Source organism: Streptococcus cristatus, assembly GCF_963529205.1.
In the GTDB taxonomy this organism is placed as follows: Bacteria; Bacillota; Bacilli; order Lactobacillales; family Streptococcaceae; genus Streptococcus; species Streptococcus cristatus_O.
In genome coordinates, this window is record NZ_CAURYF010000012.1 from 1 (window position 1) to 47,151 (window position 47,151).

General features: G+C 42.4%; 48 protein-coding genes and 1 tRNA gene. 13 read left to right on the top strand and 36 right to left on the bottom strand.

All coding sequences use genetic code 11. The annotated features are described in order from the left end of the window. Positions 1-69: 69 nt before the first annotated feature. From RWS39_RS03925 to RWS39_RS03945, 5 genes are all read right to left on the bottom strand, one after another. Positions 70-1,236, bottom strand: coding sequence for an IS110 family RNA-guided transposase (locus RWS39_RS03925; RefSeq protein WP_314480687.1), 1,167 nt, complete (start codon positions 1,234-1,236; stop codon positions 70-72). Between the two features lie 269 nt (positions 1,237-1,505). Then, the gene (locus tag RWS39_RS03930) at positions 1,506-1,763 is read right to left on the bottom strand and encodes a DUF896 family protein (protein WP_062123395.1); all 258 of its coding nucleotides are present in this window, start codon (positions 1,761-1,763) and stop codon (positions 1,506-1,508) included. 20 nt (positions 1,764-1,783) lie between these two features. Beyond that, the gene (gene glyS, locus RWS39_RS03935) at positions 1,784-3,823 is read right to left on the bottom strand and encodes a glycine--tRNA ligase subunit beta (RefSeq protein WP_314480692.1); all 2,040 of its coding nucleotides are present in this window, start codon (positions 3,821-3,823) and stop codon (positions 1,784-1,786) included. Positions 3,824-3,825: 2 nt separating this feature from the next. Beyond that, entirely contained in the window at positions 3,826-4,743 is a 918-nt protein-coding gene (gene glyQ, locus RWS39_RS03940) for a glycine--tRNA ligase subunit alpha (protein WP_002908141.1), read from the bottom strand. Positions 4,744-4,940: 197 nt separating this feature from the next. After that, entirely contained in the window at positions 4,941-5,702 is a 762-nt protein-coding gene (locus tag RWS39_RS03945; RefSeq protein WP_314480697.1) for an elongation factor Tu, read from the bottom strand. Positions 5,703-6,283: 581 nt separating this feature from the next. Here RWS39_RS03945 and RWS39_RS03950 point away from each other — a divergent pair. The 5 genes from RWS39_RS03950 to serS all read left to right on the top strand — a co-directional run bounded on the left by RWS39_RS03950 (position 6,284) and on the right by serS (position 10,984). Then, positions 6,284-7,273: a PTS sugar transporter subunit IIB gene (locus RWS39_RS03950; RefSeq protein ID WP_125372481.1), complete on the top strand. Its 990-nt coding sequence runs from the start codon at positions 6,284-6,286 to the stop codon at positions 7,271-7,273. A 44-nt stretch (positions 7,274-7,317) separates the two neighbouring features. Further along, on the top strand, positions 7,318-8,121 hold the full coding sequence (locus tag RWS39_RS03955; protein WP_005591779.1) for a PTS mannose/fructose/sorbose transporter subunit IIC: 804 nt from the start codon (positions 7,318-7,320) through the stop codon (positions 8,119-8,121). An 18-nt stretch (positions 8,122-8,139) separates the two neighbouring features. Beyond that, complete coding sequence (locus tag RWS39_RS03960; RefSeq protein WP_314480700.1) at positions 8,140-9,051, top strand: PTS system mannose/fructose/sorbose family transporter subunit IID; 912 nt, start codon at positions 8,140-8,142, stop codon at positions 9,049-9,051. A 70-nt stretch (positions 9,052-9,121) separates the two neighbouring features. Next, the gene (locus tag RWS39_RS03965; protein ID WP_314480703.1) at positions 9,122-9,493 is read left to right on the top strand and encodes a DUF956 family protein; all 372 of its coding nucleotides are present in this window, start codon (positions 9,122-9,124) and stop codon (positions 9,491-9,493) included. A gap of 213 nt (positions 9,494-9,706) precedes the next feature. Next, positions 9,707-10,984 (top strand): serine--tRNA ligase, encoded by a 1,278-nt coding sequence (serS, locus tag RWS39_RS03970; protein WP_125371095.1) that lies wholly within the window; start codon positions 9,707-9,709, stop codon positions 10,982-10,984. A 131-nt stretch (positions 10,985-11,115) separates the two neighbouring features. Here the strand turns inward: serS and RWS39_RS03975 are convergent, their stop codons facing one another. After that, entirely contained in the window at positions 11,116-13,074 is a 1,959-nt protein-coding gene (locus tag RWS39_RS03975; RefSeq protein WP_314480708.1) for a peptide ABC transporter substrate-binding protein, read from the bottom strand. A 277-nt stretch (positions 13,075-13,351) separates the two neighbouring features. Between RWS39_RS03975 and pbp3 the strand changes: the two genes are divergently transcribed. Continuing rightward, positions 13,352-14,629 carry a D-alanyl-D-alanine carboxypeptidase PBP3 gene (pbp3, locus tag RWS39_RS03980; protein ID WP_314480710.1) on the top strand — a complete coding sequence of 426 codons (1,278 nt, stop codon included), beginning with the start codon at positions 13,352-13,354 and terminating at the stop codon, positions 14,627-14,629. A gap of 193 nt (positions 14,630-14,822) precedes the next feature. On the opposite strand, the gene sufB is transcribed toward pbp3, so the two are convergent. From sufB to RWS39_RS04025, 9 genes are all read right to left on the bottom strand, one after another. Beyond that, positions 14,823-16,235: a Fe-S cluster assembly protein SufB gene (sufB, locus tag RWS39_RS03985; protein WP_314480712.1), complete on the bottom strand. Its 1,413-nt coding sequence runs from the start codon at positions 16,233-16,235 to the stop codon at positions 14,823-14,825. Between the two features lie 17 nt (positions 16,236-16,252). Continuing rightward, entirely contained in the window at positions 16,253-16,690 is a 438-nt protein-coding gene (gene sufU, locus RWS39_RS03990) for a Fe-S cluster assembly sulfur transfer protein SufU (protein WP_125372487.1), read from the bottom strand. After that, a complete protein-coding gene (locus tag RWS39_RS03995; RefSeq protein ID WP_314480716.1) occupies positions 16,677-17,909 on the bottom strand; it encodes a cysteine desulfurase in 1,233 nt (410 codons plus the stop codon). The genes sufU and RWS39_RS03995 overlap by 14 nt, the downstream gene beginning before the upstream one ends. A 40-nt stretch (positions 17,910-17,949) precedes the next feature. Beyond that, a complete protein-coding gene (gene sufD, locus RWS39_RS04000; protein WP_314480719.1) occupies positions 17,950-19,212 on the bottom strand; it encodes a Fe-S cluster assembly protein SufD in 1,263 nt (420 codons plus the stop codon). Positions 19,213-19,253: 41 nt separating this feature from the next. Continuing rightward, entirely contained in the window at positions 19,254-20,024 is a 771-nt protein-coding gene (gene sufC, locus RWS39_RS04005; RefSeq protein WP_314480722.1) for a Fe-S cluster assembly ATPase SufC, read from the bottom strand. Positions 20,025-20,107: 83 nt separating this feature from the next. Continuing rightward, the gene (locus tag RWS39_RS04010) at positions 20,108-21,280 is read right to left on the bottom strand and encodes a glycosyltransferase family 4 protein (protein ID WP_062005033.1); all 1,173 of its coding nucleotides are present in this window, start codon (positions 21,278-21,280) and stop codon (positions 20,108-20,110) included. Then, positions 21,271-22,017: an adaptor protein MecA gene (mecA, locus tag RWS39_RS04015; protein WP_314480724.1), complete on the bottom strand. Its 747-nt coding sequence runs from the start codon at positions 22,015-22,017 to the stop codon at positions 21,271-21,273. The genes RWS39_RS04010 and mecA overlap by 10 nt, the downstream gene beginning before the upstream one ends. 111 nt (positions 22,018-22,128) lie before the next feature. Further along, on the bottom strand, positions 22,129-22,971 hold the full coding sequence (locus RWS39_RS04020; RefSeq protein ID WP_125446082.1) for an undecaprenyl-diphosphate phosphatase: 843 nt from the start codon (positions 22,969-22,971) through the stop codon (positions 22,129-22,131). A gap of 88 nt (positions 22,972-23,059) precedes the next feature. Further along, positions 23,060-24,955, bottom strand: a complete 1,896-nt coding sequence (locus RWS39_RS04025) for a DUF2207 family protein (protein ID WP_462982790.1) — start codon at positions 24,953-24,955, stop codon at positions 23,060-23,062. 130 nt (positions 24,956-25,085) lie between these two features. Between RWS39_RS04025 and RWS39_RS04030 the strand changes: the two genes are divergently transcribed. Beyond that, a complete protein-coding gene (locus RWS39_RS04030) occupies positions 25,086-26,651 on the top strand; it encodes an ABC transporter substrate-binding protein/permease (protein WP_314480731.1) in 1,566 nt (521 codons plus the stop codon). Continuing rightward, positions 26,648-27,388, top strand: a complete 741-nt coding sequence (locus RWS39_RS04035; RefSeq protein WP_005591761.1) for an amino acid ABC transporter ATP-binding protein — start codon at positions 26,648-26,650, stop codon at positions 27,386-27,388. The genes RWS39_RS04030 and RWS39_RS04035 overlap by 4 nt, the downstream gene beginning before the upstream one ends. A 93-nt stretch (positions 27,389-27,481) precedes the next feature. Here the strand turns inward: RWS39_RS04035 and RWS39_RS04040 are convergent, their stop codons facing one another. The 18 genes from RWS39_RS04040 to RWS39_RS04125 all read right to left on the bottom strand — a co-directional run bounded on the left by RWS39_RS04040 (position 27,482) and on the right by RWS39_RS04125 (position 41,994). Further along, the gene (locus RWS39_RS04040) at positions 27,482-27,697 is read right to left on the bottom strand and encodes a capsule biosynthesis transcriptional regulator (protein ID WP_001130035.1); all 216 of its coding nucleotides are present in this window, start codon (positions 27,695-27,697) and stop codon (positions 27,482-27,484) included. 110 nt (positions 27,698-27,807) lie between these two features. Continuing rightward, on the bottom strand, positions 27,808-28,704 hold the full coding sequence (locus RWS39_RS04045) for an SPFH domain-containing protein (protein WP_314480735.1): 897 nt from the start codon (positions 28,702-28,704) through the stop codon (positions 27,808-27,810). A gap of 93 nt (positions 28,705-28,797) precedes the next feature. Continuing rightward, entirely contained in the window at positions 28,798-30,048 is a 1,251-nt protein-coding gene (ilvA, locus tag RWS39_RS04050; protein ID WP_037586260.1) for a threonine ammonia-lyase IlvA, read from the bottom strand. A gap of 66 nt (positions 30,049-30,114) precedes the next feature. After that, on the bottom strand, positions 30,115-31,137 hold the full coding sequence (gene ilvC / locus RWS39_RS04055; RefSeq protein WP_314480737.1) for a ketol-acid reductoisomerase: 1,023 nt from the start codon (positions 31,135-31,137) through the stop codon (positions 30,115-30,117). Between the two features lie 217 nt (positions 31,138-31,354). Next, positions 31,355-31,831, bottom strand: a complete 477-nt coding sequence (gene ilvN, locus RWS39_RS04060) for an acetolactate synthase small subunit (protein ID WP_005591757.1) — start codon at positions 31,829-31,831, stop codon at positions 31,355-31,357. After that, a complete protein-coding gene (locus RWS39_RS04065) occupies positions 31,824-33,524 on the bottom strand; it encodes an acetolactate synthase large subunit (RefSeq protein ID WP_314480739.1) in 1,701 nt (566 codons plus the stop codon). Before RWS39_RS04065 ends, ilvN begins: the two co-directional genes overlap by 8 nt. Positions 33,525-33,685: 161 nt before the next feature. Then, on the bottom strand, positions 33,686-34,285 hold the full coding sequence (locus RWS39_RS04070) for a response regulator transcription factor (protein WP_314480742.1): 600 nt from the start codon (positions 34,283-34,285) through the stop codon (positions 33,686-33,688). Continuing rightward, positions 34,282-35,388, bottom strand: coding sequence for a sensor histidine kinase (locus tag RWS39_RS04075; protein ID WP_314480745.1), 1,107 nt, complete (start codon positions 35,386-35,388; stop codon positions 34,282-34,284). The genes RWS39_RS04070 and RWS39_RS04075 overlap by 4 nt, the downstream gene beginning before the upstream one ends. Positions 35,389-35,392: 4 nt before the next feature. Beyond that, a complete protein-coding gene (locus RWS39_RS04080; protein WP_314480748.1) occupies positions 35,393-36,127 on the bottom strand; it encodes an ABC transporter permease in 735 nt (244 codons plus the stop codon). Positions 36,128-36,139: 12 nt separating this feature from the next. Continuing rightward, a complete protein-coding gene (locus RWS39_RS04085; protein ID WP_314480751.1) occupies positions 36,140-37,015 on the bottom strand; it encodes an ABC transporter ATP-binding protein in 876 nt (291 codons plus the stop codon). Continuing rightward, a complete protein-coding gene (locus tag RWS39_RS04090) occupies positions 37,002-37,196 on the bottom strand; it encodes a hypothetical protein (protein ID WP_062200355.1) in 195 nt (64 codons plus the stop codon). The genes RWS39_RS04085 and RWS39_RS04090 overlap by 14 nt, the downstream gene beginning before the upstream one ends. A 2-nt stretch (positions 37,197-37,198) precedes the next feature. After that, on the bottom strand, positions 37,199-37,375 hold the full coding sequence (locus RWS39_RS04095) for a hypothetical protein (RefSeq protein WP_193389942.1): 177 nt from the start codon (positions 37,373-37,375) through the stop codon (positions 37,199-37,201). Between the two features lie 146 nt (positions 37,376-37,521). Further along, positions 37,522-38,112: an SP0191 family lipoprotein gene (locus RWS39_RS04100; protein WP_314480758.1), complete on the bottom strand. Its 591-nt coding sequence runs from the start codon at positions 38,110-38,112 to the stop codon at positions 37,522-37,524. A 262-nt stretch (positions 38,113-38,374) separates the two neighbouring features. Further along, complete coding sequence (locus RWS39_RS04105; protein ID WP_314480761.1) at positions 38,375-40,039, bottom strand: DAK2 domain-containing protein; 1,665 nt, start codon at positions 40,037-40,039, stop codon at positions 38,375-38,377. A gap of 2 nt (positions 40,040-40,041) precedes the next feature. Beyond that, positions 40,042-40,407 (bottom strand): Asp23/Gls24 family envelope stress response protein, encoded by a 366-nt coding sequence (locus RWS39_RS04110; protein WP_005591747.1) that lies wholly within the window; start codon positions 40,405-40,407, stop codon positions 40,042-40,044. A gap of 145 nt (positions 40,408-40,552) precedes the next feature. Then, positions 40,553-40,741, bottom strand: coding sequence for a 50S ribosomal protein L28 (gene rpmB / locus RWS39_RS04115; protein WP_001140948.1), 189 nt, complete (start codon positions 40,739-40,741; stop codon positions 40,553-40,555). Between the two features lie 135 nt (positions 40,742-40,876). Then, positions 40,877-41,542: a LiaF transmembrane domain-containing protein gene (locus RWS39_RS04120; protein WP_314480775.1), complete on the bottom strand. Its 666-nt coding sequence runs from the start codon at positions 41,540-41,542 to the stop codon at positions 40,877-40,879. A 5-nt stretch (positions 41,543-41,547) separates the two neighbouring features. Continuing rightward, positions 41,548-41,994: a LytTR family DNA-binding domain-containing protein gene (locus tag RWS39_RS04125; RefSeq protein ID WP_125446069.1), complete on the bottom strand. Its 447-nt coding sequence runs from the start codon at positions 41,992-41,994 to the stop codon at positions 41,548-41,550. Positions 41,995-42,398: 404 nt separating this feature from the next. Between RWS39_RS04125 and RWS39_RS04130 the strand changes: the two genes are divergently transcribed. After that, positions 42,399-42,662, top strand: coding sequence for a SemiSWEET family transporter (locus RWS39_RS04130; protein ID WP_005591744.1), 264 nt, complete (start codon positions 42,399-42,401; stop codon positions 42,660-42,662). Positions 42,663-42,714: 52 nt separating this feature from the next. On the opposite strand, the gene RWS39_RS04135 is transcribed toward RWS39_RS04130, so the two are convergent. Further along, a tRNA-Thr gene (locus tag RWS39_RS04135) sits at positions 42,715-42,787 on the bottom strand. Between the two features lie 241 nt (positions 42,788-43,028). On the opposite strand from RWS39_RS04135, the gene RWS39_RS04140 reads away from it, so the two are divergent. From RWS39_RS04140 to RWS39_RS04155, 4 genes are all read left to right on the top strand, one after another. Beyond that, entirely contained in the window at positions 43,029-43,481 is a 453-nt protein-coding gene (locus tag RWS39_RS04140) for a DUF3290 family protein (protein WP_148877742.1), read from the top strand. After that, positions 43,481-44,110 carry a DUF421 domain-containing protein gene (locus RWS39_RS04145; RefSeq protein ID WP_282188063.1) on the top strand — a complete coding sequence of 210 codons (630 nt, stop codon included), beginning with the start codon at positions 43,481-43,483 and terminating at the stop codon, positions 44,108-44,110. The genes RWS39_RS04140 and RWS39_RS04145 overlap by 1 nt, the downstream gene beginning before the upstream one ends. Positions 44,111-44,246: 136 nt before the next feature. Further along, positions 44,247-44,450: a CsbD family protein gene (locus RWS39_RS04150; protein ID WP_148877744.1), complete on the top strand. Its 204-nt coding sequence runs from the start codon at positions 44,247-44,249 to the stop codon at positions 44,448-44,450. Positions 44,451-44,489: 39 nt separating this feature from the next. Next, complete coding sequence (locus RWS39_RS04155; RefSeq protein ID WP_314480782.1) at positions 44,490-44,780, top strand: hypothetical protein; 291 nt, start codon at positions 44,490-44,492, stop codon at positions 44,778-44,780. Between the two features lie 93 nt (positions 44,781-44,873). Here RWS39_RS04155 and RWS39_RS04160 read toward each other — a convergent pair whose 3' ends face one another. Continuing rightward, positions 44,874-45,386, bottom strand: coding sequence for a GNAT family N-acetyltransferase (locus RWS39_RS04160; RefSeq protein ID WP_314480785.1), 513 nt, complete (start codon positions 45,384-45,386; stop codon positions 44,874-44,876). A gap of 789 nt (positions 45,387-46,175) precedes the next feature. After that, positions 46,176-47,151 (bottom strand): DUF389 domain-containing protein (locus RWS39_RS04165; RefSeq protein ID WP_314480788.1); only part of this gene is annotated, 976 nt, incomplete at its 5' end.

The window sequence follows — 47,151 nt, forward strand, 5'->3', positions numbered from 1 at the left end:
ACGAAAACTCAAAAGAGCGCAAAAAGACCCCCCCTTGTGATATAATGAAAGTGAAAAAATTGTATTAGGCTACTGGCTCGTCTCTAGTAGCCTTTTTTGTAGCACAAACTCCTGATAAGTAAGATTTTCTTTCAAAAGGATATAAGCTATTTTAAGAAGTTGATGTGCGAGTGCAATAGTTGCTTTTTGCGGTCCTCTCCTGCTTTGAATCTGGTAATAACGCTCTGCTAGTGGACTTCCTTTTTGTTTTTTTGCAGCAAAAACTGTTTGACAGAGACACCTTTTTAAATAGGAATTGCCATGTCTGATTTTTGTGCTCCTCTTTTTACCGGCACTTTCATTATTTCCAGGACACAAACCAGCCCAGGAAGCGAGATGTCCAGCTGTTGGAAACTGGCTCATGTCTACCCCAATTTCCGCTATGATCACAGAGGCTGTAATGAGATCAATACCAGGAATAGAATCTAGGATTTCCACTGGTCTCTCATAGAGATTTAGATAGCCGTTCATACGCTCTTCCAAACAATCGATTTCTTTTTGATAAAAATCGTAAATCTCCAAGGACTGACCTAACATAAAACGATGATGAGCGGAAAAATACCCATCAAGTGCCTCAAGGAGTTGGGGAACTTTTCTTTTCAAACTGGTATAAACAGATTGATGGATCATTCTTGGGGTAAGGGGCGTCTCATCAATAAGCAGTTGCAGTAAGTTTCGACCAGAAGCCCCCATGATATCTTCTATGTAGGTTGTCAGCTTAATACCTCCTGATTGGAGGATTTTATGGATCCGATTGGTCTCACGATTACGGCTCTCTACATAGTGTTTCCGTTGTCGTGTTAACTCTCTCAATTCTTGAATGGTTTCATCAGGAACGAAACTGCGAGGGAGCAGACCGATTCGTGTTAATTGGGCAATCCAGTGAGCATCTTTCTTATCTGTTTTTTGACCTGGAATAGCTTTCATATGAGCAGGTTGTGCTAGGATGTGTTCAAAGTCATCACAGAGTTCATGCCAGACAGGTCTCCAGTAAACTCCTGTGCTTTCCATGCCGACGGCTTCTACATGAAATTGACTGAGAAAATCATGACAGGCTTTTAATCCTTTTGTCGTTGTATCAAACTGAGCCATTTCACGCTTTGGACGAGTAGAAGTGAGCGACCCATGTAGAATACAAACCACAAGAGTAGCTTGATGGACATCCATACCTGCACAAGATTGATAGAGAACATCCATTGTGATTCCCTCCATTTATAAAGTCAGAGAGCTTGTCTACCGATAACGTTGTCGTATTTTTATACTCATGCTCAAGGCGATATTTTGGGGTACTCGTCGGTAGAGTGGATTAGTTTGTCCCGCGAAAGTGATATTCAAGAAATTATCAACCACAAAGCCCTCACTTAGATTATACTTCTAAATGAGGGCTTTTGTCTTTATTTTCGTGTTTCTGTGGGTGACGGCTATGCCGTCATGGATGTCTGTCCCACTCTCTCTTTTTCTTGTTTTTATGAATTTGGGTCATCCAGACTGCGGCCATGAAGACCTTTCTCGCGTTGAACTTGACGCAATTTTTCAGGTGTCACATCATTGCCTTCCTCGTCGACAATCTTGATGCCTTCAATATGATGGCGAACAGACCGACGGTAGCCTTCGATATACTCTTCACGAAGCTTGGCTTGTTCCACTTTTTCCTCAGCCGTTAAGCCTTCCGTTTTTTTCTTTTTAGCCAGTTCGTTGATACGTTCAATTTTTTTAGGATCCATGATTCTCCCCCTCTTACCTTTTATTTGGTATTAATCTGATTAAACTGCGCAAGTTGTCCAGCTTTAGCCGTCAAAGAAGCCAGAAGAGCTAGGCGGTTATTGCGTACAGCCTCATCTTCTGCCATGACCATGGTATGGTCAAAGAAAGCATCAATAACTGGACTGAGGGCAAAGAGTTGGTCCAAACTAGCAACTAAGTCAGCCGTCAACTCCACTTTTTCAATAGCTGCAGCCAAGTCTTTTTCCTCTTGATTTTCAAATAGAGCTGGATTGACAGCTGTCTGCCCTTGGGCTTTCTCAGCTAGATTAAAGACTCGAGATAGGCTTTCCACCGCTGACTTGAAGTTATCTTCTTGAGCTTTTTCTGCTAGAAGCGCAGCTGTTTCTACCAAATCGCGTACAACGAAGTGAGTGCTTTGAAGAACAGCTGTCACGATGTCTTTCGGAATACTGCGATCCATCATCTTCTCAACACGGGCACGGAAGAAGTCCAGCACAGCCTCTTGATTGTCATAACTTAGACTATCAAACTTCAGTTCGTAAAGTCGACTAAGAAGCTGATCCAAGTCAATGTTCCAGCCAAACTTGTCCAAGATACGCACAACACCCTGAGTCGCACGGCGCAGCGCATAAGGGTCATTAGAACCGCTCGGAATCAAGCCAACAGAGAAGAAGGACAGAATGGTATCCAGCTTATCAGCCAGCGCCAATACCGCTCCGACCTTGGTGTCAGGCAATTCACCATCAGCTGATGTCGGCATATAGTGCTCCCGAATAGCAGCTGCTACCGCAGCATTCTCACCAGCCAGCAGAGCATACTTCTCGCCCATGATACCTTGCAGCTCATCAAACTCACCAACCATGCCAGTCAGCAAATCAAACTTATAAATTGCCGCTGCACGAGCCAAGTCGGCTGTCTCATCCGCATCCAATCCTGCTTCTTGCGCCAAGAGAGCCGCAATCTTACCAGTCCGCTCCATGTGCTCTGCTAGAGAGCCAATCTTTTCGTGGAAGGTCACATTGCTCAGCTTTTCAACCAAGTCAGCAATAGCCAGCTTTTGGTCTTCGCGCCAGAAGAATTCCCCGTCTTCCAGACGAGCCACCAAGACCTTCTCATTTCCCTTGATGACATTTTCCAGATGCTCTGCATTTCCGTTGCGGACAGAGATAAAGTGTGGCAAAAGCTTGCCTTCAGCATCGCGCACAACAAAGTAACGCTGGTGCTCTTTCATGGAAGTTACCAAGACTTCCTCAGGTACTTCTAAGTATTTAGCATCAAAATTACCCAAGAAAGCAGTTGGATATTCGACCAGATTCAAGACTTCATTGAGCAGGTCTTCGTCAATCTCGATAGAAACCCCGTGCTCCTCTTCAAGTGCTCGAATCTGCTCGACAATCATATTTTCCCGCTCAAGAGGATTGGCAATGACAAACTGATTCCGCAGGTCATCTTCATAGGAATTCGCTGAAGCAATCTCTGTTTCTTGCCCCAAAAAGCGATGTCCACGACTAGTACGACCGCTCTTGATGTCCAAGAAATCCAAGTCAAAGGCCTGCTCATCTAAGAGTACAGTTAAGGTGTGGACCGGGCGGATGTATTCAAAGGTGTTGTTGGCCCAGTGCATGCTGACAGGGAAAGTCAAAGCTTGCAGAACTTCCGTCACTGCTGGGATGATTTCCTCTACCGGGCGACCGACTTCTTCCTTGGTCACATAGACATATTCTTCGCCCTTGATTTCGCGGAAAGTAATGTCCTCAACCATCAAGCCCTTGCCACGGACAAAGCCTTCGGCAGCCTTTGTAAAGTTCCCATCAGCATCCAGAGCAATTTTCTTAGAAGGGCCTTTAAAATCTTCTGTTAAGTCGGACTGCTTGTCCGCCAAGCCAACCACGCGCACCGCCAAACGACGAGGCGTTGAGAACATTTCAATTTTCTCAAAAGTCAGACGATGGTCTGTCAGAAAGGCTCCCATCTTGTCGCGCAGCTGCTTCATGCTCGGAGTTACGACATAGGCTGGCATTTCCTCCAAGCCTAATTCAACTAATAAATTTTTTACCATGATTATTCTCCCTCCTCTGCCAAGAGTTTCTCGCGCGTCTCTGCATCCAAAAGCGGATAGCCCAGACGTTTACGCTCCGCCACAAAAGTCTTGGCCACGACACGCGCCAGATTACGAATACGTGCGATATAGCCAGCCCGCTCTGTCACAGATACAGCTCCACGCGCATCCAAGAGGTTAAAGGTATGCGAACATTTGAGAACGTAGTCATAGGCCGGGTGCACCAGATGCTCGTCTAGACAGCGCTTGGCTTCCGCTTCAAACTTCTCAAAATTCCCCAAGAGCAAGTCTTGGTCGCTGACCTCAAAGCTATATTTAGAATGTTCATACTCAGGATGCGTGAAAATTTCACCGTACTTAACACCATCTGCCCACTCAATGTCATAGACTGAGTCCACTTCTTGGATATAAGAAGCCAGACGCTCCAGACCATAAGTCACCTCAGCGGTCACCGGGTGAGTTGGTAGCCCTCCGACCTGCTGGAAGTAAGTGAACTGAGTGATTTCCATACCATCCAGCCAGACTTCCCAACCCAAACCAGCCGAGCCAGTTGACGGATTTTCCCAGTTATCCTCGACAAATCGGATATCGTGCTCTAGTGGATTGATACCCAAGAGCTCCAAAGACTGCAAATAAAGTTCTTGGATATTGCTTGGAGAAGGTTTCATAACCACTTGAAATTGATGGTGCTGGTAAAGACGGTTCGGATTTTCCCCATAACGACCATCTGCTGGTCGGCGAGACGGCTCTACATAGGCCGCATTCCAAGGCTCTGGCCCAATAGCCCGCAGGAAGGTATAGGGACTCATCGTTCCCGCCCCCTTCTCATTATCATAAGCCTGCATGAGCATACAGCCCTGATCATTCCAGAACTGCTGTAAAGTCAAAATTATTTCTTGAAACGTTAACTTCTTAGACATTTTTTACTCCTTTAGTTTCTTGAGGTTCTTGCGAAGCGTTCAAAAGGGAGCGATTATTTCCCTTTTGAAAAGCTAGTACATCGCCTAGACAAACCGCCCATAGCGGTTGTCGTTAGTCAATCGAACCTTTAGGTTCGTAATTGACTTTGGCGAGGTGAAATGTTAATTTTTTAGACATTTGTTACTCCTTAATTTGTTTATATTTCTTTGTCTATTATTTTCTGTTCTATGAACCAATCCAACAAGGGAAATGTTTTATCTGTGCTTGCCCACCGATGATAAGAATCAATTACCGCTTGCACGCTTCCTAGATTTTCTACTAGCTTGTCAACTGTCAAAAAACTGCGCCAGTCTTCGTAAAAAATACTAGCATAATTCCCTTGATAAGTTGAAGTGCCGAAATCATTCAATGAGTGCCAACCGTGCTTTTTCTGAAAAAGCTCAACGAGAGACTGATTACAAGCCTTTTCCGTTTGAAATTCCTCATCTGTAAAGAAATACTTGCGACTAATATACTCAGCTATACCTTCTTCAAACCAGATATAGGCACCGTATCCATCAAAGTCATCAAAAAAATGCTCTGACCAATGAGCCAACTCATGGCCTACAATCTGCAAGAGGGAATTTCCTGACAAAGACTTATAGTGGCTTTCTATTGCTCGAGTTTGGTGAGAGGTCTCGTAATTCTCCAACTGAAGGAGATATAAATCTTTCCAAACCGGCAACTCGGGAGTCATAACCATCCGCCTATCATTTGTATAGGCTGGTACAGGAATTTCCCGAATGATCTGCGTAGCAGAATCAAAATCGGACCAAATGATGGCTTGCGGCAAGTCATAAACCGCAAACTCGTCTTTTAAAAATGTTAGATAATCCTGCAACTTTGCGGAATTCTTTGCGACGAAATCTCGAAAAGCTGCTAATTGGTTCTTGTCTTTTACAAGATAAAGGTTCTCCACGAATCTCCTTTCCTTCGAACAATAGACTCAGTACGCAAAAGAACCACATCCGACAGTCCTAGGCTATTGCGACCTAGGGGCGTCAAGACGCGGTTCCACCCTAATTTATTACTTCATTACGTTTTAAAATGTTAACCGAAAGCGCCATCTGCACTGCTTCCCTATCCGGCTCACACTATCCCGAACTCGCTAAAAAGTAGACAATGAGAATTCTTTCTAGAAAAGATTATAGCAGAAAATAGATGATTTGTAAAATACTTCTTGAGATTCAGCTATAAATTCTTCCTATATAAATTTGCTTTCTATCAATCTAGTAGATAAGCATTTTCATAGAAATTTTCAACAACTTTCATATATTAACCTAGTTACATTGATAATCTAATCTTCATCTAATTATTTAGTGAGAAGAAAAGATCAAAAAAGACTGATATAACAGCGTTTCCCAAGGGAAATAGAATTTGAAAATGATTGCCGCTTCGATTCAGGTACTTGCATTTTTCATGAAAACGTTTTATAATAATAGTTAGCCTTAAAGTTTTCTTAAACTTAAGTCAAACATTTTATAAGGAGGAAAAACAATAATGAGTATTGGAATCATTATTGCCAGCCACGGTGAATTTGCTGCCGGCATTCATCAGTCAGGTTCTATGATTTTTGGTGAGCAAGAAAAAGTTCAAGTTGTAACTTTCATGCCAAACGAAGGTCCTGATGATCTGTATGCAAAATTCAATGACGCTGTGGCTTCGTTTGATGCGAACGATGAGGTATTGGTCTTGGCTGACCTTTGGAGTGGGTCACCATTTAACCAAGCTAGCCGTGTCATGGGTGAAAATCCAGACCGCAAGTTCGCGATTATTACAGGTTTGAACCTGCCTATGCTAATTCAAGCCTACACAGAGCGCATGATGGATGCAAACGCTGGCGTAGATGCTGTCGTTGCAAATATCATCAAGGAAGCTAAGGAAGGCGTCAAAGCTCTGCCTGAAGAGCTGAATCCAGTCCTAGAAAGCGCTGCTCCTGCTGCTGCACCAGTTGCTCAATCAGCTATCCCAGAAGGAACTGTTATCGGAGACGGCAAGCTCAAAATCAACCTTGCTCGTATCGATACTCGTTTGTTGCATGGACAAGTTGCAACAGCTTGGACTCCAGATTCAAAAGCAGACCGTATCATCGTTGCTTCTGACTCAGTAGCTAAAGATGAACTTCGTAAAGAACTCATCAAACAAGCTGCACCTGGTAATGTTAAAGCAAACGTTGTTCCAATTGATAAGCTGATTGCTGTTTCAAAAGATCCACGTTTCGGTAATACGCACGCTCTCATCTTATTTGAAACTCCACAAGATGCCCTACGCGCTATCGAAGGCGGTGTGCCAATCAAGACTCTCAACGTCGGCTCAATGGCTCACTCAACTGGTAAGACAATGGTCAACAACGTTCTGTCAATGGACAAGGACGATGTGGCAACTTACGAAAAATTGCGTGATCTCGGAGTTGAATTCGACGTACGTAAAGTACCAAATGACTCTAAGAAAGATTTGTTTGACTTAATTAACAAAGCCAACGTTCAATAATCTGAAACGTTTCGCTCTCATATTATTATGAAAGGATTTAAAACATGTCTATTATTTCTATGGTTTTAGTAGTCTTTGTTGCCTTCCTAGCTGGTCTTGAAGGTATCTTGGACCAATTCCAATTCCACCAACCGCTGGTTGCATGTACCTTGATCGGTCTTGTAACCGGTAACTTAACTGCTGGTGTTATCCTTGGCGGATCTCTTCAAATGATCGCTCTTGGTTGGGCTAACATCGGTGCTGCCGTTGCTCCTGATGCTGCCTTGGCTTCAGTTGCTGCTGCTATCATCATGGTTCAAGGTGGAGACTTCACTGATAAAGGTATCACAGTTGCAACTACAATCGCGATTCCTCTTGCCGTAGCTGGTCTCTTCCTGACTATGATCGTGCGTACTATCTCTGTTGCCTTGGTTCACGCTGCAGACTCTGCTGCTAAAAAAGGTGATTTTGCTAGCGTTGAACGTGCGCACTTTGTAGCTCTCCTTCTTCAAGGACTTCGTATCGCTATTCCTGCAGCCCTTCTTCTTGCTATCCCTGCAGAAGCAGTGCAAAAATTGCTTGCTATGATGCCTGATTGGTTGGCAGGCGGTATGGCTGTCGGCGGGGGAATGGTTGTTGCCGTTGGTTACGCTATGGTTATCAACATGATGGCAACTCGCGAAGTATGGCCATTCTTTGCTATCGGTTTTGCTCTTGCAGCTGTTAGCCAATTGACTTTGATTGCCCTCGGTGCTATCGGTGTAGCAATCGCCCTTATCTACCTCAACCTTTCTAAGAAAGGCGGAAACGGTGGTGGCGGTTCTGCTACATCTAACGACCCAATCGGCGATATCCTAGAAGACTACTAAGAAAGGAGCTGCTATATCATGACTGAAAAAATTCAATTATCTAAATCAGACCGTCAAAAAGTTTGGTGGCGTTCTACTTTCTTGCAAGGTTCTTGGAACTATGAACGTATGCAAAACTTGGGTTGGGCTTATTCTTTAATTCCAGCTCTCAAGAAACTTTACACTAAAAAAGAAGATCAAGCTGCTGCTCTTGAGCGTCACTTGGAATTCTTCAATACTCACCCATACGTTGCTGCTCCAATCATCGGTGTGACACTTGCCCTTGAAGAAGAAAAAGCAAATGGTGCAGAAATTGACGATGCAGCTATCCAAGGGGTTAAAATCGGTATGATGGGACCTTTGGCTGGTATCGGTGACCCAGTCTTCTGGTTTACAGTTCGCCCTATCCTTGGAGCGCTCGGTGCTTCTCTTGCTATGTCAGGAAATATCATCGGTCCACTTCTCTTCTTCGTTCTTTGGAATGCGATCCGTATGGCCTTCTTGTGGTACACTCAAGAATTGGGTTACAAGGCTGGTTCTGAAATCACTAAAGACATGTCTGGTGGTATCCTCCAAGACATCACTAAAGGTGCTTCAATCCTTGGTATGTTTATCTTAGCTGTATTGGTAGCACGCTGGGTAAACGTTAGCTTTGCGCTTCAATTGCCATCTACAAAACTCTCTGAGGGAGCTTACATCAACTTCCCTAAAGGTGCCGTAACTGGTGAGCAACTTCAAAAAATCTTAGGTGATGTTGCAGGTGGATTGAGCTTGACTCCTGAAAAAGCAAATACCCTTCAAGGACAAATTAACTCTTTGATTCCAGGTTTGATGGGACTTCTCCTTACCTTCCTATGCATGTGGTTGCTTAAGAAGAAAGTTTCTCCAATCACAATCATCATCGGACTTTTCGTTGTTGGTATCGTTGCCCGTCTTATTGGTTTGATGTAATTAAAAAGAAGGTTTCGGCCTTCTTTTTATTGTGGTATAATAGCTATAGTATTTAAAAGGGAGATGTTCTATGGCACAATCGCAAAATAAATCGATTGACTTTCAAACGACAGGAGTTTCCTATCTGGGTTTGGGTGGCAAGGTTGGGAAGTTTTTGGTCGGTGATGTCGCACTGGAATTCTACGCTGATGCCAATGTAGAAGACTATATCCAGCTGCCTTGGTCTAGCATCCAGCAGATCGGTGCCAATGTCTCTGGGAAAAATGTCAGTCGCCATTTTGAAGTGTTTACAGATAAGGGCAAGTTTCTCTTTGCCTCCAAGGACACTGGAAAGATTCTCAAAATTGCACGGCAACATATCGGGAACGAGAAAGTCGTCAAATTGCCTACTTTGATTCAAACAATTGGCCAATTCATTAAAAATCTATTTGCAAAAAAATAGAAAATCCTGTATAATTTAGGAAACGGATAAGTAAGACTACGTCTTCTTTCAGAAAGTCTGCGGGTGCTGCGAGCAGATAGGAGTTTAGTGTGAAATTCTACCGTTGTAAGACAACTACATACATAATCAAGTGCACACCTGTGAAGTTGGATGGAACCGCGGCCTAGCCGCTCCAACAGTTTCCTCGGTGTGCTTTTATTTTTTGGAGGTTTTATGTTAGATTTAAAACGTATTCGGACAGACTTTGATGCTGTCGCAGAGAAATTAGCTACCCGTGGCGTAGCAGCTGATGTGCTCAATCAAATGAAGGAAATTGATGAGCAAAGACGTGATTTGCTGGTGAAAGTAGAAAATCTCAAAGCCGAACGCAACACCGTTTCTGCAGAGATTGCCCAAGCTAAGCGCAACAAAGAAAATGCAGATGACAAGATTGCAGCCATGCAAAAACTATCTGCTGAAGTCAAGGATTTGGATGCTACTTTAGCTGAATTGGATGCTAAATTGACCGAGTTCACCACAACCCTGCCAAACATTCCGCACGATAGCGTGCCAGTCGGGGCAGACGAGGATGACAATGTAGAGGTCCGTCGCTGGGGTACACCGCGCCAATTTGACTTTGAAGCTAAGGCTCACTGGGATTTGGGTGAAGATTTGGATATCCTGGACTGGGAGCGTGGAGCAAAAGTTACGGGAGCCCGTTTCCTCTTCTACAAGGGCTTGGGAGCTCGTTTGGAGCGCGCTATCTACAACTTCATGCTGGATGAGCATGGCAAAGAAGGTTATACAGAAGTCATCACTCCCTATATGGTCAACCATGACTCTATGTTTGGTACCGGGCAATATCCTAAGTTCAAAGAAGATACGTTTGAACTGAGCGACACTAACTTCGTGCTCATTCCGACTGCTGAAGTTCCACTGACCAACTACTATCGAGACGAAATTCTAGACGGCAAAGACTTGCCAATCTACTTCACAGCTATGAGCCCATCATTCCGCTCTGAAGCTGGTTCTGCTGGTCGTGACACACGTGGTCTCATCCGCCTGCACCAATTCCACAAGGTTGAAATGGTAAAATTTGCCAAGCCAGAAGAATCTTATGAAGAGCTGGAAAAGATGACTGCCAATGCAGAAAACATCCTGCAAAAGCTCAATCTGCCTTACCGCGTTGTTGCCCTTTCTACTGGCGACATGGGCTTCTCAGCTGCTAAAACCTACGACTTGGAAGTCTGGATCCCAGCTCAGAACACCTACCGTGAAATCTCTAGCTGCTCTAACACAGAAGATTTCCAAGCTCGTCGTGCCCAAATCCGCTACCGTGACGAAGCAGATGGCAAGGTCAAACTCCTCCACACTCTCAACGGGTCTGGACTGGCTGTCGGACGCACAGTCGCTGCTATCTTGGAAAATTACCAAAATGAAGATGGTTCTGTGACCATTCCTGAAGTCCTACGTCCTTACATGGGTGGCTTAGAAGTCATCGCACCAAAATAAACAATGAAAGGTCCGAAACAATCGGACCTTTTCTTATTTCTCCTTAAGGAGAAACTCAACAGTTCAAAAAAATAAACGAAATGTAGGATTTTATACTTTAAAAAGGTATGACAATCGTCATACCTTTTCTGTTACTTAACGTGACTTGCTAACTCTTCTTGAGCTTTTTTATTTGATTCTTCTTTTTCTTTTTCCCATTTTTTCAAAGCTTTTTGATAATCAGCTACTGTCAGAACTTTATCTTGAAGCTCCATTCCCTTAAATACATAGACATCACCCTTGATACCTACATAAGAGTAGGCTTTGGTAAATGGTACGACCTTTTGAACCATTGGTGAAGCACCTGCAGAAATAGATGGGATCACAATAGAACTATCTGTTAACCAAGCCTGCGCTGCTGCATATTTCGTATAGCGAGCATTGGTATCTTGCTTTTCTGCGTCTGCCTGATCCAAAAGCGCTTTGTAGTCCGTTAAACCAACCTTAGAAGCAAGATCTTGGTTTTGACCTTTTGTCAGACCAATATTGTCCAAGATATCCCCTGTTTCTGGGTTAAAGATATTCAGATAAGTCACTGGATCTTGGTAGTCTGCTGACCAACCAGACATATTGAGGTCATAGTCCTTTTGAGCAGCTGTTTCTGCGAAGTAAGTAGAGTTATCAAAATCGTCTGATGACATTTGATGCACGTCAATCACAACGTTTTCTTGACCTAGAGCTGCCTCAACAGATTGTTTGAAAGAATTGGTCCGCTGCACCATGATTTTATCAGTTTGGTCAACTGGTACATCTAGATGAATTGGGAATTCAACTCCCTGCGCTTGTAAAGCTTCTTTTGCTTTAGCAAATTCTGCCTTGGCCTTATCTGGGTTGTAAATGCTGTCTTGAGCATCAGCTAATTTGACACCTTGCCACTCATCCCCATAAGAAGCCAGTTGTGATTCAACGACATCCGAGAAATCCTTGCCATCTACTTGCACAAAACTAGGAGGTACAAGCAGGCTTCTGATGATCTTCGTTGCTCCTTCATTACCATTCATCTGGGCACCAAAGGATTTACGGTCAAAAGCAAAGTTGATTGCTTGGCGGAAGTCCTTATTTTGAATTGCTTCTTTGCTGGCAGCTTTTTGGGCATCTGTCTTAGAAGTGTGGCCATAAGCCTGACGATTCAAGTTAAAGGCATAGAAATAGCTAGTTGAGTTTTGTGGAGTAAAGATGATGTTGTCTTTATATTTCTTTTCTACTGATGCATAGTTTGAGCTAGTTGGATAGAGACGAGCTTGTGTGTAAGCACCATCAGTAAAGTTACGGATCAATGACTCCTGGTCAGAACCATCATAGTAAGTCAGCTTGACATCTTCGATCTTCACATTATCCTTGTCCCAATAGTTTTGGTTTTTAGAATATTCGATAACAGACTTAGAAGTAAATGACTTTAATACATATGGACCATTGTAGAGGATACCGGAAGGTTTCACGGTACCAAAGTCCTTGCCTTCTTTCTTCAGAAATTCTTCGTTAATTGGGAAGAGAATGCCCATCGTTGTCTTAGAATTCCAGTAGCTTTCTGGCTGATTCAGGGTGTATTGGACTGTATAATCGTCGATTGCCTTGACACCTACAGTAGAAAAATCATTGCTTTCCCCTTTGATATAAGCATCTAATCCCTTGATAGAGTTTTGCACGATTGGTAATGCTTCTGATTTTTCATCTGCAGCGTGCTTGAGCCCTGTTACAAAGTCTTGTGCCTTGACAGCAGCATATTCTTCACCTTCTGCTGTGTACCATTTAGCGTCCTTACGCAACTTATAAGTATAAGTTAGGCCATCTTTAGACACAGTCCAGTCTTCAGCCAATGAAGGGATAAGATTCCCATATTGATCATTTTCTAAAAGACCGTCGACCAAATTGGCAATAACGTCAGAAGTGGAGGAGCGATTGGAGTTTACATAATCCAATGTATCTGGATCTGTATTATAGACATAAGAATATGTCTTTGCCGAGCTGGTGCTTGACTTGCCACAAGCAGCTAAGAATAGCGCTGATGCTGCAACCAAACCAGTAATAGCCAACCATTTAGATTTTTTCATGAGCAAATCTCCTTCTTTAGATTATGTATTATTATACATCATTTCCAGACAAAAACAAGTCTTATTTAAGAAAATTTTAAAATTCTATGCATTTTTCTTATTTTTATTGAAACAAAATATAGGAAGATTTCTATGCATTTTCATATATTTTCATAAAAATACAAAAAATATTATAAATAATAACCTGTTCAATATTTTACAAGGATTCTTGAATAGGATTATCAAATATCGGCTTTTTTATGTTACAATAGATTTATTACTAATCTAGGGGAAAGAAATGAAAAAATTTTTTGTATTCCTACTGCTATTCTTTGGTCTGATTGCCAAGCCTGTTCTAGCAGATGACTATGAAATTGCCGCTAAAAGCGCCATTGCTGTCGATGCAAACTCAGGAAAAATCCTCTATGAAAAGGAGGCTACAAGCCCACTAGAAGTCGGTGCTATTACTAACATTTTGACTGTTTATCTGGTTTACGAAGCCATTGCTGATGGTAAATTGAGCCTAGAAACTGAGGTTGATATCTCTGATTATGCTTACCAGCTGACAGTAAATCCCTCTATCGCGAACCTGCCTCTGGAAGCGCGACGCTACAAGGTAAAGGACTTACTGAATGCTTCTCTTTTAGCAAGCGCCAACAGTGCTACCATCGCTCTGGCAGAAAAAGTTGCTGGAAGTGAAGAAAATTTTGTCAAAATGATGAAAGCCAAACTCAAGGAATGGAATATTTCTGATGCAATCATTGTAAATGCTACTGGTACAGATATTCGTTTACTAGATGGTTCGCTAGAAACTACCAATATCGAAGAGGAGTCCGCAGAGAATTCTAAAAGCAAGAAAAAACAAGAGACTGTCAATAAGTTCAGTGCTTATGATATAGCTGTAATTGCTTCACATCTGATTGATGACTACCCAGAGGTTCTTGGCATCACTTCCAAATCTCATGTGAATTTTGCAGGAATCCAACTAGAAAATCCCAATTTAATGTTGGAAGGCTCTCCTAGTTTTCGGACAGGAGTGAAGGGTTTGAAAACAGGCGGGTCTGAGCAGAATGGTGTTTCATTTGTCGGCGTGACAAGTGAAAAAGGGATGCGATTGATCACAGTCGTTTTAGGGGTCGCACAGGAAGATAACGACCCTAATACCCGTTTTGGCGTTACATCTAGCCTAATGACCTACGTTATACAAAATTTCTCTCCGACGGTCTTGGTCAAGAAAGGCGAACGATATAATGACTCACAAGTAGCCATTAGAGACAGCCAAGAGGATAAGGTCGCTGCAGTTGCCAGTGAGGACTTGGTAATCTTAGAAAGGATAGCCAATCAGACTGAACATAAAATTACCTTTACTCCAAGCCCGCAGGAGCTGCAGGCCCCTTTGAAAAAGGGTAGTGTAGTGGGCACCCTCACTTATACAGATTCTGAACCGATCGGCCAGGGCTACATTGAAAATAAGAAAACTTCTATTTCTATGGTTACAGAAAAAAAGGTTGAAAAAGCTATCATTTTCAAAGTCTGGTGGAACGATTTTATCCGCTTTGTCAATGAGAAGTTATAAAAGAAATACCGCGAATCAATTGATTCGCGGTTATTTGTATGGTTTGTAAACGTTTAACGTAATCAAAAAAAGTTCTTTGAGGGTTAACTCGCAATCGAGTATTTTGCTACTGTTTAACAGGTCCTCTGAATCTTTTAAACACTTTGCTTAAGCAAAGATTTATTCACAATTAAAAAGAGGCCAACGCCTCTTTTTATCCAACAGACCCTTCCATTTCATAGCTGATAAGACGGTTCAGTTCAACAGCATATTCCATAGGCAGTTCTTTGGTGAAAGGCTCGACAAAGCCCATAACAATCATTTCAGTCGCTTCGGATTCTGACAAGCCACGGCTCATGAGGTAGTAGAGCTGCTCTTCGGAAATCTTAGAAACCTTGGCTTCGTGTTCCAAAGCTACCTGTGAGTTGTGGATTTCATTAAATGGAATAGTGTCTGAAGCAGATAAATCATCCATAATAATGGTGTCACACTCGATATGGCTGACAGATTTCTTAGAATTACGAGCAAAGGTCACTTGGCCACGGTAGTCCACCTTACCTCCGCCCTTAGCAATGGACTTGGAAACAATAGACGAGCTAGTGTGTGGCGCATTGTGGATCATCTTAGCCCCTGTATCCTGATGCTGACCAGCATTGGCAAAAGCGATAGAAAGCATGGTACCACGCGCTCCTTCTCCGTCCAGATAGACTGATGGATATTTCATGGTTGTTTTGGCACCCAAATTTCCATCAATCCACTCAACTGTCGCATCTTTCATAGCCCGTGCACGTTTGGTTACCAAGTTATAGACATTATCAGACCAGTTTTGAATAGTCGTATAACGCATATAGGCGCCGTCCAGGGCAAAGATTTCGACAATAGCAGCATGCAAGCTGTTACTTGAATAAGTAGGAGCTGTACATCCTTCTACGTAGTGAACACTTGCTCCCTCATCAACGATAATCAGGGTCCGTTCAAACTGACCGGAATTTTCATTGTTGATACGGAAGTAGGTTTGAAGTGGAATGTCTACCTTAACACCTTTTGGAACATAGATAAAGGTACCACCAGACCAAACTGCAGAGTTAAGGGCAGCCAACTTGTTGTCTGTCGGCGGAACCAACTTAGCAAAATACTGCTTGAAAAGCTCTGGATATTCCTTAAGAGCTGAGTCGGTATCCGTAAAGACGATCCCAAGCTTTTGGAACTCTTCCTTCATATTGTGGTAGACCACTTCGGACTCATACTGGGCAGCTGCACCAGCAAGGTAAGCTCGCTCCGCTTCTGGGATCCCAATCCGCTCAAAGGTTTCCTTGATCTTCTCAGGCACTTCATCCCAGCTTCTAGCTGGCTTATCAGAGGCCTTTTGGTAATAAATCAAGTCATCAAAATTAATTTCCGACAAATCTGGACCCCAAGTCTGCATCGGCATTTTCTTGAAAACCTCGTAGGACTTAAGGCGGAAGTCCAACATCCACTCCGGTTCATCCTTGGCTGCAGAAAGCTCACGAATAACCGCTTCATTCAACCCTTTCCCTGTCGAGAGAACAGGCTCAACATCGTCATGGAAACCAAACTTATACTCACCTAGATCAATCGGTTTTGGTTCTACTCTTTCTTCTGACATAATTTCCTTTCACATTCTTACTTTTTATCTTCTTCAATTGCTCGCTTGAGGGCATTCCAACCCAAGGTCGCACACTTAATCCGCTGCGGGAATTTGGCAACGCCTGCTAAAAAGGCGCCATCTCCCAATTCTTTCTGGCGACTGTCTTCTTGGCCCTGAACCATCTGTGAGAAAACTTCCGCTAACTCCAGCGCCTGCTTTTTTGTCTTGCCCAGAACCGCATCCGTCATCATACTGGCCGAAGCCGTTGAGATAGTACAGCCTGAATTAACAAATGCAACATCTTCAATCTGATTTTCCTCATTAAACTTCACAGACAGACTAATGACATCGCCACAGGTCGGGTTATTGAGAACTACTTGCTCCACATCTTCCAGTTTCCCATGATGATGGGGGTGAGCCGAGTGATCGGTCACAACCGCCTTGTAAAGACTGTCTAACTTAGAAAGCGCCATTGAAAAACTCCTTTGTCTTTTCTAAAGCATCCACCAGCTTGTCGCAATCCGCATAGGTATTGTAGATGTAAAAGCTGGCCCGCACAGTCGCTGGCACCTGCAGATAGGTAAGCAGAGGCTGAGCACAATGGTGACCCGCCCGAACAGCCACTCCCTCATAGTCTAGAGCCGTCGCAACATCATGCGGATGGAGACCATCCAGATTAAAGGCAATCACGCCTGAGCGCTGGGCCAAATCCTGAGAGCCATAAATGGTCAAGCCTTCCACTGCCTGTAACTTAGGAAATACGTAGGCAATTAAGTCCTGCTCATGCCGGGCAATGTCATCCATGCCCAATTCTTCCAAATAATCAATGGCCGCCGCAAGACCGATTGCTCCTGCCATATTTGGAGTGCCGGCCTCAAACTTCCAAGGTAGTTCCTTCCAGGTCGCCTCCTGCTCATAGACGAAATCAATCATTTCGCCACCGAACTCGACTGGCGACATATGCTCCAGCAGCTCTTCCTTGCCATAGAGAACGCCGATTCCAGTAGGTCCGGCCATCTTATGTCCCGAAAAGGCGAAGAAGTCCACATCCAAATCCTGCACATCAATCTTCATGTGCGGAATGGATTGAGCCCCATCCACCACCAAAAGCGCTCCTTGCTGATGAACCAGCTGGGCAATCTCCTTGATGGGATTGATGACACCGAGGACATTGGAAGCATGAGCCAGAGAGACAAACTTGGTTCGCTCACTGAGCTTGGCACGGAAATCTCCCATATCCAGAGCACCGTCCTTGAGATAGACATAGACCAGCTTGGCTCCGGTCTTCCTACAAGCTTCCTGCCAGGGAATGACATTGGAATGGTGCTCCATGATAGAAATCAGCACTTCATCACCAGGCTGCAACATTTCAGCCGCAAACTGAGCCACCCAATTGAGACTCGTCGTGGTTCCTCGTGTAAAGAGAATTTCTCTGCTAGAAGCTGCATTGATAAAAGAACGGACTCTTTCTCTGGCTGCTTCATAGGATGCTGTCGCTCGCTCGGCTAGTGTATGCACACCGCGATGGACGTTGGCATTGTCTCTAAGATAGTAGTCTTCGATAGCCGCCAGCACCTGCTTTGGTTTCTGAGTTGTCGCCGCATTGTCCAAATAAACCAAAGGCTCATCATTGACAATTTGGTCCAAAATGGGAAAATCTTGCTTGATTGCTTCTGCGTTAAATCCAGACATGAAGACTCCTATCTACTTTCACGGGACAAGGCCCAGCTTTTTATCTTTTTGCGAGAATAATATCGATATTTTCAATCATTTCATCACGGACTTCCTTAACAGGGATTTCTACAATCACTGAGCCTAAGAAACCACGCACGACCAAGCGCTCTGCTGTCGCCTTATCAAGACCCCGACTCATGAGGTAATACATATCCTCTGGATCCACCTGACCGATAGAAGCCGCGTGACCAGCTGTCACATCGTTTTCATCAATTAAGAGGATGGGGTTAGCATCTGAACGCGCTTGATCAGACAGCATGAGAACCCGACTTTCCTGTTGGGCATCTGCTCCCTTAGCTCCTTTGATAATATGACCGATACCATTGAAGGTCAAGGTACCTTTTTCCAGGATAACCCCGTGCTGTAGGATATTTCCGATAGAGTTGCAGCCATAGTTAGTCACTCGGGTGTCAATTCCCTGAACCTGTTTGCCACTCGAGAGCGCCACTACTTTCATATCCGCATGGCTTCCCTTACCATAGAGATCGCTGTCAAAGTCAGCCACGACATTGCCTTCGTTCATAACACCGATAGCCCAGTCAATCATGGCATCATTGTCCAGCTTACCGCGACGGCTGATATAAGCCGTTACATTTTCGCCCAAACGATCAATAGCTGAAAACTTAATCTGAGCACCAGCCTGAGCAATAACTTCGACAGTGATATTGGCTGTTACAGGAACAGAGCCCTCGCCGTAAGTTTCCAAGCGTTCCAAGTAGCTAACCTTGGAATGCTTGCCCGCGATAATCAAAATATGCTTGTTAAAAGGAACATCGCTTTCGCTGTCCTGATAAAAAATTCCTTCAATCGGCTGGGCAATCTCAACATTGTCTGGCACATAAAGAACCGCACCACTGTTGAAATAGGCCGTATGGTAAGCCGCTAATTTGTCCTCGTCATACTTAACCGCGGACATAAAATGCTTCTCTACCAACTCTGGAATTTCTTCCAAAGCAGAGTGGAAATCAGTGAAGACCACACCTTGCTCTGCCAAATCAGCTGGCAATTGCTCCAGAACAGTATGAGTTCCCACCTGAACAAGCTTGAGATTGTCATCTAGAGCTGTAAAGTCTGGAACACTTGTCAGCGGCTCACTCTCTGAAATTCGTCCGTCTCCCAGATTCCAGCGGTGAAATTTGACCCGCTCAATAACTGGCAAATCCAGCTGGTCCATCTTGTCAAAAGCCTTTTGACGAAGATCAACCAACCATGCTGGTTCTGCGTGAACTTGTGAAAATTCTTGAATCAATTCTTTTGTCATGTCATTCTCCTATCTTTTATCAAAGTCAAAAGAATGTTTGACTAGGCTTCTTCAGTATAGTTGAAGCCCAACTCTTCAGCCAATTTGGCATAGCCTTCTTTTTCCAAGCGAACTGCCAATTCTGGACCGCCAGAAAGAACAACTTTCCCCTCCATCATGACATGAACTACATCTGGAGTAATATAGTTGAGCAGGCGTTGGTAGTGGGTAATAATCATAGCCCCAAAACCTTCACCGCGCATAGCGTTGACTCCTTTAGAAACGACCTTAAGCGCATCGATATCCAGACCTGAGTCAATCTCATCCAAGAGCGCAAAAGTTGGCTCTAACATAAGCAACTGCAAGATTTCATTACGTTTTTTCTCACCACCTGAGAAGCCTTCATTGAGGTAGCGCTCAGCCATTTCTTCCTTCATGTTGAGCAGTTCCATCTTTTCGTCTAGTTTAGTAATGAAGTCACGGACAGAGATTTTGTCATCGTCTTCCTTGCCAGCATTCATGGCCGCACGGAGAAACTCTGCATTGGTAATACCAGGAATCTCACTAGGATACTGCATCGCAAGGAAGAGTCCCATACGAGCCCGTTCATCCACTTCTAGCTCCAAGATATTAACCCCATCAAAAAGCACCTCTCCTTGAGTTACTTCATAGTTAGGATTTCCCATAATGGCTGCAGACAAGGTAGATTTTCCTGTTCCATTTGGCCCCATGATTGCTGCAACTTCTCCCGTTTTCAGAGTAAGGTTTACCCCTTTGAGAATTTTTTTCCCTTCAATTTCAACATGAAGGTCTTTGATTTCTAAGACAGACATTTCTTTTTCCTTTCTTTACTTAGCTGATTTACATACTTTAGTATACCAAAAAAAAGCCCAAAAGGCTTTTATTTTGTTTAGAACTATTCTTGTTTGTGTTTCTTTTGGTATCTTTTCTCTCGGACTTCTTCTCTATAAGAGGAGTTTCCGATAAAGCGTAGGATATTGAGCAGAGGCGTCCTCTGCGGCCCCAGAACCCCTATTAGTTCTACTAAAAGTTCGACACCTAGCAGAAGGCCAATCACGAGGAGGAGGCCGCCAATGCGAGTCGATACATTTAGCAGGAGGGAAATCATAGAGAAAATCATCGAAATCCCATAGATAACTAGAACTGTTCCCCGATGTGTCAATCCTAAGGACAAGAGCCTATGATGAAGGTGGTGACGGTCAGGCTGGTAAAATTTCTGACCTGACAAAGTCCGACGAACGATTGCTAAAAAAGTATCGGTAATTGGCACACCCAAGATAATCATAGGTGTGACAATCGCTACTGCCGTTGCATTCTTCAAGCCTTGTAGAGACAGGACTGAAATCATAAAGCCGATGAAAAGAGCCCCCGTATCCCCGCCATATATAATGGCTGGATGATAATTGTAAGGAAAGAAGCCAGCAATAGAGGCCACTAAAACCAAGATGGTCAGGGTCAGGAATAAATTATGACCCGGTAAGAAAAAGTAGGAAACAATGCCCATAGTCAGCAAGGAAATAATGGAGACCCCGCTAACAAGGCCGTCTAAACCATCCATTAGATTGACCGCATTCGTAATGGAGACAATCCAGAGAATAGTCAAAATAAAAGATAGCCAAGGTGGGAAAAAGAGATGGGGACCACCAAAAGGAATCTTAAAGTCATCCAAGCGGAAATCCGTCAGCCACCAAATCAGGCAGGCAGCCAGCACAATCCCCCCTAACTTCATCAGAGGACTTAATTCTTTAATATCGTCGATAAGTCCCGTCAGGGCAACAATCAAGCCCCCCAACACCACCGGCCAAATATAGTCAAAATAAGTCTGTTCAAAAAAAGTGACGCCAACAATCTGCGGCATGAAGACCAAAGTCGCCAAGGTAAAAGCTGCCACAACCGCCAGTCCGCCTGCACTCGGCATGGGCTTTTTATTGATTCGTCGAGCATTAGGATAGTCGACTGCATCCATTTTAAAAGCCAAGAGCCGAACGAGGGGAGTCAACAAAACTCCGACAAAAAATGTCGCTAGTAGCACCAAAATGAACTTCAATGGAAAAGCAATCATAAGCATTCAACTTTCTGCAACTGTTGGATGGCTTCTGTCACCAAAAGCAGACGTCCGTGTTCTTGTAGGACAGCACGAGTAATATCTGTATCCTCAGCAAATTCACGCATTTTAGCCAGTAACCAAGCTGGATAAAGAGCAGGTTGCTCTTCCAAATCTACCAAAATAGTCAGGTAGTAGGCAGAGTCATATTTATAGAGTTCTGACAGGTCTATTGGGTAGTCAACCGTTTTAGCGAAAGAAACGACGCTGCGCAAATCAGTAAAAGACAGAATATAATAGACATACCGGTCTAGGTTCTCTTCTTCCTTTTCTTCTGAAGAATCTGCAGAATCCTCCTGATCAGCCTCGGCTGCCTCCAAAGATTTAACCGCCTCGAGATCATCCTTACTCTTTTCAAAGATATTTTTCTCTAAAGTCTTTAAGAACTCATCTGGCGACATCTGGCTAAGTTCATCCATGTCTGGTAGATTACCCAAGTCTTCAAAATTCAAATTCTTATCAATCTTGGATCTCGTCACAAAGACATCCAGCTTGTCTGGCTTAGGCGTCACTCGAAAGCTTAGCATGCCACTGTCTAAAAAGCTGTCCGGCATTTCCAACTCATCCAAAATGGTATAGAAAAATTCTTCTGTTTTTTCTTGGGGAACTAGGAAATCTGCAATTTCCATTCCGTGTTCTTCCAAATCTTCCAACTGGATGGTGATTTTAATCGTTGAATCATTAATCTGTTTCACTTCCATCTCATCAACCTCATACTTTCATAGTCTTTCTATTATACTAAAATTCTAAACTTATTTCAAAAAAATAACTGGCCAAATAAGAAAAGGCCGGGAAAATTTCCCAAGCCTTGATCAGCCAATAATGACCTTAATCAGACCGTAAACCAACAGCAAAACTCCGAGTCCGATCCGATATTTACCAAAGATTGTAAAGTCATGGTTCTTGACATAGTCTGTCAGGAAGCGAATCACGTAAAGACTGACTCCGAAAGCCACTCCCATAGCTACCAACAAAAGGAATAATTGGTCGAAGCCTAAAGAATTGCCCTTGATGATAAATTTCAGGATTTTCAGCCCACTTGCGCCAAACATGATTGGAATACCCAAGTAGAAAGTAAACTCTGTTACAACAGATCGGCTGACACCATTCAAGAGACCACCGACAATGGTTGCACCTGAACGGCTGGTTCCCGGAAAGAGGGACAAGACTTGGAAAAGACCGATATAAAGAGCTGTTTGATAAGGAAGTCTACTCAATTCTGTAACAGTCGGTTCCACCTGCTCTCGTTTTTCCAGATAGATAAAGGCAACCCCGTAGATAATCAGCATGATTGCGACGGATACCAGATTATAAAAATGTGCTTCAAACCAATCGTCTAGGAAGAGACCGATGATTGCGGCTGGTAAAGCAGCAACGACTACCTTGGCCCAGAGCTGCCAGGTCAGCTGAATTTGACGAGCCGTTTTCCCTGGTTTAAAAGGATTGAGCTTATCAAAATAAATCACCACAACCGCTAAGATAGCTCCCAGCTGAATGACTACATTGAACATTTCCATGAAGGCTGGATTTTCATTTTTATACTTGATAAAATCTTGAATCAGAATCAAGTGGCCAGTACTCGAAATGGGTAGCCACTCTGTAATTCCTTCAACAATTCCATAAATAATAGACTTTAAAATTTCAATAATAAACATAGATAACTCCTAAAACAACTTTAACATTTATTATACCACATATTGGAGGAGAGGAAAAGCTATCTCAAAGGCTTTAGCAAGCTTTTTATCAAAAGGCTCCGCCCCCGCCGCCTCCACCGCCACCAGAGAAGCCACCTCCTGCTCCGCCTCCTGATGAAACCGAGAAATGACTCGCCGTTGAGGCAATGTGTCCATAATTTGAAAAACTATGGGAACTTGCGTAGAAAATAGGATGAAGATTGTATTGTAGATAAGTATTCATAGATGCGTTTTCCAAGGAAATCTGACGCAGCTTCATGACCCGACTAACACGATCCGCATAGCCAAATAGGGTAGCATAGACCAAAAGCCGGTTCCACAGGACAATGCCCTCCACCTCGGTATCGTATAGGCGAGCGATATAGCGTAACATATTCGCAAAGCTATTCCAGAGATAGAAATCATGGGCTCCCTCATCGCTCAAGACACCATCCCGCTGATATAGCTGCAAGGCTTTGCCCAGCAGAATGGTCAACACCGAAGCGACAGCTGCAAGTGGAAGATAGGACCAAATAAAACCGTCTAGCTTGATCAAATAGACAAAAAAGGTCAAGAGAGACAAGCCAAAAGCAAGGAAACTTGCCATTAGAGCCAACCACAAGAGAAGATTTTCTCCTCGTTTCAAAGGACGATAGTGATCCAGCAAGTTCAGCTCCTGAATCTCCCTTAGCACTTGTTCAGACAAGATGTTTAAATTAGTTGAAAAGCGATTCTTTATCCGATTGCCAATTTGGCGAATTCGTGCCTCATCTGCTGATTTTTTATTTTTATAAAGATCTTCTGAAATCTGATAAGATTCAAACAAGTCTGCCACAGCCGCCTGTTTATGGTCGCCAAATGCCATCTGTAGGAATTGACCTTCAAACTCTGACAAACCTTTTTTAGAAGTTGGTTTCAGGATTGGCTTGTCTGCAGTTCCTAAAAGCTCGATATAGCCCCGATCCATCAAATCCAGCAAGGTTGCCTGCACCAAATTTTCAAATTTTAAATGCGCTCGTCCACCACTGGTCGGATCGACTTCTCTCATATCCACAGCAAAGATATTAGCCGCTACAATGAGAGGGGCCAGATCTTGCGGAGCTTCATAGAGGCGAGCTTCTTTAGGAAAAGCTTGGCTAGGACGAATCTTCATCCGAAAGATCAGATAAAATATTCCCGAAAACATGAGCAAGAACAAGGCCAAAAGAGGCAGATAGACTTCTCCCAAGCGATGATAAAACTGGCTCTTAGCTACAATCTCTTTCTCAACTGCTTGAAAAGTCTGTAGATAGTCGGTTGCTTTTGGATCCTCTGCTGCCTGATGCAAGGCCTGTCGATGCCAATATCCATGCAGTTCGACCTTCTTCCTGCTAGGCAAATGAGATAGCTGAATCTGATAAACACCACGATTTTCATCTATAGTGGCCGATTGGCCAAAATAACCTGTATGAACATACATGTCCGTTAAGGTCCAAGTTCCCAGACCCCAAACCTTAATCGTCACATTTTGCAGTTCCTCTTCCCAATCACTGATCGGTGTCCATTTGAGCTCTGCTATATCTTTATGGAGGAAAAGAAGATTGGTCAAGTTCCATGTGACTGTTACTTTGACCGTGTCTCCCTCTTTACCTGCATTGTAAATCTTGACTTCGTAGCCATCTCCCAAATCTGTGACTCGTGGCTCAAAGTCATATTTTACGACTCCATTCGTTTTCACGGAGACTTTTGGGTCTGAATCAATAGCAAAGCCTTCTGGCATCTTTCCTGCCGATCCTAAAGAGACCATCTGGCCATTGTAATCATCATCAAAATGATAGGTCACCTCTTCTGTATAGGTGGCTGTATTATCGGCGTGGATCTCCAAATTTCCTTTATATGACTGGATTTGATAGTCTAAAGCTGACACTGTCCCAGCAAAAAATAAACTCAAAAAAAGAATAAAAATCCCTGACAAGTACCTTTTCATAAACCAAAGTCCTTTTCTAAATCTTTATTCTATTATAGCATTTTTCTCAAGTAAGGGCTTACCAGGATTGAAAAGTCGAATATTTTTCGGTAGAATAGAAAGAACTATTTTAGAAGGACTAGGAGAGAATATGAAAAAATTCATTTTAACCTTATTGACAGCCCTCCTCGTCTGTCTGGGGACCTTTACCGTAGCTCAGGCGGATGATTATCTTAGAATTGGGATGGAAGCGGCCTATGCCCCCTTCAACTGGACCCAAGATGATGATTCAAATGGTGCTGTTAAAATCGAAGGAACAAATCAGTACGCCAATGGATATGATGTCCAAGTTGCCAAGAAGATTGCTCAGGAAATGGGCAAGGAACCTCTAGTTGTAAAAACCTCTTGGAACGGACTGATTCCAGCCTTGACATCTGGTAAAATCGATATGATTATCGCTGGTATGAGCCCAACAGCCGAACGGAAAAAAGAAATCGCCTTTTCTAGCAGCTACTACACCAGTGAGCCTGTTATGTTGGTTCGAAAAGACGGCAACTACGCCAATGCCAAGACCCTCAAGGACTTTAAAGATGCTAAAATCACCTCTCAGCAAGGTGTCTATCTTTACAATCTGATTTCTCAACTGCCAGGTGCCAAGCAAGAAACGGCCATGGGAGATTTCGCCCAAATGCGTCAAGCTCTAGAATCTGGTGTTATTGACGGTTACATTTCTGAACGTCCCGAAGCTCTGACAGCTGAAGCTGCTAACTCTAAGTTCAAAATGATTCAATTCAAAGAGGGCTTTGAAGTTGGCGAAGAGGATGCTTCCATCGCCGTCGGCATGCGTAAAGACGACAGCCGAATCGAGCAAGCGAATGCAGCTATCGCTAAACTCTCAACGGATGACCAAACGCAACTGATGGATCAAATGATTAAAAATCAGCCGGTGGACACTGATACTGACGATGCTGAAGACACATTCTTCAATAAAGTCCTTAAGATTTGGAAGGAAAATTGGCCACAATTCTTACGCGGAGCTGGTTTGACCTTGCTCATTTCCATTACAGGGACAATCGCTGGCCTCCTCATCGGTTTGCTTATTGGGGTCTATCGGACAGCACCGATTTCAAAAAACAAGGCTTTAGCCTTCCTACAAAAACTATTCGGTTGGTTTCTCAATGTTTACATTGAAATTTTCCGTGGTACTCCTATGATTGTACAATCCATGGTTATCTACTATGGAACAGCTCAGGCTTTTGGCATTTCGATTGACCGGACAGCTGCAGCTATCTTTATCGTTTCTATCAATACTGGTGCCTATATGAGTGAAATTGTCCGCGGTGGTATCTTTGCCGTTGATAAAGGACAATTCGAAGCGGCTACTGCACTCGGAATGACCCACGGTCAAACCATGCGCAAGGTCGTCCTGCCACAGGTGGTCCGCAACATTTTGCCTGCAACTGGTAATGAATTTGTCATCAATATCAAGGATACTTCTGTCCTCAATGTCATCTCCGTGGTAGAGCTCTACTTCTCAGGAAATACGATTGCAACTCAGACCTATCAGTATTTCCAAACCTTCACCATTATCGCAGTCATTTACTTCGTCTTGACCTTTACCATCACTCGAATCCTACGTTTCATCGAGCGGAAGTTTGACACAGATCATTACACAACAGGTGCCAACCAAATGCAGACGGGAGAATTGAAACAATGACCGAAACAATTTTAGAAATTAAAAATCTCAAAAAATCTTATGGGGAGAATCAAGTCTTAAAAGACATTTCTCTGACTGTCCACAAGGGCGAAGTTATCTCCATTATCGGAAGTTCGGGTAGCGGAAAATCAACCTTTCTCCGCTCCATCAACCTCCTCGAAACACCTACTGCTGGCGAAATTCTCTATCGCGGGAAAAATGTCTTGGATGAAAATTACGACCTGACTCATTACCGCGAAAAATTAGGCATGGTCTTCCAAAGTTTCAATCTTTTTGAAAATCTCAATGTCCTAGAAAATACCATCGTAGCTCAGACAACCGTACTCAAAAGAGAGCGTGCTGAGGCAGAAAAGATTGCCAAAGAAAATCTGGAAAAGGTAGGTATGGGTGAGCTCTACTGGCAAGCTAAGCCTAAACAGCTTTCAGGTGGACAAAAACAGCGGGTTGCCATTGCGCGTGCGCTTTCCATGAATCCTGATGCCATCCTTTTCGATGAACCAACTTCAGCTCTTGACCCAGAAATGGTCGGCGAAGTCCTGAAAATCATGAAGGAACTGGCTAAAGAAGGCCTGACCATGATTGTCGTGACCCACGAAATGGAATTTGCCCGCGATGTTTCCAGCCGTGTTATCTTTATGGATAAGGGCGTCATCGCAGAAGAAGGCACTCCACAAGAATTCTTTACCAATCCTAAAGAAGAACGAACCAAGGAATTCCTACATCGCTTTTTGAAATAAACAACCAATCAAACAAACAAGACGGAAAAAGATACATCCGCCTTGTTTTTTTATTCGCAAAATAAAAAAGCGGGTTTCCCCACTTTTTGAAGATTAGTCTTCAAACTTTTCATGATTCTTATCGTAGAAATCAATCAAGCCAAGAGCTGTTTCAAAAGAAATATTCTTTACTTTTGCACGTCCTTGAGCAAGAGCAATAATTGACATTTCACGCGCGTTTGTTTCTTTACTAATACGGTAACCTGTAATTTTTTTGTCACGAACCCATCCAACGACTGACTCTACTTTTTCAAAATTTGATTTAGCCATTTCTTACTCCTCTCTAACTTATTTCGAATACTAATATAATGGTTTTTATACAGTTTGTCAACTTAGAAAAACCAAAACAAACAAATTAAATAATTCTGAATATTCTATATTTATTTAGCTTTGAGGGCTGAAAGGATCTGGGTGCGAATACTCTCCACTCCATCAGGATTTGCTGGGAGGAAGATCGTGTTATTTCCTTGCTTATCTGCAAAATTATTCAAGGTATCTAGATATTGGTTGGTCAAGAGGATGGACATAATTTGTTCTTCTGTCAACTCAACATTGGCGCCTTTGAGCTCCTTAATTGAGTCTGCTAAGCCGTCTACGATTGCCTTCCGCTGCTCTGCAATACCGACCCCATGAAGACGGTCTTTCTCAGCCTCGGCTTCTGCAGCAGTTACAATTTTAATCTTATCTGCTTCTGCCAATTCCTGAGCTGCCACGCGCTTGCGTTGAGCCGCATTGATTTCGTTCATGGACTGTTTAACTTCTGCATCTGGCTCAACCTTGGTAATCAAGGTCTTGACAATGATGTAGCCATAAGTCGACATTTCTTCAGCTACCTGCTTTTGAACTTCTAGGGCGATCTCATCTTTCTTTTCAAAGAGCTCGTCCAAGGTCAGCTTAGGAACAGAGGAACGCAAAGCATCTTCGATGTAGGACTTAATCTGCGCTTCTGGCCGCATGAGTTTATAGTAAGCATCTGTCACATTGTGTTCATTTACCCGATATTGGGTCGCAACATTCATGGTCACAAAGACATTATCCTGAGTCTTGGTCTCAACAACAATATCGCTTTGTAGCAAACGCAACTGAACACGAGCAGCGATTTTGTCAATTCCCAAAGGCAAACGGACATTCATCCCACTTGTACTAGTCTTGTGGTAACGACCAAAACGCTCAATGATGGCAACAGATTGCTGGCGCACGACATAAAGCGAGCTAAATGCCAATAGACCACAAAGAAGAAGAAAAATGAGAAAGAAGAAAAAGAAATTCAGTAACATAAGCGCATCTCCTTAATTTAATATAGTATATTCTAGCACAGTCCTCACTCACTTGCAATTAAAAAGTGGGGTTTTACTAAAATATTTTTAGGATCAGACTAACATATTATAAAGCGTTTCATTTCCGTTTAGATTGATGAAGGAAGGGTCAAAATGCTCGATTCGATTGATCAGGCCTGCATAGTCATGTTTATTGGCCAGAGCAATCCCAATCAGGACTGGTCCGGTTCCTTTGCTGGCTCGCTTGATGTATTCAAATCGAGTGATGTCATCATTTGGCCCTAAAATATCATTTACAAATTCACGTAAGGCACCAGGCCGCTGCGGGAAATTTACTACAAAATAATGCTTGATGCCATCATAAATGAGGGCACGCTCTTCCATTTCAGGCATACGATTAATGTCATTATTTCCTCCCGAAATAATACAGCAGACAGTTTTTCCTTTGATATATTCTCGCAACACTTCCAAGGCCGCCACGCTAGCTGCACCAGCAGGCTCTGCGATGATTCCTTGTTTAGAATAGAGATCAATCAAGGTTTCAGAAATCAAGCCTTCATCAACCCCGATAAGTGTTTCTACATTCTTTTTCGTTGCTTCATAAGTAGAGGCCCCTACCTTTTGAACTGCGATACCGTCCGCAAATTTGTCAATTTCATTGAGTTTGACAGGACCGCCTGCTTCAAAAGCCGCCCTCATACTGCGGGCACCATTGGCCTCTACCCCAATCACTTCAATTTGTGGCTGGCTTTCCTTGATGTAAGTGGATACTCCCGCGATGAGACCACCGCCTCCTACTGGTACCAAGACCAAGTCTAAATCGATGGACTCCCGAGCTGTATCTTCTAGGATTTCATAAGCAACCGTTCCCTGACCTGCTTGAACATGAGCATCATCAAAAGGATCGATGAAAGTCCGATTTTCCATCCGAGTGAATTCCATAGCCGCCCGAGCAGAAGCATCAAAAGTATCTCCTACTAGCTTAATCGTAACAAAATCGCCACCAAAGAAACGAACCTGTCCAATTTTTTGTTGAGGAGTTGTGATAGGCATAAAAATAGTCGCTGGGATTTTCATTTCATTACAGGTGTATGCGACACCCTGAGCGTGGTTTCCCGCAGAAGCGCAGACAACCCCGCGTTCTCGCTCTTCTTTACTCAACTGAGAAATAGCATAATAGGCACCACGTATTTTGAAAGAACGGACACGTTGGGCATTTTCCTTTTTAAGATAAATCTTTGCCCCGTACTTCTCTGACAAGTAATGATCATAATCAAGCGGTGTATTGACAACAACATCTTTTAATACCTTATGAGCACGGACGATATCTTTTGCTGTTAACATTCCTTTTCCTTTCCAAATGAGGTAAACAAACTCAGCTGGGATACCAGCTGAGTTTTCCACACAATCTTAGTTGTAGATCTTGAAAGCGTCGTCGTCGTTTTTACCAACGAATGGCATTGCTTTACGCAATTCCGCACCGACTTTTTCAATTTCAAGGTTAGCTGCTTGTTCACGGTAAGCAGTGAGTTTTGGACGTCCAGCTTTATAGTCATTTACAAAGTCATTTGCAAATTTACCATTTTGGATGTCTGCCAAGACAGCTTTCATGTTTTCTTTAACTTGCTCAGTAATCACACGTGGACCTGATACATAGTCACCGTATTCAGCAGTGTTTGAAATAGATTGACGCATTTTCTTAAATCCACCTTCATAGATCAAGTCCACAATCAATTTCATTTCGTGCAGCACTTCGAAGTAAGCCAATTCTGGAGCATAGCCTGCTTCTGTCAAGACTTCAAAACCTGCTTCGATCAGGGCAGTCAAACCACCACAAAGTACAGCCTGTTCACCAAACAAATCTTCTTCAGTTTCTTCTTTGTAAGTTGTTTCAAGCAAACCAACACGAGCTGCACCAACACCTTTACACCAGTCCATAGCAATGTTTTTCGCATTTCCTGTGGCGTCTTGGTAGACTGCATAAAGAGCTGGAACACCAAATCCTTCTTCGTAAGTACGACGTACCAAGTGTCCTGGTCCTTTAGGAGCACACATGAAGACATCTACATCTGCAGGAACTTTGATAAATTCAAAGTGGATATTGAAACCATGAGCAAATCCAACTGCGTTACCAGCTTCCAAGTTAGGAGCAATTTCTGTTTCGTAAAGTTCTTGTTGGATTTCATCTGGAGCCAAGATCATGATAACATCAGCCAATTTAGCAGCTTCTGCTACTGTGTATGTAGCAAAACCATCTTCTTTAGCCTTGTCAAATGACTTACCAGGACGAACACCGATAATCACATCATGACCTGTATCACGCAAGTTTTGTGCATGAGCATGACCTTGTGAACCATAACCGATAACGGCGATCTTTTTACCGTCAAGTGCTGCTACTTTTACATCTTTTTCGTATTCCATTGTTACTGCCATAATGTTTACTCTCTTTTCTATTTTTATTGCCTCTTAGGCGGTTTTAACAAATTTAAGTAGGGTTTTATACTCACTGAAAATCAAAGATCAAACTAGGAAGCTAGCTGTAGGTTGCTCGAAGCACTGCTTTGAGGTTGTCAATAAGACTGACGGAGTCAGTAACATATACCTACGGCAAGGCGAAGCTCACGTGGTTTGAAGAGATTTTCGAAGAGTGTTAATCACGGGTAAAGCCAGTTGCCCCAGTCCGTGCGATATTGCGAATGCCGTAAGGACGGATGACTCGTAAAAGCGCTTCGCTCTTTTCTGCATCGCCCGTCATCTGGATAGTGATCGAGCTTGGCGCCACATCGACTACCGTTGCACGGAAAGGCTGGATAATGGCCAAGATTTCTGCACGCTTAGCAACTGGTGCCGATACCTTGATCAAGATAACTTCCCGTTCTAAGTGAGGATGATCTGTAATATCCCGCACTCGAATCACATCAATTTGGCGATTGAGCTGCTTGATAATCTGCTCCACTTCATTGAGGGAATTTACATCAATGATAATGGTAATCCGAGAGACATTTTCATCCTCGGTCGCACCGACAGAGATACTCTCGATATTGACCTGACGTCTGGAAAGCACACCAGTGAAGCGGTTCAGAACACCTGAACGATTTTGGAGTTTAGCTGTCAACATTCTACGCATGGAACTTCACCCCCAACATCTCATGATTGCTCTTGCCAGCCGGCACCATTGGAAGCACGTGCTCCTTGCGGGAAATATCTACCTCGATAAACATCGGTATGTCGTCTTTCAGGACTTCCAAATCTTGAGCAATGGTCTCTGGATTATCAAATTTATAGGATTTGACACCATAAGCCTGAGCCATCAGCTGAAAATCTGGCAAACTGTCAAAGACTGACTCGGAGGTACGACCATCATAGAAGGCTTCCTGCCACTGACGAACCATCCCCAACGAATGATTATTGAGCATGATAACCTTAATCGGAATCTTGTAGATATTAAGGATGGCCATCTCTTGATTGGTCATCTGGTAGCCACCGTCTCCAACGAAGAGAACTACTTCCTTATCTGGATTGGCAATCTTAGCCCCAATCGCTGCTGGAACACCAAAGCCCATGGTTCCAAGACCACCAGACGTAACTAACTGACGTTCGTTTCGATAAGGATAATACTGGGCTGTCCACATCTGGTGCTGGCCGACGTCCGTTACCACAATGGCATCGCCCTTGGTCAACTCCCCCACGCGCTCAATAACAGCCTGAGGTTGGACAACTCGTTCCTTCTTATCATAGGAGCGCACCCGCTCCTTGTCTCGTGTCACCTTTTCTATCCACTTGCTGGTATTGTTGTGCACTTGCTCTTCTTCAAGCAACATTTGCAAAGCTTTCTTGGCATCTCCTACAATAGGAATATCCACGCTGATGATTTTACCGATCTCTGCTGGATCGATATCAATGTGGGCCACCTTAGCACTTTTAGCAAAGGTCTTAGGATTACCAGTCAGACGGTCATCAAAACGACATCCAATGCTAATCATGAAGTCCGCTTCCGTCATAGCAATATTAGCCGCGAAAGAACCATGCATGCCACCCATACCCAAGAACAAAGGATGATCTGTCGCAATCGTTCCCTGACCCAACAATGAGGTCACTACTGGAATCTGATACCGCTCTGCAAAAGCAACCATCTCCGCTGCTGCTCCTGCATAGCTAATACCACCACCAGAAAGAAGAACAGGTTTTTTTGCCTTAGAAAGCTGTTTAAGAATCTTCTTAATCTGTAAGTCATTAGGCTCAATTGTTGGCTGATAGCTTGGCAGATGCAACTGAGTGTCATAGATAAAGTCCGTATCCAGAGCTGAGACATCCTTTGGCAAATCAATAACGACTGGCCCAGGACGACCTGTGGTCGCAATATGAATGGCCTCCGTAATGATTCTTGGTATGTCTGCCGTCTCCCGTACCTGATAATTGTACTTAGTGATGGGAGTAGTAATACCGACAATGTCGGCTTCTTGAAAGGCATCCTTACCAATGCCTGGCGTCGCTACCTGCCCAGTAAAAACCAAAAGGGGAACACTGTCACTCATAGCGTCGGCGATCCCAGTAATGGCATTGGTTGCCCCCGGGCCACTAGTTACAACGGCCACACCAATTTTCCCAGTAGACTTAGCGTAGCCTTCTGCTTCATGAACACACCCCTGCTCATGGCGACCAAGAATATGGCGGATACCTTTAAAGCTATAAATAGCATCATAGAGAGGCAAGACTGCACCACCAGGATAGCCAAAAATAGTATCAACACCAAGATTTTTCAAGGTTTCCAAGACCAGCTGCGAGCCGGACTTAGGAGTTTCTAATTGGATTCTTTCCATATTTCCCCTTTCATTTATTTACAATTTTCTAAAAATTCAAAAAGCTTTCTACTATGATAACATTTTTGAAAAAAATTGCAAGTATCGCGGATGCTTTTTTTCATTCTGATTGAAAAAGATAAGAAAATCCCGCTAAATCCGAATGTAGCGAGATAATTATTTTATATCCATCCTTGTTCTTGAGCAATCCGGACAGCTTCCGTACGATTGTCTGCTGCTAGCTTGGTCAGGATGGTCGACATATAGTTGCGAATAGTTCCATTTGATAAATAGAGCTTTTCCGCAATTTCTTTATTGGAGAGCCCAGTTGCTGCTGCTTCTAAGACTAGAAGCTCCTGATGAGAGAGGGGATTTTTATGAGTCATCAGCACTTCCATGAGTTCAGGTGAGTATTCTTTTTGTCCAGCCAAGACAGTGTGGATGGTTTTCATCAGATCCGCAATGCTACGTTCCTTGAGTACATAGGCATCAACATCCGCCTTAACCGCTCGCTCAAAATAGCCTGGCCGCTTAAAAGTCGTCACAATGATGACCTTGACAGCTGGCTGATGCTCCTTCACCCATTCTAGAACATCCAGCCCCGTCTGATAGGGCATTTCTACATCCAAGATAGCCACATCGACTGGATTGGTCTTGAGCAGCTCCATAGCTTCACGACCATCTGCTGCTTGAGAAACACTAGTAACATCCGGCTGCAATTGCAAGAGCTGGCTAAGAGCATCCCGCAGCATACTCTGGTCTTCTGCTAATAATATCTTCATCGCTCTTCTCCTTTAACCCTATACGGCAAGCGCACGCGAATAATGGTTGGCTTGTGATTACTGATGACCTCCACGCTACCATCAAGCCCCTCCAAGCGCTCTCGAACTGAATGTAGCTCTCGGCCAGTGACTTGCTTAAAGCCTCGACCATCATCTTCAACTTCCAAGATCAAATCTCGGTTCTGACTATACAAATCAATTCTGGACTTCTTGGCCTCCGCATGCTTGATAATATTGGTTGCTAATTCCAACAAAATCATACTAATAGTAAACTGCATTTCCGTAGGGATACTGGCTACATTGAGCTGATTATGAAGCTCCAAGTCAATATCGCTCATTTCCAGCATGGTTCGGATTGTATTTAATTCTTCATCTAGCGTCCGCGTCTTGAGATTATCTACAATCCGTCGAACATCAGCCATAGCCTGCTTACTGATTCGTCGCACTTCCTCCATCTCTTTCTCCGCCTGCTCGTAGGCCTCCATTTGTAGGAATTGCTGGGCCAACTCTGTCTTGACACTGAGCATGGCAAAGGTATGGCCCAAACTATCATGTAAATCCCGTCCGATTCGATTGCGCTCATTTTCCGCTAAGAAAAGATTGAGCTGAGCATTCTGCTTGCTTTTTTCCTCCTTGAGCTGTTCAGCAACTTGGATACGATGCAGACCTAGCGTCAAGAAATCCGCAAAGAGAAAGGTCGTTGAGAAAAAGACCAGATAGCCAGTGCTCAATTGATGTTGCAGATACACCCCGACCAGAAGAGCTGGTTGGACAGCTAGGAAACTCCAAAAGCGCCAAGATTTAAGGGAAATATCATTGTAATGATAAACAAGAAGATTGGACAAATAAAAAATATACCAAACGAAGCCCACATTCAGCCAAATGGGAGTGTAAAAAATGTAAGCAAGCATGACCCACCAAGATAGAGCCTGGTAGAAAGGTTTTGTCTCCGTGAGGATGGTGTAATAGGCCCCTATTAACAATGCTGTCCAAAGCAAAGTCAAAAGCGGGTACTCACCACTGATGACACCCGCTATCGGAAAGATGATAAAGACCAGAGAAATATGAAACATATGATGTATGTTTTTGAACTTTTCCCACATAAAACTATTTAACCTCAATCCGTTTTTTGAGCTGAAGGACTAAAATGCTAAAGAAAATGGTATAGGCCAGGACGATTAGCATGGCAGACACATTCCAGTCATGGTGTTCCAAATAGGAAGAGACCACCTGCATGAGCTGATAGCTTGGCGTTAGCTTGCCGATGGATTGTAGCCAGTCTGGAAACATAGTCAGAGGAAACCAAAGGCCACCCAAGACTGCTAAAGCCATATAGACGATATTGCCTACGACTGACATGAGCTGGGCACTGGGCAGGAGACTGACCAAGACGCCCATGGCGATAAAGACCAGACTACCGATCAAAAGAATCAGTGCAATCATTAGCCAGTCCATCATGGGCACATTGACTCCACGAACGAAATGTCCGACAGAGAAGACCACGATAATGGAAAGCAGAAAGGTCAGTAAAGTACTAAAAAGCTTTGATATATAATATTCTACCATAGAAACTGGCGAATGCTGAATCAATTTTTGCCAGTTATTGGTCTTGTCTGACTGCAAGGTGCTGGGAATGCTAAAAAAGGCACTAGACATGATACTAAAAAGTGTCATAGAAAAGAGATAGGTTCGGAGCACAAGCGCCGGTACATCAGAACCTGACATTATTCCTGAAAAGATCAGATAGAACACGCTGGGCAGACCGATAGAGAGCAGGTAGTAAGCTGCCTGCCGCTTCATCAAAATCAGCTCCATTTTCATTAAACTAACCATATTTTTCATGATGCTACTCCTTTACTCTTGTGTCGTCTCAAAAATACTATCCAGCAGGGTGCGATTGCGGACTTCGATTTCTTCAATCGTACAGCCATGCTCCTGCAGAATGTGCCAGACCTGACTGGCATCCTTGGTCGCAAAAGATAGAGCCTTTTGCTTGATTTCAATCTCTGTTACACCAGCTATCTTTTCCACGATTTCTTTGTAGGAAAGGGGCAGTGTGAAGTGTTTTTCCTGCTCTTCCTTGCGCATGGCATAAGGTGTGGTGTCGCGGATTAGCTCACCCTTGTGGAGCACCAAAATCCGGTCAGCCGTATGCTCCACTTCTTCAATGTAGTGGGAAGAATAAACAATGGTTACACCTTGCTTCTTGAGCTTGTCCACTATTTCCCAGAAATGCTGGCGCGTCGAAGTATCCATAGCCGAAGTCGGCTCATCCAAGAAGAGGATCTTTGGACGGCCAATTAAGGCTAAGATAAAGGAGAAGAGACGTTTTTGACCACCAGAGAGCTTGGCAGCCAGCTGGTTCTTTTGTTTGTCAGAAAAGCCCAACAAGGCATCGATTTCCTCTTCAGACAGGCTATTGGGATAGATAGAGCGAAAGAAAGCGAGGAGTTCCTTGACTTTCAAATCTCCCACCACTGTATTTTCCTGAGGCAAAATGGCAACCATCTCTTTCAGGCGATTGTCCGTTGGCTTTAACCCTTGAATCAGGGCTTGGCCAGAAGTCATAAACTTATCACCTAAGAGACAGTCCATTAGAGTTGTTTTGCCTGCTCCGTTGGGACCAATCAGAGCCACACAATCTCCTTCTTCAATATCAAAGGAAATGTGGCGTAAAATCTCCTTCCCCCGAATACTTTTAGATAGCTTTTTCACTTCAATCAATTTCATGATCTTCCTCCTTAATAAAATCATAGATGAGCGGCCAGATGACAAAGACAACTAGAATCACTCCCCATACTCCTATATAAAATTGCCGGGGTAGAAATTCCAACAGAAAACCCGGTATCATCTGAAAACACCATACACCCATTGCAACTCCAATGAATAAGAGGGTCAAGTGCTTTTTCATTTCTACTTTCTCCTCTTGCTTAACTTAGCCACTTCCTTTAGGACATAGCTAGCCATTCCCAAGCTAGCAAAAATCTCCCAAGGAAAGCGGTAAAGACTTGCTCCGCTCATTCTCGCCAACTGATAAAACATCATCCCAACAAGACTCAAGACTGCTACCTTTATCAACCATATTTTCATGTAACTACTCCCTATTTCTTCATTTCTTACTTGTATTATAAAACTTCCTGCATCTTCCGACTAGATGATTTTGTCACTAGGCCATATGACAAATGTCATGGTTCCTAGGCAGCAAAAAAGACGAGATAACTCGCCTTTATACACTCTTATTCTTCTTTCAAGCCGCCTAATTTCATACCCAAAATAAACATTGAAGGAGAGGCGTCTTTTATGTCATTAAGTCCCAAGTCTTTAAAGAAAGATAGACTTGCTGCTTTCGCTATATCCATTTTCTCAAAATCCAGATCAACTATGGCCTGTAATTTCTTATCAGCTGTTACGGAGTATTCAATCGTCACTCCTTCCATATTCTTAGCTTCCACGTAGTTTGGTTCTGATTCCATTCCTTCTCGAATGATAGCTGTCATTTCCTCTGGGCTCATAGTAGCTGCAGCACCACTGGCTTCTTCTGGCAAATTACTCAACAGCTCCATTCGAAGTTTCAAGAGTTTATCTCCTCGATAGGTCACCGTATCACGATGATGGATGCCTTTGAGGTCTCCGACCAAGGTTTTAGAGACAATAGCTGTACTTTCAGAAGAAGCACTCGTAGAGGAGTCACTTGAGCTTGAGCTAGAACTTGTTTTAGCAACTTTTGATTCAGCTGGAACTTTCGGACGATGCTTGCCAGATTTTGGAAATACGCAACCTGTCAATAACACAGAAGCAGAAATAACTAGAATAAATAACTTTTTCATAGTACACCTTTTCTTTTTATTTTTTCCAGTATACCATAATGCCACTATCTTGTCTAAATCTTGCATATAAAAAAATCAAAGAGGCTGGGACAAAAGTCCTAGCCTCTCAATTGTCTTTGGATTATCGAGCAAGACGCAGTGGTTGAGTGGGCTCTACTACGCTGATTTCATCAGCTTTTACAGCCCTACTCAACTGTGCGGAGGTGGGACGACAAAATCGAATTCTAACGAATTACCGATTTCTGTCCCACTCTCAAATAAATTATTCTACACTAAAAATATATGGATAAACTGGCTGATTTCCTTGGTGGATCTCAACTTCTAGATCTTCATATTCTTCCATCAGATCTTGAGCCAGGCCATTTGCCAATTCCTCGTCACCGTCTTCACCGATATAGATAGAAACAATTTCACTGTCCTCATCCAACATCTTCGCAAAAGTTGCCTTCAGAGTTGTCAACATATCTGGATTTGACACAAGGATTTTGCCATCAACCATACCCAAGTTATCATTTTCATGGATTTCGAGGCCATCAATGGTCGTATCACGAACTGCAGTCGTAATGCTACCGCTGACCACGTCGCTCAAGGCAACTGTCATTCGCTCATGGTTCTCTTCGATAGTTTTTCCACTATCAAAGGCCAAAAGACTTGTCAAACCTTGAGGAAGCGTACGCGTTTCAATCACTGTCGTTGGTTGCTCAAGCACTTCTGCTGCAGATTGAGCCGCCATGAAGATATTTTTATTGTTTGGCAAGAAAATGATATTGCGCGCATTCACCTGGTCAACAGCCTTGATAAAGTCCTCTGTAGAAGGGTTCATAGTCTGACCGCCAGAAATGATATAATCCACGCCCTGAGCCTTGAAGATTTCAGCAAGACCTTCACCAGCTACTACTGCAATAATAGCGTACTCTTTTTCTTCAGCTGGTTTAGCAGATTTTTCTTCCTTTTCAAGCTGGGCTTCGTGCTGGTTACGCATGTTGTCCACTTTTACCTTAACTAGGCTACCATACTTAAGACCTTCTTGCATGACAAGACCTGGATCTTCTGTATGGACGTGCACTTTCACGATTTCATCATCATTAACTACCAGCAAGGAATCTCCAAGCTCACTCAAATAATTACGGAATTCATCGTAGTCAAAGTCCTTGACATAAGTTGGTCCTTGCTTCAAAGCCACCATGATTTCTGTACAATAACCAAAAGTGATGTCTTCTGTCGCCACATGGCCTGCTACAGACTTGTGGTGTTCAGCATTGATCATCTCAGTCATCGTAGCCGGAGTCGCTTGGAAATCTTCTGATGCAATGTATTCGCCAGTCAGGGCAGAAAGGAAGCCTTCATAGATAAAGACCAAACCTTGACCACCAGAGTCCACGACGCCAACTTCCTTGAGAACTGGCAACATATCTGGCGTTTTAGCAAGAGCAGTCTTTGCTCCTTCAAGAGCCGCTTTCATGACTTCGACAGCATCATTTGTCGCTTCAGCTTTCTTCTTAGCACCGATAGCTGCACCGCGGGAAACAGTCAAAATTGTTCCCTCAACTGGCTTCATAACAGCCTTATAGGCCACTTCTACACCAGATTGGAAGGCAAGGGCCAAAGCTTGTCCATCAAGCTCATCTTTGCCTTTTACGCTTTGCGAAAAACCGCGGAAGAGCTGAGATGTGATAACACCAGAGTTCCCACGCGCACCCATCAAGAGTCCCTTGGCAAAGATAGCGGCCACCTCACCAACTGTTGATGCTGACTTATCAGCTACTTCTTTGGCACCATTTTCAATGGTCATGCCCATATTGGTTCCTGTATCACCATCTGGAACTGGGAAAACATTTAAAGAATTGACATATTCAGCCTGTTTATTTAAACGAGTTGATGCCGCCTGCACCATTTCTTGAAATAAACTAGTAGTAATATTTGACACGATTATTCTCCTACAACTTTAATATTTTGGATATAGACATTCACTGTGTGGGCAGTGATCCCAAGTTGATTTTCCAAACTAAACTTAACGCGTTCTTGGATATTTTTGGAAACTTCACTAATTTTAATGCCGTAGCTCAAAACGGTATAAACATCAACTGCAATACCACCATCTTCAGACGTTTTTACGACCACACCCTTGGCATAGTTTTCTTTACCCAAAAGAGCTTGAAAGTTATCTTTAATTGCATTTTTGCTGGCCATTCCAACCACACCAAAAATTTCGGTTGCTGCGCCGCCAACGATGGTTGCAATCACGTCATCAGTCAGCTCAATTTGACCATCTTTTGTATTGATTTTTACAGTCATCACTTGTACCTCAAAAGTATTTTATAGTTTATTTTACCATATTTTAGACAGGGTGTAAAAGAGGAAGGACAGAAATAAACTGTCTAGTCTGAAAATTCAACAACAAAAAAGGGAAGGAATAAATCTTTCCAATCCCTTTCATGTATTAAACGCGTTCAACTTTACCTGACTTAAGCGCGCGAGCTGAAGCCCAAACTTTTTTAGGTTTTCCGTCGATCAAAACAGTAACTTTTTGAAGATTTGGTTTAACAGCGCGTTTTGTTTGGTTCATCGCGTGAGAGCGGTTGTTTCCAGATACAGTCTTACGACCTGTAAAGTAACATACTTTAGCCATTAGTGTGTTTCCTCCTATTAGATCTAATATTACGGATGTGCTAGCACCACATACCGTACTATATTATCAAAAAACTTGACGTTTGGCAAGTACATTTTCCCAAACTTTGCAATTTCTAACCAATAATCCGTTTTCTTAAATGTAAACAATCTTCAAAGAGCCAAAGGCAACATTGCCGCGCACATATAAAGTCTTGTCTTTCTCATTGACATTATGCGGATTGACCACTGTACCGAAAGCATTGTCCACATTTAGCTCTACTTGCCAGTTACTTGGGATATAAAGCGTCGCACTACCGAAGGCTACTTCCACATCAAAACTAGCAGAATCACCTAAAATTCTGGCATTATCAAAATATACGGTCACACTACCAAAAACACATTCTACTTTATCATGGACGAAATTCTCCGAATTGATATAGCGAGTGCCGCTGCCAAAAGAAATCTCTCCTTCCGTTGTAGACAAGCCCTTTCTAGACAAACAACGAACGCCCCAGATCCTTCTCGGTTTAAAAATCATGTTAAGCCCAATGCAGGCCAAAACACCACCCATTACCAAGGTGCCTGTAGAGATAGCCAAGAAGTGATAGACAGAATTAGCAATTATCAGAGCAATAATCGTCATGATCAGGGCAGCACCAAAATCTCGCTCCAAGAAATTTTCCAAAGCAAAATACGCAAACATGCCGACCAAAAGCAGGGGCCAGATATTAAAATTGAACATAGGAATACCAAAGTTTCCCTGAAGCAAAATCCAGCCGGCTAAAACCAAAAAACCGACGCCTAGAATTGTTTTTTTCATGATGATTACCTCACTTCACTTAACTTTTCTTTTAGTAGTTGATAATAATGCCTTGAAACATGCACTTTCTTATGTGTTTCAGAAAACTGGACGGAACTGGTACCCGAGAAAGACTTTTCTAGAGAATAAATCGCTCTAGCATTAGCAATGGTTGATTTGGAAATTCTGCAAAAATAGCGAGGCAGCAATTCCTCCAGCTCGTAGAGTTTCAACTTGACTTCATAGGCATCATTGCGCGCATGGGCAAAGATTTTGGCTCCGTCCGTCTCGAAAAAGAGAATCTCCGCCAAGTCCACAAAATACTCACTATTTTCCTTATAAAAGAGAATGGCTGGAGCAGTCACTTCATTCAAAGCATCTTGGATCTTCTGAATCCTCTCATCAATCCGCGATACTCGAATCACCAATTCTGTATCAGCCAAACGATCGTCTAGCTCAATCCGAACCTTCATAAGCACTCCTCCCCTCTTTCTATCTTCATTATAACAATTTCTTGAAAAGAAACAAGGGACTTTCAGTAAGTGGTCAATATGGGCTGGTAAGTGGTTATTTTAAAAGATTAAAATGAAATAAAAAATCTTGAATTTTCCCAGCATAAGGCTTCAAAGAAATTAATCATTACCCATTTTTATCAACACGACAATACTGATTTACTACTATTTCTATGATCATAAGCTCTCTATCCAGCCTAACAATGGATAAACCAGGTATGAACAATTCTAACGCTACTTCTCAAACCACACTTGGCTCTTTCTCTTAGTTTTAGATAAAAACTAAAACTTATTCTCCATACTGGCTTACGTCTCATTTGACAATTTTTTCCGTTTTGATATAATGGACGTTCAGGAGGTATCGTATGTCAAAACAAAAAATTAATCGTTTTGTCGGATCTATTGGAGCTTTTATTGGAATTCTTGTATTCGTCGCTTATATTCCACAAATTATCGCAAACTTACAAGGATCCAAAGCTCAACCTTTCCAACCACTATTCGCAGCGGTTTCTTGCCTGATTTGGGTTATCTACGGTTGGACAAAAGAACCTAAAAAAGACTGGATCCTCATTATTCCCAATGCTGCGGGAGTGATATTAGGTGGCCTAACTTTTCTTACTTCTTTATAAGAATTATATAAACAAAACCAGCAACCCCATAAAAAGGTGCTGGTTTTCTTTCTGCCGATTGCAGGGATCGAACCTGTGACCTACGCGTTACGAGTGCGTTGCTCTACCAACTGAGCTAAATCGGCCTCTACCTGTCTCCTATTCTAGCACTCTGAATGATTTTGTCAAGTTCTATTGGCAGTTTGGAAACTCGAATGAAGCAAATATTTTACCTGAGAATATACAGTATCTTTTTGAAAGATCACCAGCAGTCAAACTCATATTTCAAACAAGTTCTAGAAAACCTTATTTTTCCGATATAAAGCTATTGATGTAGCCGCTAAATTGTTTTATAATAGCTTGAATTCAAAAAAAGTGAGGGATCTTATGAAATTCTATTCATATGACTATGTACTGAGTCAGATTAGCCAGCAGAATTGGGTGATGGTGATTGTATCAGCCTGCTTGGTTTTGGTGACGGGATTTTTCGCCTTTAAGGCCTATAAAGACAGACGAGGAAGTAAGTTTCGCGAACTGTCCATTATTTCTATCTTGACCTTAGTAGCCACTGTTTTGATTAGCATTACTAACTTCCAAAACAATCAGTCAAATGACAATCAATTCCGTAGCTCCTTGCATTTTATTGAGGTTGTCTCAAAAGAATTAGGCGTTGAGAAAGAAGAAGTCTACGTCAACACTTCAGCTACAACAGATGGAGCTATCATTAAGGTTGGCAAACAATTCTACCGTGCTATTAGCGGAACCGATCAGGATAGCTATTTATTAGAAAAAATGGAACTGTACAAATCAGACGTTGAACTCGTGGAGGTTGAAAAATAATGAGCTTTTTTATTACAATTGCGATTAAGTTAGCTTTGGGACTCGTTTCTCTCGTTTTTGTCATCAATATGACAGGTAAGGGAAATTTAGCACCAAGCTCTGCAACAGACCAAGTACAAAACTTTGTTCTCGGTGGCATTATCGGCGGGGTCATCTACAATAGCTCCATTACTATCCTTCAATATGCAATCATCCTAATCATCTGGACTATTCTGATTTTGCTCTTAAAATGGCTGAACACCAATGTTTCCTACATCAAGCATCTGATTGATGGGAAGCCAACCATTATCATCAAAAACGGTAAACTAGATCCTGAAGCCTGTCGTTCAAAAGGGCTATCCGCATCAGACGTCGCTCTGAAATTACGCTCCCAAGGAGTCTTCCAACTGAAAGAAGTCAAAAGAGCCGTTATCGAGCAAAATGGTCAGTTGATTATCGTAAGAATTGGCGATGAAAATCCGAAATATCCAATCATTACCGATGGAGTTGTCCAACTTGAAATCTTAGAAACTATCGGCAAGTCAGAAGAATGGTTGATGACCGAATTACAAAAAGAAGGCTTTGAAAATGTCTCCGATATCTTCATTGCAGAATATGACAAAGGCGAAATTAATGTCGTGACTTATTAAAAATTATTTGTCATTTCGTAGCAGTTATTTGCTTTTTCTTAGTAAAGAGTCTATACTTGTATGTATTATCTCGCTTGAATGAGTATCAAACCGCATCCAACTTAGATAATACATTTAATAAAGGGAGGAAATTTCCATGTCAATCGAAGAAAAATTCAACCAAGCTAAAGGTTCTCTCAAAGAAGGATTGGGAAAACTTACTGGCGATACAAAAACTCAAGCAGAAGGCACTGCTGAAAAACTAGCTTCAAAAGCGAAAGAAGTTGCTGAAGACGCAAAAGGCGCTGTTGAAGGTGCTATCGAAGGCGTTAAAAACATTATCAAAAAAGACGAAGAATAATCATCATCTATCGTTCTTATAGAAAAACACTCTTATCCAATGCTTTTAGTAAAACTATGGATAAGGGTGTTTTTCTATATTGCTAAGGCATTGATTTTTCAGAAGAGAATAAAACTATTCATGAATGTCAAACTAAGATACACAGGAGCCAGGTTAACAAAACAAGCTGGAGTTTCACTACAGCCTGTTTCTGGAGCCTTAACTCATAGTGATAAACAGGTAACAAAAGCATATGTAATTACAGCTGATATCGCTAATCAAACAGTTGGTGAAAATGGCTTTTATAAATCTCAAAAAAATGATTCAGAGAAATTTCTGATAGACTCTTGATTTTATACAAAAGAGATATACAGAGAAAATTCTTGAATGTCCGCAAAGATTGATGACTCCATTGGTCTTGTCAGTAAACTGGGAATGATAATACTATAGATTCGTTATCTCAAATACTGCTGTATGCACCCACTCATTATTCATTTGTAAGTCATTTTCTATGATCCTACTAAAGGTGAAACCATTTTTTAAAAGCACTCTCTTAGAGGCCAGATTATCCGTTGCTGTTCCCGCAATGATTCTATTTAAACCATAAGCACTAAATGCCTTATCTAAAACAAGTTTAACCGCTTCGCTTGCATAGCCTAGATTAGTAACATTTTCTACAATCCTATATCCAAGTTCTGCTGTTTTTCTATCACTCCCTAAAACACTTAAATTAATCCTTCCGACCATAACGCCTAGCGAATCTCTAATAATATGCATGTAGGCATCATGATTTTCTTGTTCCGCTAACAATTCCCTTGTAATTTCTTTAAAACCTTCTGGATCAAAATAGTTAGCTGGTCTGGGAGGTAAATTCCGCTCAAAATACTCCCGATTTTCTCTTTCAAAAGCATATACATCTATACTATTTTCCTCAGACAGCAGCTCTAAACTTATCATTGTAAACCATCTCCCACCATTATCCACATTCAACTTTTCTTATCTTTACACGAAATAACATTTACAGAATTTAAACAAATACTTTTGTTTTTCATATCGTTTTACATTATAACACAAAAGACCATTAACAAAATAATATTCAAGATTAAGATAAAACTAAGGTAGATTTTGAGGTGAATTTTTCAAAAAAACACGAAAAAGCACCCATGAGGTAAACTCTTGAGTGCTTTGAAACGTTGATATAATCGTATTGATTAACATTTTGAGAATTGTGACGCTTTACGAGCTTTCTTAAGATCTGGTTTTATAAATATGTATTTGGATAAATTTCAAAAAGCTTTTAAATCAACGTTTTCACTAGTTTTTAATACTTGAAATTTCATCCAATTCCAACTAATTTCATCTGAATGGTGTGAACTTTATCCTAAAAATACACGAATTGAGCTGATAAATACTAAAAGTTCACACCATTAGTTAAATTATTTTTTGTTACATACATTTTTTTAGATGATAGACCTCCTAATTTATTTCTTATAGCATTTGAGCAAACCTCCGTTATCAGAAAACAACCAGAAAGAAAAACCGCGAAATTAATATTTTCTTTCTGGTTGTTTTTTTATAAATTGAATTTGCAGTAAAATACTTTACTCATTTACACTATCCCTTTCTTCTATGTACTTTCTTTCATCTAAAGAAAAATCTCGTATTCATCAATTTTATTTTGTTATAGGTAAGAAAGAAGAACAAACAAGAAAAACACGGCATAAAAACCTATTCAGTTCATCGTCCTCAATCCTTGTCTGCTTCATTTTCTTTTACGAGATCTTTTTGCGAATCCTTTTCAGAGAGTTTTTGATCGATATACTTGTCAATGGTTTCATAAAATTCCTTGGTCGTATCACTATCTAATTTTGTCGAATTATGGACTTGATTGACTTTTAATTGAACAGATTGAATACCGTAAGAGGCTTGTTTTTGGTGGAGCGTTTCTAATTCTTCTTCTGAAATCGGATCTCCAACAACCGTCAAGACCAATTCATTGTTACTTGACTTGTAGACTTGATTAATAACCGTATAATTGGCGAACTCTTTTCCTACAAACTGTTTGATCCCTTCTTTGCGCGCTTGTTCTATTGTCAGAGTAACTGCCGAATAGCTAGCTGGAAGAATCAACAATACAATCAAAGAAATCAAGCCAATTCTCATTTTAATGCTCAGCTCTTTAAATGAAGTTAAAGGAGATTTTCTCATCAAAATTCTTGTTCCAACAATGTTGGCTAGCATGATAAAGACACAGTTGATCAAGAAAAGATAGAGAGCCCCCAATAAAAATCGTACATTTCCATTAGCTAAACCATAGCCAGCAGTACAGATAGGCGGCATCAGAGCTGTAGCAATGGCTACTCCTGGCACGATATTGTTTGCTTCTTTTTTCCTTGAACCGATCACACCAGCAATCCCACCAGCAATAGCAATGAGAACATCCCAAATGGTTGGAGAGGTTCGTGCAATCAACTCGCTACTTGCATAAGACAAGGGAGAAATCCAGAAATACAGAGTCGAGACAAGCAAACTGACCAACACTTGAGTCAATAAAACCTCTAGAGATTGCTTGATTAAACGCGTATCAAAAATAGCTAAACCGAATCCCAGTCCAACAATCGGTGTCATGAGAGGGGAAATCAGCATGGCTCCAATAATGACAGCTGTTGAATTCATATTTAGACCTATAGAGGCAATAAAAATCGCACACATCAAAATCACT

Excerpts from the sequence above, each read along its gene's own strand:
- sufU (WP_125372487.1), bottom strand. The coding sequence starts at position 16,690 with ATGGCGCTTTCTAAGTTAGACAGTCTTTACAAGGCGGTTGTGACCGAT.
- RWS39_RS03950 (WP_125372481.1), top strand. The coding sequence starts at position 6,284 with ATGAGTATTGGAATCATTATTGCCAGCCACGGTGAATTTGCTGCCGGC.
- RWS39_RS04130 (WP_005591744.1), top strand. The coding sequence starts at position 42,399 with ATGTCAAAACAAAAAATTAATCGTTTTGTCGGATCTATTGGAGCTTTT.
- RWS39_RS04120 (WP_314480775.1), bottom strand. The coding sequence starts at position 41,542 with ATGAAAAAAACAATTCTAGGCGTCGGTTTTTTGGTTTTAGCCGGCTGG.
- RWS39_RS04160 (WP_314480785.1), bottom strand. The coding sequence starts at position 45,386 with ATGATAAGTTTAGAGCTGCTGTCTGAGGAAAATAGTATAGATGTATAT.
- mecA (WP_314480724.1), bottom strand. The coding sequence starts at position 22,017 with ATGGAAGTGAAACAGATTAATGATTCAACGATTAAAATCACCATCCAG.
- RWS39_RS04085 (WP_314480751.1), bottom strand. The coding sequence starts at position 37,015 with ATGAAATTGATTGAAGTGAAAAAGCTATCTAAAAGTATTCGGGGGAAG.
- RWS39_RS04095 (WP_193389942.1), bottom strand. The coding sequence starts at position 37,375 with ATGAAAATATGGTTGATAAAGGTAGCAGTCTTGAGTCTTGTTGGGATG.
- RWS39_RS04075 (WP_314480745.1), bottom strand. The coding sequence starts at position 35,388 with ATGTGGGAAAAGTTCAAAAACATACATCATATGTTTCATATTTCTCTG.
- RWS39_RS04110 (WP_005591747.1), bottom strand. The coding sequence starts at position 40,407 with ATGACTGTAAAAATCAATACAAAAGATGGTCAAATTGAGCTGACTGAT.
- serS (WP_125371095.1), top strand. The coding sequence starts at position 9,707 with ATGTTAGATTTAAAACGTATTCGGACAGACTTTGATGCTGTCGCAGAG.
- sufD (WP_314480719.1), bottom strand. The coding sequence starts at position 19,212 with ATGACAAAAGAATTGATTCAAGAATTTTCACAAGTTCACGCAGAACCA.
- RWS39_RS03955 (WP_005591779.1), top strand. The coding sequence starts at position 7,318 with ATGTCTATTATTTCTATGGTTTTAGTAGTCTTTGTTGCCTTCCTAGCT.
- RWS39_RS03930 (WP_062123395.1), bottom strand. The coding sequence starts at position 1,763 with ATGGATCCTAAAAAAATTGAACGTATCAACGAACTGGCTAAAAAGAAA.
- RWS39_RS04070 (WP_314480742.1), bottom strand. The coding sequence starts at position 34,285 with ATGAAGATATTATTAGCAGAAGACCAGAGTATGCTGCGGGATGCTCTT.
- ilvC (WP_314480737.1), bottom strand. The coding sequence starts at position 31,137 with ATGGCAGTAACAATGGAATACGAAAAAGATGTAAAAGTAGCAGCACTT.
- RWS39_RS03925 (WP_314480687.1), bottom strand. The coding sequence starts at position 1,236 with ATGGATGTTCTCTATCAATCTTGTGCAGGTATGGATGTCCATCAAGCT.
- RWS39_RS03960 (WP_314480700.1), top strand. The coding sequence starts at position 8,140 with ATGACTGAAAAAATTCAATTATCTAAATCAGACCGTCAAAAAGTTTGG.
- RWS39_RS04100 (WP_314480758.1), bottom strand. The coding sequence starts at position 38,112 with ATGAAAAAGTTATTTATTCTAGTTATTTCTGCTTCTGTGTTATTGACA.
- RWS39_RS04150 (WP_148877744.1), top strand. The coding sequence starts at position 44,247 with ATGTCAATCGAAGAAAAATTCAACCAAGCTAAAGGTTCTCTCAAAGAA.
- RWS39_RS04020 (WP_125446082.1), bottom strand. The coding sequence starts at position 22,971 with ATGTTTATTATTGAAATTTTAAAGTCTATTATTTATGGAATTGTTGAA.
- RWS39_RS04090 (WP_062200355.1), bottom strand. The coding sequence starts at position 37,196 with ATGAAAAAGCACTTGACCCTCTTATTCATTGGAGTTGCAATGGGTGTA.
- RWS39_RS03965 (WP_314480703.1), top strand. The coding sequence starts at position 9,122 with ATGGCACAATCGCAAAATAAATCGATTGACTTTCAAACGACAGGAGTT.
- pbp3 (WP_314480710.1), top strand. The coding sequence starts at position 13,352 with ATGAAAAAATTTTTTGTATTCCTACTGCTATTCTTTGGTCTGATTGCC.
- RWS39_RS03975 (WP_314480708.1), bottom strand. The coding sequence starts at position 13,074 with ATGAAAAAATCTAAATGGTTGGCTATTACTGGTTTGGTTGCAGCATCA.
- ilvN (WP_005591757.1), bottom strand. The coding sequence starts at position 31,831 with ATGCGTAGAATGTTGACAGCTAAACTCCAAAATCGTTCAGGTGTTCTG.
- RWS39_RS04025 (WP_462982790.1), bottom strand. The coding sequence starts at position 24,955 with ATGAAAAGGTACTTGTCAGGGATTTTTATTCTTTTTTTGAGTTTATTT.
- RWS39_RS04155 (WP_314480782.1), top strand. The coding sequence starts at position 44,490 with ATGCTTTTAGTAAAACTATGGATAAGGGTGTTTTTCTATATTGCTAAG.
- glyS (WP_314480692.1), bottom strand. The coding sequence starts at position 3,823 with ATGGTAAAAAATTTATTAGTTGAATTAGGCTTGGAGGAAATGCCAGCC.
- RWS39_RS04080 (WP_314480748.1), bottom strand. The coding sequence starts at position 36,127 with ATGAAAAATATGGTTAGTTTAATGAAAATGGAGCTGATTTTGATGAAG.
- RWS39_RS04010 (WP_062005033.1), bottom strand. The coding sequence starts at position 21,280 with ATGCTTATGATTGCTTTTCCATTGAAGTTCATTTTGGTGCTACTAGCG.
- sufB (WP_314480712.1), bottom strand. The coding sequence starts at position 16,235 with ATGTCAGAAGAAAGAGTAGAACCAAAACCGATTGATCTAGGTGAGTAT.
- RWS39_RS03995 (WP_314480716.1), bottom strand. The coding sequence starts at position 17,909 with ATGTCTGGATTTAACGCAGAAGCAATCAAGCAAGATTTTCCCATTTTG.
- RWS39_RS04145 (WP_282188063.1), top strand. The coding sequence starts at position 43,481 with ATGAGCTTTTTTATTACAATTGCGATTAAGTTAGCTTTGGGACTCGTT.
- ilvA (WP_037586260.1), bottom strand. The coding sequence starts at position 30,048 with ATGTTAACAGCAAAAGATATCGTCCGTGCTCATAAGGTATTAAAAGAT.
- RWS39_RS04030 (WP_314480731.1), top strand. The coding sequence starts at position 25,086 with ATGAAAAAATTCATTTTAACCTTATTGACAGCCCTCCTCGTCTGTCTG.
- glyQ (WP_002908141.1), bottom strand. The coding sequence starts at position 4,743 with ATGTCTAAGAAGTTAACGTTTCAAGAAATAATTTTGACTTTACAGCAG.
- RWS39_RS04140 (WP_148877742.1), top strand. The coding sequence starts at position 43,029 with ATGAAATTCTATTCATATGACTATGTACTGAGTCAGATTAGCCAGCAG.
- RWS39_RS04040 (WP_001130035.1), bottom strand. The coding sequence starts at position 27,697 with ATGGCTAAATCAAATTTTGAAAAAGTAGAGTCAGTCGTTGGATGGGTT.
- sufC (WP_314480722.1), bottom strand. The coding sequence starts at position 20,024 with ATGTCTGTCTTAGAAATCAAAGACCTTCATGTTGAAATTGAAGGGAAA.
- RWS39_RS04035 (WP_005591761.1), top strand. The coding sequence starts at position 26,648 with ATGACCGAAACAATTTTAGAAATTAAAAATCTCAAAAAATCTTATGGG.
- RWS39_RS04045 (WP_314480735.1), bottom strand. The coding sequence starts at position 28,704 with ATGTTACTGAATTTCTTTTTCTTCTTTCTCATTTTTCTTCTTCTTTGT.
- RWS39_RS04065 (WP_314480739.1), bottom strand. The coding sequence starts at position 33,524 with ATGGAAAGAATCCAATTAGAAACTCCTAAGTCCGGCTCGCAGCTGGTC.
- RWS39_RS04125 (WP_125446069.1), bottom strand. The coding sequence starts at position 41,994 with ATGAAGGTTCGGATTGAGCTAGACGATCGTTTGGCTGATACAGAATTG.
- rpmB (WP_001140948.1), bottom strand. The coding sequence starts at position 40,741 with ATGGCTAAAGTATGTTACTTTACAGGTCGTAAGACTGTATCTGGAAAC.